General features: G+C 64.2%; 58 protein-coding genes and 1 pseudogene (1 of these 59 running past the window's edge). 30 read left to right on the forward strand and 29 right to left on the reverse strand.

Translation table 11 applies throughout. The annotated features are described in order from the left end of the window. The 3 genes and pseudogenes from JNM03_RS16240 to JNM03_RS16250 form a co-directional block, all read left to right on the forward strand. A pseudogene (locus tag JNM03_RS16240) lies at positions 1–1314 on the forward strand (DNA-directed RNA polymerase subunit beta); the annotation flags it as partial. 55 nt (positions 1315–1369) lie between these two features. Next, positions 1370–5650, forward strand: coding sequence for a DNA-directed RNA polymerase subunit beta' (gene rpoC, locus JNM03_RS16245; protein WP_294038196.1), 4281 nt, complete (start codon positions 1370–1372; stop codon positions 5648–5650). A 114-nt stretch (positions 5651–5764) separates the two neighbouring features. Further along, positions 5765–6469, forward strand: coding sequence for a TonB-dependent receptor (locus JNM03_RS16250; protein WP_294038197.1), 705 nt, complete (start codon positions 5765–5767; stop codon positions 6467–6469). 23 nt (positions 6470–6492) lie between these two features. Here the strand turns inward: JNM03_RS16250 and JNM03_RS16255 are convergent, their stop codons facing one another. The 3 genes from JNM03_RS16255 to JNM03_RS16265 all read right to left on the reverse strand — a co-directional run bounded on the left by JNM03_RS16255 (position 6493) and on the right by JNM03_RS16265 (position 8109). Next, on the reverse strand, positions 6493–7299 hold the full coding sequence (locus JNM03_RS16255) for an alpha/beta hydrolase (protein ID WP_294038198.1): 807 nt from the start codon (positions 7297–7299) through the stop codon (positions 6493–6495). A 442-nt stretch (positions 7300–7741) separates the two neighbouring features. Beyond that, a complete protein-coding gene (locus JNM03_RS16260; RefSeq protein WP_058816939.1) occupies positions 7742–7921 on the reverse strand; it encodes a PspC domain-containing protein in 180 nt (59 codons plus the stop codon). Between the two features lie 59 nt (positions 7922–7980). Then, complete coding sequence (locus JNM03_RS16265; protein ID WP_294038200.1) at positions 7981–8109, reverse strand: hypothetical protein; 129 nt, start codon at positions 8107–8109, stop codon at positions 7981–7983. A 310-nt stretch (positions 8110–8419) separates the two neighbouring features. Between JNM03_RS16265 and recF the strand changes: the two genes are divergently transcribed. Then, positions 8420–9532, forward strand: coding sequence for a DNA replication/repair protein RecF (gene recF / locus JNM03_RS16270; protein WP_294038202.1), 1113 nt, complete (start codon positions 8420–8422; stop codon positions 9530–9532). On the opposite strand, the gene JNM03_RS16275 is transcribed toward recF, so the two are convergent. Together JNM03_RS16275 and JNM03_RS16280 are read right to left on the reverse strand one after the other, a co-directional pair. After that, a complete protein-coding gene (locus JNM03_RS16275) occupies positions 9516–9722 on the reverse strand; it encodes a hypothetical protein (protein WP_294038204.1) in 207 nt (68 codons plus the stop codon). The two genes, recF and JNM03_RS16275, sit on opposite strands and share 17 nt — an antisense overlap. A gap of 450 nt (positions 9723–10172) precedes the next feature. Next, positions 10173–10517, reverse strand: coding sequence for an arsenate reductase family protein (locus JNM03_RS16280; RefSeq protein WP_294038205.1), 345 nt, complete (start codon positions 10515–10517; stop codon positions 10173–10175). Between the two features lie 170 nt (positions 10518–10687). Here JNM03_RS16280 and JNM03_RS16285 point away from each other — a divergent pair, with 170 nt between their 5' ends. Next, entirely contained in the window at positions 10688–11455 is a 768-nt protein-coding gene (locus JNM03_RS16285) for a murein L,D-transpeptidase catalytic domain family protein (protein WP_294038207.1), read from the forward strand. 38 nt (positions 11456–11493) lie between these two features. Here the strand turns inward: JNM03_RS16285 and JNM03_RS16290 are convergent, their stop codons facing one another. The 4 genes from JNM03_RS16290 to JNM03_RS16305 all read right to left on the reverse strand — a co-directional run bounded on the left by JNM03_RS16290 (position 11494) and on the right by JNM03_RS16305 (position 15371). Further along, positions 11494–12831 carry a L,D-transpeptidase family protein gene (locus JNM03_RS16290; RefSeq protein WP_294038209.1) on the reverse strand — a complete coding sequence of 446 codons (1338 nt, stop codon included), beginning with the start codon at positions 12829–12831 and terminating at the stop codon, positions 11494–11496. 179 nt (positions 12832–13010) lie between these two features. After that, a complete protein-coding gene (gene accC, locus JNM03_RS16295) occupies positions 13011–14372 on the reverse strand; it encodes an acetyl-CoA carboxylase biotin carboxylase subunit (RefSeq protein WP_294038211.1) in 1362 nt (453 codons plus the stop codon). An 8-nt stretch (positions 14373–14380) separates the two neighbouring features. Then, positions 14381–14860: an acetyl-CoA carboxylase biotin carboxyl carrier protein gene (gene accB / locus JNM03_RS16300; protein WP_294038213.1), complete on the reverse strand. Its 480-nt coding sequence runs from the start codon at positions 14858–14860 to the stop codon at positions 14381–14383. A 70-nt stretch (positions 14861–14930) separates the two neighbouring features. Next, complete coding sequence (locus tag JNM03_RS16305) at positions 14931–15371, reverse strand: type II 3-dehydroquinate dehydratase (protein WP_294038215.1); 441 nt, start codon at positions 15369–15371, stop codon at positions 14931–14933. 79 nt (positions 15372–15450) lie between these two features. Here JNM03_RS16305 and thiS point away from each other — a divergent pair, with 79 nt between their 5' ends. Together thiS and JNM03_RS16310 are read left to right on the forward strand one after the other, a co-directional pair. Further along, a complete protein-coding gene (gene thiS / locus JNM03_RS18975) occupies positions 15451–15654 on the forward strand; it encodes a sulfur carrier protein ThiS (protein ID WP_367235966.1) in 204 nt (67 codons plus the stop codon). Further along, positions 15651–16421 (forward strand): bifunctional sulfur carrier protein/thiazole synthase protein, encoded by a 771-nt coding sequence (locus JNM03_RS16310; RefSeq protein ID WP_367235968.1) that lies wholly within the window; start codon positions 15651–15653, stop codon positions 16419–16421. The genes thiS and JNM03_RS16310 overlap by 4 nt, the downstream gene beginning before the upstream one ends. A 97-nt stretch (positions 16422–16518) precedes the next feature. Here JNM03_RS16310 and JNM03_RS16315 read toward each other — a convergent pair whose 3' ends face one another. After that, positions 16519–17907: a DUF1254 domain-containing protein gene (locus JNM03_RS16315; protein ID WP_294038217.1), complete on the reverse strand. Its 1389-nt coding sequence runs from the start codon at positions 17905–17907 to the stop codon at positions 16519–16521. Between the two features lie 123 nt (positions 17908–18030). On the opposite strand from JNM03_RS16315, the gene JNM03_RS16320 reads away from it, so the two are divergent. Beyond that, a complete protein-coding gene (locus JNM03_RS16320; protein WP_294038218.1) occupies positions 18031–18756 on the forward strand; it encodes a Crp/Fnr family transcriptional regulator in 726 nt (241 codons plus the stop codon). A gap of 123 nt (positions 18757–18879) precedes the next feature. Beyond that, a complete protein-coding gene (locus JNM03_RS16325) occupies positions 18880–19062 on the forward strand; it encodes a CsbD family protein (RefSeq protein WP_294038220.1) in 183 nt (60 codons plus the stop codon). A 74-nt stretch (positions 19063–19136) separates the two neighbouring features. Here the strand turns inward: JNM03_RS16325 and JNM03_RS16330 are convergent, their stop codons facing one another. From JNM03_RS16330 to JNM03_RS16345, 4 genes are all read right to left on the reverse strand, one after another. Continuing rightward, the gene (locus tag JNM03_RS16330) at positions 19137–19886 is read right to left on the reverse strand and encodes a hypothetical protein (RefSeq protein ID WP_294038221.1); all 750 of its coding nucleotides are present in this window, start codon (positions 19884–19886) and stop codon (positions 19137–19139) included. An 86-nt stretch (positions 19887–19972) separates the two neighbouring features. Continuing rightward, positions 19973–20419 (reverse strand): DUF1330 domain-containing protein, encoded by a 447-nt coding sequence (locus tag JNM03_RS16335; RefSeq protein ID WP_294038223.1) that lies wholly within the window; start codon positions 20417–20419, stop codon positions 19973–19975. Then, on the reverse strand, positions 20416–20967 hold the full coding sequence (locus JNM03_RS16340; protein ID WP_294038225.1) for a GNAT family N-acetyltransferase: 552 nt from the start codon (positions 20965–20967) through the stop codon (positions 20416–20418). The genes JNM03_RS16335 and JNM03_RS16340 overlap by 4 nt, the downstream gene beginning before the upstream one ends. A 219-nt stretch (positions 20968–21186) precedes the next feature. Continuing rightward, entirely contained in the window at positions 21187–21582 is a 396-nt protein-coding gene (locus JNM03_RS16345; RefSeq protein ID WP_294038227.1) for a glycine zipper 2TM domain-containing protein, read from the reverse strand. 177 nt (positions 21583–21759) lie between these two features. Between JNM03_RS16345 and JNM03_RS16350 the strand changes: the two genes are divergently transcribed. Next, positions 21760–21981 carry a hypothetical protein gene (locus JNM03_RS16350; RefSeq protein ID WP_294038230.1) on the forward strand — a complete coding sequence of 74 codons (222 nt, stop codon included), beginning with the start codon at positions 21760–21762 and terminating at the stop codon, positions 21979–21981. Positions 21982–21999: 18 nt separating this feature from the next. Then, positions 22000–22917 carry an EamA family transporter RarD gene (gene rarD, locus JNM03_RS16355; protein ID WP_294038231.1) on the forward strand — a complete coding sequence of 306 codons (918 nt, stop codon included), beginning with the start codon at positions 22000–22002 and terminating at the stop codon, positions 22915–22917. 24 nt (positions 22918–22941) lie between these two features. On the opposite strand, the gene pyrC is transcribed toward rarD, so the two are convergent. Further along, a complete protein-coding gene (gene pyrC, locus JNM03_RS16360; protein WP_294038233.1) occupies positions 22942–23964 on the reverse strand; it encodes a dihydroorotase in 1023 nt (340 codons plus the stop codon). Positions 23965–24022: 58 nt separating this feature from the next. On the opposite strand from pyrC, the gene JNM03_RS16365 reads away from it, so the two are divergent. The 4 genes from JNM03_RS16365 to JNM03_RS16380 are packed head-to-tail and all read left to right on the forward strand — an operon-like array spanning position 24023 to position 26698. After that, complete coding sequence (locus tag JNM03_RS16365; RefSeq protein WP_294038235.1) at positions 24023–24751, forward strand: folate-binding protein; 729 nt, start codon at positions 24023–24025, stop codon at positions 24749–24751. A 32-nt stretch (positions 24752–24783) separates the two neighbouring features. After that, positions 24784–25383 (forward strand): hypothetical protein, encoded by a 600-nt coding sequence (locus JNM03_RS16370; protein WP_294038237.1) that lies wholly within the window; start codon positions 24784–24786, stop codon positions 25381–25383. Between the two features lie 47 nt (positions 25384–25430). Further along, positions 25431–25973 (forward strand): TIGR02281 family clan AA aspartic protease, encoded by a 543-nt coding sequence (locus JNM03_RS16375; protein ID WP_294038239.1) that lies wholly within the window; start codon positions 25431–25433, stop codon positions 25971–25973. A 56-nt stretch (positions 25974–26029) separates the two neighbouring features. Then, entirely contained in the window at positions 26030–26698 is a 669-nt protein-coding gene (locus JNM03_RS16380) for an MBL fold metallo-hydrolase (protein WP_294038240.1), read from the forward strand. Between the two features lie 30 nt (positions 26699–26728). Here the strand turns inward: JNM03_RS16380 and JNM03_RS16385 are convergent, their stop codons facing one another. Further along, positions 26729–27166, reverse strand: coding sequence for an MAPEG family protein (locus tag JNM03_RS16385; RefSeq protein WP_294038242.1), 438 nt, complete (start codon positions 27164–27166; stop codon positions 26729–26731). 416 nt (positions 27167–27582) lie between these two features. Between JNM03_RS16385 and rpmF the strand changes: the two genes are divergently transcribed. The 5 genes from rpmF (at position 27583) to JNM03_RS16410 (ending at position 30741) form a co-directional block, all read left to right on the forward strand. Next, positions 27583–27759, forward strand: coding sequence for a 50S ribosomal protein L32 (rpmF, locus tag JNM03_RS16390; protein ID WP_053553947.1), 177 nt, complete (start codon positions 27583–27585; stop codon positions 27757–27759). A 21-nt stretch (positions 27760–27780) separates the two neighbouring features. Then, positions 27781–28815, forward strand: coding sequence for a phosphate acyltransferase PlsX (gene plsX / locus JNM03_RS16395; RefSeq protein ID WP_294038247.1), 1035 nt, complete (start codon positions 27781–27783; stop codon positions 28813–28815). Beyond that, on the forward strand, positions 28812–29777 hold the full coding sequence (locus tag JNM03_RS16400) for a beta-ketoacyl-ACP synthase III (RefSeq protein WP_294038249.1): 966 nt from the start codon (positions 28812–28814) through the stop codon (positions 29775–29777). Before plsX ends, JNM03_RS16400 begins: the two co-directional genes overlap by 4 nt. A 257-nt stretch (positions 29778–30034) precedes the next feature. After that, positions 30035–30328 carry an integration host factor subunit alpha gene (locus JNM03_RS16405; protein ID WP_294038251.1) on the forward strand — a complete coding sequence of 98 codons (294 nt, stop codon included), beginning with the start codon at positions 30035–30037 and terminating at the stop codon, positions 30326–30328. A gap of 74 nt (positions 30329–30402) precedes the next feature. Next, on the forward strand, positions 30403–30741 hold the full coding sequence (locus tag JNM03_RS16410) for a MerR family transcriptional regulator (RefSeq protein WP_294038317.1): 339 nt from the start codon (positions 30403–30405) through the stop codon (positions 30739–30741). A gap of 54 nt (positions 30742–30795) precedes the next feature. On the opposite strand, the gene JNM03_RS16415 is transcribed toward JNM03_RS16410, so the two are convergent. The 3 genes from JNM03_RS16415 to JNM03_RS16425 all read right to left on the reverse strand — a co-directional run bounded on the left by JNM03_RS16415 (position 30796) and on the right by JNM03_RS16425 (position 34613). Continuing rightward, positions 30796–31347, reverse strand: coding sequence for a histidine phosphatase family protein (locus JNM03_RS16415; RefSeq protein ID WP_294038252.1), 552 nt, complete (start codon positions 31345–31347; stop codon positions 30796–30798). A gap of 57 nt (positions 31348–31404) precedes the next feature. Next, on the reverse strand, positions 31405–34146 hold the full coding sequence (locus JNM03_RS16420) for an ATP-dependent DNA helicase (protein WP_294038255.1): 2742 nt from the start codon (positions 34144–34146) through the stop codon (positions 31405–31407). A 107-nt stretch (positions 34147–34253) separates the two neighbouring features. Continuing rightward, the gene (locus JNM03_RS16425; protein WP_294038256.1) at positions 34254–34613 is read right to left on the reverse strand and encodes a PilZ domain-containing protein; all 360 of its coding nucleotides are present in this window, start codon (positions 34611–34613) and stop codon (positions 34254–34256) included. 108 nt (positions 34614–34721) lie between these two features. Between JNM03_RS16425 and JNM03_RS16430 the strand changes: the two genes are divergently transcribed. From JNM03_RS16430 to JNM03_RS16445, 4 genes are all read left to right on the forward strand, one after another. After that, positions 34722–35132, forward strand: a complete 411-nt coding sequence (locus JNM03_RS16430; RefSeq protein ID WP_294038258.1) for a LuxR C-terminal-related transcriptional regulator — start codon at positions 34722–34724, stop codon at positions 35130–35132. Positions 35133–35230: 98 nt separating this feature from the next. Next, positions 35231–35767 carry a DUF4199 domain-containing protein gene (locus JNM03_RS16435; protein ID WP_294038260.1) on the forward strand — a complete coding sequence of 179 codons (537 nt, stop codon included), beginning with the start codon at positions 35231–35233 and terminating at the stop codon, positions 35765–35767. Positions 35768–35854: 87 nt separating this feature from the next. Continuing rightward, positions 35855–37456: a lysine--tRNA ligase gene (locus JNM03_RS16440; RefSeq protein ID WP_294038261.1), complete on the forward strand. Its 1602-nt coding sequence runs from the start codon at positions 35855–35857 to the stop codon at positions 37454–37456. A 123-nt stretch (positions 37457–37579) separates the two neighbouring features. Beyond that, a complete protein-coding gene (locus JNM03_RS16445; RefSeq protein WP_294038263.1) occupies positions 37580–38059 on the forward strand; it encodes an asparaginase domain-containing protein in 480 nt (159 codons plus the stop codon). Between the two features lie 4 nt (positions 38060–38063). Here the strand turns inward: JNM03_RS16445 and JNM03_RS16450 are convergent, their stop codons facing one another. Then, positions 38064–39095, reverse strand: coding sequence for a fatty acid desaturase family protein (locus JNM03_RS16450; protein ID WP_294038265.1), 1032 nt, complete (start codon positions 39093–39095; stop codon positions 38064–38066). A 146-nt stretch (positions 39096–39241) separates the two neighbouring features. On the opposite strand from JNM03_RS16450, the gene JNM03_RS16455 reads away from it, so the two are divergent. Beyond that, positions 39242–41878 carry an EAL domain-containing protein gene (locus tag JNM03_RS16455; RefSeq protein ID WP_294038267.1) on the forward strand — a complete coding sequence of 879 codons (2637 nt, stop codon included), beginning with the start codon at positions 39242–39244 and terminating at the stop codon, positions 41876–41878. Between the two features lie 15 nt (positions 41879–41893). Here the strand turns inward: JNM03_RS16455 and JNM03_RS16460 are convergent, their stop codons facing one another. The 4 genes from JNM03_RS16460 to JNM03_RS16475 form a co-directional block, all read right to left on the reverse strand. After that, on the reverse strand, positions 41894–43165 hold the full coding sequence (locus JNM03_RS16460; protein ID WP_294038268.1) for an amidohydrolase family protein: 1272 nt from the start codon (positions 43163–43165) through the stop codon (positions 41894–41896). A 117-nt stretch (positions 43166–43282) separates the two neighbouring features. After that, positions 43283–44245 carry an RcnB family protein gene (locus JNM03_RS16465; RefSeq protein ID WP_294038269.1) on the reverse strand — a complete coding sequence of 321 codons (963 nt, stop codon included), beginning with the start codon at positions 44243–44245 and terminating at the stop codon, positions 43283–43285. A gap of 123 nt (positions 44246–44368) precedes the next feature. After that, positions 44369–44914, reverse strand: coding sequence for a (2Fe-2S)-binding protein (locus tag JNM03_RS16470; RefSeq protein ID WP_294038271.1), 546 nt, complete (start codon positions 44912–44914; stop codon positions 44369–44371). Between the two features lie 27 nt (positions 44915–44941). After that, complete coding sequence (locus tag JNM03_RS16475; RefSeq protein ID WP_294038272.1) at positions 44942–45706, reverse strand: class II aldolase/adducin family protein; 765 nt, start codon at positions 45704–45706, stop codon at positions 44942–44944. Positions 45707–45980: 274 nt separating this feature from the next. Here JNM03_RS16475 and rpsU point away from each other — a divergent pair, with 274 nt between their 5' ends. Next, positions 45981–46187, forward strand: coding sequence for a 30S ribosomal protein S21 (gene rpsU, locus JNM03_RS16480; RefSeq protein ID WP_003047635.1), 207 nt, complete (start codon positions 45981–45983; stop codon positions 46185–46187). Between the two features lie 234 nt (positions 46188–46421). After that, the gene (locus JNM03_RS16485; protein ID WP_294038285.1) at positions 46422–46937 is read left to right on the forward strand and encodes an FKBP-type peptidyl-prolyl cis-trans isomerase; all 516 of its coding nucleotides are present in this window, start codon (positions 46422–46424) and stop codon (positions 46935–46937) included. A gap of 44 nt (positions 46938–46981) precedes the next feature. Here the strand turns inward: JNM03_RS16485 and JNM03_RS16490 are convergent, their stop codons facing one another. The 5 genes from JNM03_RS16490 to pyrE all read right to left on the reverse strand — a co-directional run bounded on the left by JNM03_RS16490 (position 46982) and on the right by pyrE (position 50688). Beyond that, the gene (locus tag JNM03_RS16490) at positions 46982–48049 is read right to left on the reverse strand and encodes an AI-2E family transporter (protein ID WP_294038319.1); all 1068 of its coding nucleotides are present in this window, start codon (positions 48047–48049) and stop codon (positions 46982–46984) included. Between the two features lie 65 nt (positions 48050–48114). Then, entirely contained in the window at positions 48115–48957 is an 843-nt protein-coding gene (lepB, locus tag JNM03_RS16495) for a signal peptidase I (RefSeq protein ID WP_294038286.1), read from the reverse strand. Between the two features lie 2 nt (positions 48958–48959). Continuing rightward, the gene (acpS, locus tag JNM03_RS16500; RefSeq protein ID WP_294038287.1) at positions 48960–49361 is read right to left on the reverse strand and encodes a holo-ACP synthase; all 402 of its coding nucleotides are present in this window, start codon (positions 49359–49361) and stop codon (positions 48960–48962) included. Next, positions 49358–50104: a pyridoxine 5'-phosphate synthase gene (locus JNM03_RS16505; protein WP_294038289.1), complete on the reverse strand. Its 747-nt coding sequence runs from the start codon at positions 50102–50104 to the stop codon at positions 49358–49360. The genes acpS and JNM03_RS16505 overlap by 4 nt, the downstream gene beginning before the upstream one ends. Further along, positions 50101–50688, reverse strand: coding sequence for an orotate phosphoribosyltransferase (pyrE, locus tag JNM03_RS16510; protein WP_294038290.1), 588 nt, complete (start codon positions 50686–50688; stop codon positions 50101–50103). Before pyrE ends, JNM03_RS16505 begins: the two co-directional genes overlap by 4 nt. A gap of 233 nt (positions 50689–50921) precedes the next feature. Between pyrE and coxB the strand changes: the two genes are divergently transcribed. The 3 genes in view from coxB to JNM03_RS16525 are tightly spaced (at most 59 nt apart) and all read left to right on the forward strand, a layout consistent with a single transcriptional unit that may run on beyond the window. Continuing rightward, positions 50922–52064 (forward strand): cytochrome c oxidase subunit II, encoded by a 1143-nt coding sequence (gene coxB / locus JNM03_RS16515; RefSeq protein WP_294038291.1) that lies wholly within the window; start codon positions 50922–50924, stop codon positions 52062–52064. A 16-nt stretch (positions 52065–52080) separates the two neighbouring features. Continuing rightward, on the forward strand, positions 52081–53754 hold the full coding sequence (gene ctaD, locus JNM03_RS16520) for a cytochrome c oxidase subunit I (RefSeq protein ID WP_294038293.1): 1674 nt from the start codon (positions 52081–52083) through the stop codon (positions 53752–53754). A 59-nt stretch (positions 53755–53813) separates the two neighbouring features. Beyond that, positions 53814–54674, forward strand: partial view of a heme o synthase gene (locus tag JNM03_RS16525; RefSeq protein WP_294038295.1) — the 5' portion only. Its footprint extends 51 nt past the window's final position; 861 of the gene's 912 nt are visible here — the first part of the coding sequence; it begins with the start codon at positions 53814–53816; the stop codon falls past the right edge of the window.

A 54674-nucleotide genomic window follows, 5' to 3' on the forward strand; every position in this document is an offset into this window, starting at 1 on the left:
CGCGGCGTCGACAAGGACGAGCGCGCGGTCGCTATCGAGCGCGCTGAGATCGAGCGTCTCGCCAAGGACCGCGACGACGAGAAGGCGATCCTCGAGCGCAGCTTCGCGACGCGCCTCAAGGAGCGGCTGCTCGGCCAGACCACGGCCGGCGGCTTGAAGGCGATCAAGCCCGGCACCAAGCTGACCGACGAGGTCCTGGCCGAGTTCACGCCGGGCCAGTGGCGACAGATCGCCATCAAGAGCGACAAGACCGAAGGCGAGATCGAGGCGATCAAGAAGCAATACGACGAGTCTGTTAAGGCACTCGAGAAGCGCTTCGAGGACAAGGTCGAGAAGCTGCAGCGCGGCGATGAACTGCCGCCGGGCGTGATGAAGATGGTCAAGGTCTTCGTCGCGGTGAAGCGCAAGCTGCAGCCCGGCGACAAGATGGCCGGTCGTCACGGCAACAAGGGCGTCATCAGCCGCATCATGCCGGCCGAGGACATGCCTCATCTCGAGGACGGCAGCCCGGTCGACGTGGTGCTCAATCCGCTGGGCGTGCCCAGCCGCATGAACGTCGGTCAGATTCTCGAAACGCATCTGGGCTGGGCTTCGGCCACGCTCGGCCGCGAAATCGGGCAGATGGTCGATAAGGTCCGTCGCGGCACGGCCAAGCCCGCCGATCTTCGCAAGAAGATGGAGAAGGTCTACGCCAAGGAAGAGCTCAAGGAAGGCGGGCGCGAGCTCGAGGACGCCGAGCTCATCGACCTTGGCGAGAACGTGCGCCGCGGCGTGCCGATGGCCACGCCCGTGTTCGACGGTGCCCGCGAAGCGGACATCAACGCGATGCTCGAACAGGCGGGTCTCGCCCACACCGGTCAGGTGTGGCTGACCGACGGCCGTACGGGCGAGCGTTTCGACCGTCCCGTCACCGTCGGCTACATCTACATGCTGAAGCTGCACCACTTGGTCGACGACAAGATCCACGCGCGTTCGATCGGTCCGTACAGCCTCGTCACCCAGCAGCCGCTGGGCGGTAAGGCGCAGTTCGGCGGACAGCGCTTCGGTGAAATGGAGGTCTGGGCGCTCCAGGCCTATGGCGCGGCATACACGCTGCAGGAAATGCTGACGGTGAAGTCCGACGACGTGATCGGCCGCACCAAGGTTTACGAAGCGATCGTCAAGGGCGACGACACCTTCGAGGCCGGCATTCCCGAAAGCTTCAACGTGCTCGTCAAGGAAATGCGCTCGCTGGGCCTCAACGTCGAGCTTTCGTCCTACTCGGACGAAGATCCCGACGAAGGTCCGGACGCTCTTCCCGAAGCCGCCGAATAATATCTTTTCCTCACCCCTCCCGCCCGCGGCGGGAGGGGAAGAGTGGAGCTAGAATATGAACCAGCTTACCAACTTCATGAACCCGGTCGCGAAGCCCGAAACCTTCGACATGATCAAGATCGGCATTGCGAGCCCGGAGCGCATCCGCTCGTGGTCGTTCGGCGAGATCAAGAAGCCCGAAACGATCAACTATCGCACGTTCAAGCCCGAGCGTGACGGCCTGTTCTGCGCGCGCATCTTTGGTCCGATCAAGGATTATGAATGCCTGTGCGGCAAGTACAAGCGTATGAAATACAAGGGCATCGTCTGCGAGAAGTGCGGTGTCGAAGTCACGGTGACCAAGGTCCGCCGCGAACGCATGGGTCATATCGAACTGGCCGCGCCGGTTGCGCACATCTGGTTCCTGAAGTCGCTGCCGTCGCGCATCGGCCTGCTGCTCGACATGCAGCTCAAGCAGCTTGAGCGCGTCCTCTATTTCGAAGCCTATATCGTCCTTGAACCCGGCCTGACCCCGCTCGAGAAGTTCCAGCTTCTGACCGAAGACGAACTGCTCGACGCGCAGGACGAATATGGCGAAGATGCTTTCTCGGCCGGTATCGGCGCCGAGGCGATCCGCGTGCTCCTCGAAAATCTCGATCTGGAGCAAGAGCGCGTCGACCTGATGGAAGACCTGGCGACGACCAAGTCGGAGCTGAAGCCCAAGAAGATCATCAAGCGCCTGAAGGTCGTGGAATCGTTCATCGAATCGGGCAACCGCCCCGAATGGATGATCCTGGAAGTCGTGCCGGTCATCCCGCCCGAACTGCGCCCGCTCGTTCCGCTGGATGGCGGCCGCTTCGCGACGTCGGATCTGAACGACCTCTATCGCCGCGTGATCAACCGCAACAACCGCCTGAAGCGCCTGATGGAACTGCGCGCGCCGGACATCATCGTCCGCAACGAAAAGCGCATGTTGCAGGAAGCCGTCGACGCACTGTTCGACAACGGTCGCCGCGGCCGCACGATCACGGGCGCCAACAAGCGTCCGCTGAAGTCGCTGTCCGACATGCTGAAGGGCAAGCAGGGCCGCTTCCGTCAGAACCTGCTCGGCAAGCGCGTCGACTATTCGGGCCGTTCGGTCATCGTGACCGGTCCGGAACTGAAGCTGCACCAGTGCGGGCTGCCGAAGAAGATGGCGCTCGAACTGTTCAAGCCGTTCATCTACGCCCGCCTTGACGCCAAGGGTCTGTCGATGACCCTGAAGCAGGCGAAGAAGTGGGTCGAAAAGGAACGCAAGGAAGTCTGGGACATCCTCGACGAAGTCATTCGCGAGCACCCGGTCCTGCTGAACCGCGCGCCGACGCTCCACCGCCTCGGCATCCAGGCGTTCGAACCCGTGCTGATCGAAGGCAAGGCGATCCAGCTTCACCCGCTGGTCTGCGCCGCGTTCAACGCCGACTTCGACGGTGACCAGATGGCCGTTCACGTCCCGCTGAGCCTTGAGGCGCAGCTCGAAGCGCGCGTGCTGATGATGTCGACCAACAACATCCTCAGCCCCGCGAACGGCAAGCCGATCATCGTTCCGTCGCAGGACATGGTCCTCGGCCTCTACTATCTCTCGCTGGAGCGCGAAGGCGAACCGGGCGAGGGCATGTTGCTCGCCGACATGGCCGAAGTGCATCAGGCGCTCCACATCGGTGCCGTGACGCTGCACTCGAAGGTGATCAGCCGCGTTCCGCAGACCGACGAGCAGGGCAAGGAATATTTCAAGCGCTTTGAAACGACGCCTGGCCGCATGCTGATCGGCGAATGCCTGCCGAAGTCGCACACCGTGCCGTTCGATGTCGTCAATCGCCTTCTGACGAAGAAGGAAATCGGCGACGTCATCGACCAGGTCTATCGCCACACCGGCCAGAAAGAGACCGTGCTGTTCGCCGACGCCATCATGGCGCTGGGCTTCCGCAATGCGTTCAAGGCGGGCATCTCGTTCGGCAAGGATGACATGATCATTCCGGCGTCGAAGGAAGGGATGGTCGATGAAACCCGCGCGCTGGTGAAGGATTTCGAGCAGCAGTATCAGGACGGCCTGATCACGCAGCAGGAAAAGTACAACAAGGCCATCGACGCCTGGTCGCAGTGCGGCGACAAGGTGGCGAACGCCATGATGGACGAAATCCGCGCGACGCCGAAGCTTGACGATGGCCGTCTGGCCCCGATCAACTCCATCTACATGATGGCGCATTCGGGTGCTCGTGGTTCGCAGGCGCAGATGAAGCAGCTTGCCGGCATGCGCGGCCTGATGGCCAAGCCGTCGGGCGAGATCATCGAAACGCCGATCATCTCGAACTTCAAGGAAGGCCTGACCGTTCTCGAGTATTTCAACTCGACCCACGGTGCGCGTAAGGGCCTGGCCGATACGGCGCTCAAGACGGCGAACTCGGGTTACCTGACCCGCCGTCTGGTCGACGTGTCGCAGGACTGCGTCGTGATCGAGGAAGATTGCGGCACCGAACGCGGCATGGAAATGCGCGCGATCATCCAGGGCGGTTCGACGATCGCCTCGCTGGGCGAACGCATCCTGGGCCGCACGACGCTGGAAGATGTCACCGACAAGGATGGCAACATCATCGCGCCCGTCGGCACGCTGCTCGACGAAGCGACCACGCAGCGGATCGAAGACGCCGAGGTTCAGTCGGTCAAGATCCGTTCGCCGCTGGTCTGCGAAGCGACGCTGGGCGTTTGCGGCAAATGCTATGGTCGCGACCTTGCCCGCGGTACGCCGGTCAACATCGGTGAAGCTGTCGGCGTTATCGCCGCCCAGTCGATCGGTGAGCCCGGCACGCAGCTGACCATGCGTACGTTCCACATCGGTGGCGCGGCGCAGGTCAACGAGCAGTCGAACGCCGAAGCGATTTCGGATGGCACGATCGAATATCGCGACATGGCGACGATCGTCGACCAGCGCGGCCGCCGTCTGGCACTGTCGCGTTCGGGTGAAATCGCGGTCATCGACAGCGAAGGCCGCGAGCGCGCGACGCACAAGCTGCCCTATGGTGCACAGATCATGCACAAGGATGGCGAGAAGGTGAAGAAGGGCGACCGGATTGCCGAATGGGATCCGTTCACCATGCCGCTGATCACCGAAAAGCCGGGTATCGTGAAGTATCAGGATCTGCAGGACAGCAAGACGCTGATCGAACAGGTCGACGAAGCGACCGGTATCGCGCAGCGCGTCGTGATCGAATATCGGGCGGCCGGCCGCGGCAAGAAGGAAGACCTTCAGCCGCGCCTGACCTTGCTCGACGATGCATCGGGCGAAGCGGCGCGCTATCTGCTCGCGGTCGGTACGATGCTGTCGGTCGAGGACGGACAGGAAGTGCAGGCAGGCGACGTTCTGGCGCGTGTGACCCGCGAAGCGTCGAAGACGCGCGACATCACCGGCGGTCTGCCGCGTGTTGCCGAGTTGTTCGAGGCGCGCATTCCGAAGGACAACAGCGTCATCGCGAAGATCAGCGGCCGCATTGAATTCGTCAAGGATTACAAGGCGAAGCGCAAGATCGCGATCGTTCCGGAAGAAGGCGATTCGATCGAGTATCTGATTCCCAAGTCGAAGGTGCTGGAAGTGCAGGAAGGCGACCATGTGAAGCGCGGCGACGCGCTGATCAGCGGTTCGCCGAACCCGCATGACATCCTCGATGTCATGGGCGTCGAGGCACTGGCCGAATATCTGGTCGCCGAAATCCAGGAAGTCTATCGACTGCAGGGCGTGAAGATCAACGACAAGCACATCGAGGTGATCGTTCGCCAGATGCTGCAGAAGGTCGAGATCACGACCGGCGGCGACACCACGCTGCTGCCGGGCGAACAGCTCGATTACCTGGAGATGATGGAATATAACGCCAAGCTGCCGAAGAATGGCGTGCCGGCAGAGGGCCGTCCGGTCCTCCTCGGCATCACCAAGGCGTCGCTGCAGACCCGCAGCTTCGTTTCGGCGGCGTCCTTCCAGGAGACGACCCGCGTTCTCACCGAGGCTTCGGTGCAAGGCAAGATCGACTCGCTGCAGGGCCTCAAGGAAAATGTCATCGTCGGCCGCCTCATCCCGGCGGGTACCGGCGCTGCCATGAACCGCGTTCGTGTCACCGCATCGTCGAAGGACGCTGCCCTGCGCGCCGCCATGCGCGCCGCGAACCCGGACCTGATCGCTCCGGCGAGCGCTGCCGACGAGCATGCCGCCGAACTGGCGCAGGGTCCCGAAGCGGCCATCGGCGACGATCCGCTGGGCAAGGTTCAGGGCGAAGATTTCACGACCGACGATGTGATGGTCGAGGAACGTCCCGAAGGTGAAGGCGAGGAATAAGCCCCTCGGCCTTCCCGGCCTGACAGAAACAAGCCCCGCCGGAGCGATCCGGCGGGGCTTTTTCTTTGCCGCCAAGCTGATAGCCTTTGTCGTCATCAGGCAAGGAGAGCGACGATGCGGGAATATCTATTCGGGGTGACCCTGCTGCTGGGGGTCGCCGTGCCGGTACAGGCGCAGGACAACAGCAACATCGAGGGCGAAGTGGTCGTCACGGCGCAGCGGGCGTCGGCCGATTATCTGTCCGACGAACAGACGGTGGTGGGGCTGCGCCGGACCGCCGACAGCGCGATCCAGCCCGTGCGCTTCACCTCGGACTCGCGCGACGAGGATATGCGCAAGCAGGAGATTCACGCCATGCTCGAAGCCGCGATCCGCCGCGCCGACGGCGCTGGCGTCGAGCTTGTCACCGGCGAGTTCGAACTGACCCGACTGACGCTCGCCAATTTCAAGGATCTGGTTTTCGGGCGCGGGTCGCGACCCGACACGAGCGAGATCGAACTATATGTGAAGGCAAAACTCGCGGGGTCGGTCGGCAGCGCGCAGGGCCGGATCGACAGCTTTATCAAGGCGGTTCCACCCAGCGGCCGTGCGCTGCTGGAAAAGAATGGGGGCATCACGCTGACGATCATCAATCCCGACCAGTATCGGCCGGAGATCTTGAAGCTGGTCGCCGCCGAAGCGCTGAAGACGGCGGGAGCCTTTGGGCCCGACTATGGGGTCGAGGTCGCGGGGCTCAACGAACAACTGATCTGGGCGCAGGCGAGCGCGACGGAGGTGTTCCTGTACATTCCCTATCGCTTCACAGTGCGACCAAAATGAAAGGAACCGCGAGGGCGACGACCCTAGAGAATGTCGATCGCCTGCAGCCAGTTTTCGACAAGGAGCGGCCATTCCGTCACGGGGTCGGTGGTGCGCCTGAGGCCGAAGGCATGGCCTCCCTTGGCGAAAAGATGGACCTCCGACGGCACGCCCGCGGCATCGAGGGCGCGGGCATAGACGGTGCTGTTGCAGACATCGTCGACCGGATCATTCCATGCCTGCAGAATGAAGGTCGGCGAGCTGTTCTTCGTGACGGGCAGACCGGGGTCGAGCGTGCCGCCGGACCGGCATAAATGGCCGGGATAGAGCGCGACGGCGAAGTCGGGGCGGCTGCTGACAGTGTCCGCGGTATCGACCGCCTTATAGGCCGGTTCGAAAATGCTGCTCGTCTGGGCGACCAGATAGCCGCCCGCCGACATGCCGATCACGCCGATCCTGGCGGGGTCTATGTTCAAGGCCTTCGCCCGCGCCCGCACAAGGCGTATCGTACGCTGTGCGTCCTGAAGCGCGCGCGGATACTCCGGCGTGATGTGGCACTTGCAATCGCGATCCCAATAATGGGCGCTTTTGGGGACGCGATATTTGAGCAGGATGCACGTGATGCCCTTCGCCGTCATCCAGTCGCAGATTTCGGTGCCTTCGAGATCCATCGCCAGCATCTGGAACCCGCCGCCGGGGAACACGACCATGGCCGCGCCGCTGTTTTTCACTGTGGGTGGAAATATGGTCATGGTGGGAACCGTCACGTCGTGGACGGCCGTATAGTGACGCCCCGCGACAAGACCGCGTGACGTCTCGCTTCGTTCGGCCGGCTGGGAAACACCCGCCATATCGGGGGGCACGTCCGGCCATATCGGTATCTGCGTCCGCCCGGCAGGAGGTTGCCAGGGGCCGGACGGAGGGGCGGCGACCTGCGCTGATGCGGGACTCTCCGCTCGTGCCGGCCCGGTCGGGGCCTTTCCGCCTGCAATGGTGCTGCCCACCAGGCCCAGCAACACCGGCAAGCATGCGATCATCATCCAAATCCGGCCCACGGCTCTCTCCCTGCTTTGTGGAGGTAGGCTATTGGTTGGCCGGCTGCCCCACAAACGATATAAAATTCGGTAAGGCCCGAGATTCTCTCATGGCTTTCCCGCTTCGTTCACGGCGCGGGTGGGGTGGTCGTCCACCATATGAAAAGGGCCCACCGGGGTGACCGGTGAGCCCTTGGTCCTTTGGGAATGTGCGGGCCGGTGCGACGGCGCTTGGTGGAAGCGGCCGGCCCGGGCTGTCCTAGGGCGCGAGGATCGCGACGGCGAGGTACAGCAGCAGAGGCAGGCCGAAGCCGAGCAGCGTCAGGGCAACAAAGGCGACGCGCGTCCACAAGACATCGATGCCGAACTGGTCTGCCATGCCGGCGCACACGCCGAAGATCATGCCGTTGCGACGATTCTTGCGAAAACCCTGGTTCATGTCTTTCCTTTCCATCCCGGCCGCAAGGGCCGGCGTTTCTGGCGGCGTCCGGGGGCTGGTCAGGCGACCAGCCCACCGAAGTGCGCGGCGTTCGGGCCGACGGCGGCGAGGAACATCAGCGAGCAGTAAAGCGAGGCAGCGGCAGCGATCGCATAGCTCTTGAACGAGTCGATATTGAAATGGGCCATGATTTTGTCCTTCCTGTATGGTGTCTGCCGGGTCATCCGGTAGATACCCAGTGTGTTGCAGGAGGCGTGCCAATTTCATTCATTGGCGGTTAACTGCGGATTTTGGCTTCTCGAAATTTTGTTTCAACGAGATTTTTGCGGTGATATGGTGAAAATTGCCGATTATGGGAAATTTATATTATCGTCGTCCTGGGCTTGATCGGGGGTCCCGCTTGCTCCCGTCGCTGAGCCGGATCCCGCATCAAGTCCGGGATGACGAGAACGTTGAAGGCTGGCGCGGGGCGGGTGCGTGCGGTAGTCGCAATCGGACATGACGCTCGTCCGCCTCTCGCTGACCGATTTTCGCAATCATGCCGGCGCGGATATGGCGGCGACATCGGGCCTCGTTGCGCTCTACGGCGACAACGGCGCGGGCAAGACCAACATATTGGAGGCGATCTCGCTGCTCGCCCCGGGTCGCGGGCTCCGCCGCGCGGCGCTGTCGGACATGGTCCGGGACGGCGCGAGCGGCGGTTTTGCGATCTTCGCGGAAGTGACATCCGGGCCGGACCTGGCGCCGGTCGCGCTGGGGACGGGGATTGAGCCCGCCCATCTGGGACGGCGGATCGTGCGCATCAACGGGGCTTCCGCCGCGGCGGCTTCGCTGGGTGAATGGGTTGCGGTGCTGTGGCTTACCCCGGCGATGGACCGGTTGTTCGTCGAGACAGCGGGCAACCGGCGGCGTTTCGTCGACCGGCTGGTGCTGGCGCTGGATCCGCGGCACGCGCAGCATGGAAACCGGTACGAAGCGGCGCTTCGCGCGCGCGGCAAGTTGCTTGCCGATCCGGCCCAGGCCGATCAGCAATGGCTGGCGAGTCTGGAGGCGCAGCTCGCCGAACATGGTGCGGCGATGGATGCCGCGCGGCAGCGCGCGCTGGCCGCCCTGTCGGCTGAGCTGGCCGGGCTGCCCGACGCGCCCTTCGCGCGACCGATCCTGACGCTGGTCAACAGCGAGGGTGCGGCGCGCGATGCGCCTTATGACGTCGATGCGCTGAAAGAGCTGTTCGCCGCGCGGCGTCGGATCGATGCTGCGGCCGGCCGCGCGACCGCAGGGCCGCACCGCGACGATCTGTCGGCCGTTCACGCCGCGACGGGGCGCACGGCGGCGCGTTGTTCGACCGGCGAGCAGAAGGCGATGCTGTTGTCGCTTATCCTAGCGCACAGCGATTGCGTGGCGCGACTGCGCGGAGCGCGGCCGGTGTTGCTGCTCGACGAGGTCGCGGCGCACCTCGACCCGACCCGCCGCGACGCGCTATACGAGCGCCTTGCGGGGCAGGGGGGACAGGCGTGGCTTACGGGGACCGAGGCTGCGTTGTTCGATGCCATGCCGGGCCCGGTGACGCGCTTTCAGGTCGCGGGTGGGCGCATCAGCCCTTCGGTTTGACCGTGACCCAGATGCTGATCGGCGCGGCGAATTTTCCGGGAGCGGGTTTGCCGACGTCGATGCGTTCGGCGGTGACGAGTTCGCCGGTTTCAAGCGTAAAGCTGGCCCACGGCTTCGGCATGCGATTGAAGCTCATTTTCTGGAGCGGCTGGCCGGTGGCGGCGTTCATGATCGTTGCGATGATTCCCATACCGCACGGGTAGCGACGCGCGCTCGATTCTGTCCAGCCCGAAGGAAAGGAATGTCGGGAGACGACCGGTTGCGGGCAATCAAAAGTTAGCCGCCGGTCAAGTCCGTTCCACACTTGCTACAAGCGGCTGCGGGCCACGGTACGCTCCAACCAAATCCGCGTATAAAAACGGAACGGCCACATTGCGGGCAGGAAATGAGAAAACTTCTTAGGCCGAAATAGAGCAGCCAAATGATCGTCAAAGGTACGATCACCGCGAACAAAGCGTTGGACCGTAGCCCCAGTGCATGGGCTGCTAACGGCACACCCCAAATGACCGCGACGCCAAAAAGAGCGGCTGCCGCCAGATGGCGTTTGCCGCGCTTGTAAGCGCTTCCCGATTGGGCCTTTTTCATTCTTCAATGATAGTGAAGATCGCGTCCGCTTCCCACCTCAAAGCAGACGTTGCGATCAGAGGATTTCGCGTACCAGGTCCTGCGGACGGCAATAACGGACGCCTTTATCGGTTTCGACAAAGGGCCGGTTCACATAGGCGGGGTTTGCCACCATCGCGGCGATGATCGCGTCTTCGCCTGCATCCTGCAAACCGCGTTCCTCGGCATCGGTTCCGCGCAGGCGGAGCGCCTCGCGCGCCGTCAGGTTCGCATCCGCGAAGAGCTGGCGCAGCTTGCCGGCGGTGTAGGGGGTCTTCAGATATTCGACCACTTCGACCTCGACGCCCGGCGTTTCTTCCAGGATCGTGAGTGTCTTGCGCGAGGTGCCGCAAGCGGGGTTGTGCCAGATCGTTGCTTTCATGCGCCGGGTCCTAACGAGAGCTTACAGCAGCGTAAACCCGCTATTCATGGCATATATGGCACATCCTACGGCATGAAGGGGAACCACCAGCTTGCCTTTCGCGGTCCGAACCACGACTTATGCAAGGTCGACGGACCGCCAGAGGCGGCCATTGCGGGGTTGCTGTTTACGTGAACGAATTGATCGATCGGCGAAAGTTGCTGGCAGGCATGGCGGGCGTGGGGGCGTTGGCCGCGACGTCGGCGCGCGCCGCCCCGCTGGCCGACTGGATCGCCCAGACGTCGCCATCGGCGGCCTTTCCGCCCCCGACACCGGTGCAGTCGCCGGTCGACTATCTCGATGTCGCGCGCCGGCAGCTCGCATTGCAGGCGCGCAATATTCATCAGAGCGACCGTGTTGGCATCGTCGATTTCGGCCTGCCCTCGTCGCGCCCGCGCTTCGCGCTCGTCGACATGGTCGCGGGCAAGATCGAGATGTTCCCGGTGACTCACGGCCGCGGATCCGACCCGCAGCATGACGGTTGGCTCAAGCGCTTTTCGAACGCGCCGGGTTCGCTCGCCTCGTCGCGCGGCGCCTATCGCACCAGCGATTATTATTGGGGATCCAACGGATCGTCGATGCGGCTCGCGGGACTGGAACCCGACAACAACAACGCCGACATGCGCGCGATCGTCATCCACGGTGCCTGGTACGCCGACCCGTCGTTGATCGCGACTCAGGGCAAGCTCGGGCGAAGCGAGGGCTGTTTCGTGTTCGGCGAGGAATTGCTGCCGATGGTCCTCTACAAGCTGGGGCCGGGGCGTCTGCTTTTCGCGGACAAGCTCAGCGTGCCGCCACCGGCGCCGCTGTTCCAGATGCCGCCCGCGGATCCGTTGCCGGGGACGGAGAATATCATACGAACCAGCGCGGGCAGCGTCATCCCGAAGACGGCGGACTGACGCCAAAGCGTCGGCTTATCGCCGTCAACGGGACGCGATCAGTAAATTCCCGATATCGCCGGTGTCGCCGCCGTGACCGGGGCCGTCGGCACCACCGCCGGCGGGTTCGGCGAGATCACCACTGCCGCCGCTCGGCCGGGCTTGGCGAAGCTTTCCACCACCGGCGCATCGCGGCCATAGATGTCGGCCAGCTTGCTGACGCCTGTTCCCGCGGCGTTCGGGATCACCGTCCAATAGGCGACATAGACGGGGAAGGGCTGTTCGAAGGTGAATTTCGTCGTCTTGCCGCTCGCGATCGCCTCGCCGAATTCCTCGGGGCTGCGGCCCGCGAAATAGACCGCCATCAGCCCCGAAAAATGCAGCGCCTTTTCGGTGCGGATACAGCCGTGGCTGAAGGCGCGCGCAGCGGCGGCGAAGGCGCCCTTCGACGGCGTGTCGTGCAGATAGATGGCATGCGGGTTGAGCATCTCCATCTTCATCACGCCCAGCGCATTGCCGGGCCCCGGCTGCTGGACGACCGAGAGCGTCTTGCCGCTGCCCGTCCAGGTATAACCCTGGGCCCTGGCGGTGGCGGGGCTGCGCGCGATCGTCGCGCCGATGCCTTCGGCGATGATGCTCTTGGGCAGCGTCCAGGTCGGATTGACGATAATGCCGGTCGCCATCGGGTTGAGCTGCGGCGTCGGGGTCGACGTCTTGCCGACGACCGCCTTGTGCGTCGCGATGATGGTGCCGCCATGGATGACGCGGGTCAGATATTCGGGAACGTTGCTGACGACATAACGGTCGCCAAGGTCGCGCGGCATCCAGCGCCAGCGTTCCATGTTGACGCGGATCGCATTGGCATCGACCGTCGTCTTGGCCGATTTCAGCGACGCCTTCAGGATCGCGAAATTCTTGTGGACGGGATCGAGCCCGACAAGCGCTTCGGGCACGGTCCCCGATACCAGCGCCGAGGTGAGGAGCGTGATCAGCGGGGTGCTTTCGGCATCGCCGTCGGTCATGAACCACTGTTTGCGCGCTACGTTGGGCGTGCGGCCGTCGCGCATGTGGGTCGCCAGGAGAAGAAAGCTGTCGGTCGCGACCTTGTCGAGCTGGATCTGGTTGCCGCTGTCGATCGCGGCTTGCAGACCGACGGGGTTATAATCCTTCGCGAACAGACCTTCGTCGCCGACCGTCTTGATGAAGGTCAGCAGCGCCCTGGCGTTGGCGATCGACCAGCTTGGCAGGTTGGCTTCGGACACCGTCTCGACGATCGGGGCGTCGTCCTTGACCCGGTCGGGTTGCAGGACGACCGAATCCTCCTTCACGCCGGTTTGGGCCAGCGCGGGTACGGCGAGCAGGATCAGGGGAAGAGCAAGCGCCACAGACGTGCGCATCGAAGGGAGAGTTTTTTGGGCCATGCCCAAGCCCATAGCCAAAAACGCTCCCTAGTTAAAGTGAGCTAGGCCGCAGGTCGGCGCATCCCTGATCTCGTCGCTTCGGACTTGATCCGGCGTCACCGCGCAGGCCCGGGATCAAGTCCGGGCGCGCGAAAATGGACATAGGCGCACCGATATCAGGCTGAGTCCTCATCATCCTGCCGCGCGAGCCATTCTTCCAGCCACTTGATCGTATAATCGCCGTGGATCACGTCGGGATCGGCGAGCAGGGCCTGATGAAGCGGAATGTTCGTCTTGACCCCGCCGATCACCATTTCTTCCAGCGCGCGGCGCATCCGCATCATGCAGCTTTCGCGGCTGCGGCCATAGACGATCAGCTTGCCGATCATGCTGTCGTAATAGGGCGGGATCGAATAGCCGGCATAGAGTCCGCTATCGACGCGCACATGCATCCCGCCCGCGGCGTGATAATTGGTGACCTTGCCGGGTGAGGGCAGGAAGGTGCGCGGGTCCTCCGCATTGATGCGGCATTCCATCGCGTGGCCGCGGAATTCCAGGTCTTCCTGCTTGACCGAAAGCCCCATGCCGCCGGCGATGCGGATCTGTTCGCGGACGAGGTCGAAGCCGGTGATCATTTCGGTCACGGGATGTTCGACCTGGATGCGCGTGTTCATCTCGATGAAGAAGAACTCGCCATTTTCCCAAAGAAATTCGATCGTGCCCGCGCCGCGATAGCTCATCTTCGCCATCGCATCGGCGCACACCTTGCCCATCCGCGCGCGTTCTTCGGCCGAAATGATCGGCGAGGGCGCTTCCTCGAGCACTTTCTGGTGGCGGCGCTGCAGCGAACAGTCGCGCTCGCCCAGATGGATGGCATTGCCCTTGCCGTCGCCGAACACCTGGAATTCGATGTGGCGCGGGTTGCCGAGGTATTTTTCCATGTAGACGGTCGGATCGCCGAAGGCCGCGGCCGCTTCGCTCGACGCCTGGCCCATCAGGCTTTCGAGGCTGTCGGCGTCAGGGACGACCTTCATTCCGCGTCCGCCGCCGCCCGATGCGGCCTTGATCAGCACCGGATAGCCGATCCCTTCGGCGATCTTGCGCGCTTCGTCGCCATATACCACCGCGCCGGGCGACCCCGGAACCACGGGCAGGCCCAGTGCGACCGCGGTGCGCTTGGCCTCCACCTTGTCGCCCATCGTGCGGATATGTTCGGGCTTCGGCCCGACGAAAATCAGGTTATGCGCCTCGATGATCTCGGCAAAGCGTTCGTTTTCGGAAAGGAAGCCATAGCCGGGATGGATGGCATTGGCGTTCGTCACTTCGGCGGCCGAGATGATCGCCGGGATGTTGAGATAGCTGTCCTTCGCCGCCGGCGGTCCGATACAGACGGCCTCGTCGGCAAGGCGGACGTGCATCGCGTCGGCGTCGGCGGTCGAATGGACGGCAACGGTCTTGATGCCCATCTCGTGGCACGCGCGATGGATGCGCAGCGCAATCTCGCCGCGGTTGGCGATCAGGAGCTTTTCGATCGTCATGGTTTGGCTCAGCCGATGGTGAACAGCGGCTGGTCGAATTCGACCGGCTGGCTGTTCTCGACATGCACGGCCTTCAGCGTGCCCGCAGCGGGGGCGACGATCGGGTTCATCACCTTCATCGCCTCGATGATCAGGATGGTGTCGCCGGCCTTCACGGCCGATCCGGGGGCCGCAAAGTTCGGCGCGCCGGGTTCGGGCGAAAGATAGACGGTACCGACCATCGGCGACTTCACGGCGTCGGCAAAGCTGTCGGCGGCCGGCGCCGGAGCCGCCGCGGCGGCTGGAGCGGCCGCCGGGGCCGCCACCGGCGCGGGCGCTGGCGCAAAGGCGACGGGGGCGGTGGCGATCGACACCTTGCGTGCGACGCGCACCTTACGGTCGCCGTCCTCGACCTCGATTTCGGTCAGGCTGGTGTCGTCGAGCAGTTCGGCCAGAGCACGGACATAGGCCGGATCGATATTGATGCCATCGTCTTTATGGTCACCCATGAGAATTGTTCCTGTTGTTGCGGCGTCGGTGATCCGACGCCCTGACCCCTGTTTTGATGGCGCCCTCTTGTCAGAGTCGCGCGGCGGCGTCCAGCGCCAGCGTATAGCTGTTCGCGCCATGCCCTGCAAAATGCGCGGTCGCCGCCATGCCGACATAGCTGATATGGCGGAACGCCTCGCGTTTCATCGGGTCCGACAGATGGACCTCGATCACCGGCACCTTGATCGACTTGATCGCGTCGTGGATCGCGATGGAGGTGTGGGTATAGCCGCCCGCATTGAGCAACACCGCCTTCGCGCCCGCCACATAGGCCTCGTGCAGCCAGTCGATCAGCACGCCCTCGTGGTTCGTCTGGCGGCATTCGACACGCAAGCCCAGCGTCGCGGCCTGCGCCTCCAGCCGCGCATGAATGTCGTTCAGCGTGTCGTGACCATAGATTTCGGGCTCGCGCGTACCGAGCAGGTTGAGATTGGGTCCGGAGAGGACATAGACGGTTGGAAGTTCGGACAAGGGGCGGGCTTTCGGTTGCTACGTTGCGCGCTCCCCCTATATGGGCTGCTCGGCAAAAGGCAAAGCGAGGCGGTCCAGCGTGATCTCGGTCATCCTAAACGGCGAACCCAGACAGGTGCGCGAAGGCAGCATCGCCGACCTCGTCGCGTCGCTGGGGCTCGACGTCAAAAAGGTTGCGGTCGAGTGCAACCGCGCGATCGTGCCGCGCTCGATGCTTGCCGATGTGGCGCTCGCCGAGGGTGATGCGCTGGAAATCGTTCATTTCGTAGGAGGCGGTTGTTGACCGACAATTGGAGCGTTGCCGGACGGACATTTTCGTCGCGGCTGATCGTCGGCACCGGCAAGTACAAGGATTTCGAACAGAACGCCGCCGCGGTCGAGGCGTCGGGCGCGGAAATCGTCACCGTCGCGGTGCGGCGCGTCAATGTGTCGGACCCAAGCGCGCCGATGCTGACCGACTACATCGACCCGAAAAAGATCACCTACCTGCCGAATACCGCGGGTTGCTTCAACGCCGACGACGCGATCCGTACCCTGCGCCTCGCGCGCGAGGCGGGGGGATGGGATCTGGTGAAGCTGGAAGTACTCGGCGAGGCGAAGACGCTCTATCCGAACATGCGCGAGACGCTGGAGGCGACCGAAGTGCTCGCGAAAGAGGGCTTCCTGCCGATGGTCTATTGCGTCGACGATCCGATCGCCGCGAAGCAGCTTGAGGATGCCGGCGCGGTCGCGGTCATGCCGCTCGGTGCGCCGATCGGGTCGGGGCTGGGCATCCAGAACCGCGTGACGATCCGCCTGATCGTCGAAGGGGCGTCGGTGCCGGTGCTGGTCGATGCGGGCGTCGGCACCGCGAGCGATGCGGCGGTGGCGATGGAACTCGGTTGCGACGGCGTCCTCATGAACACCGCGATCGCCGAAGCGAAGGATCCGATCCGCATGGCGCGGGCGATGAAGCTGGCGGTCGAGGCCGGGCGCGATGCCTATCTGTCGGGGCGGATGGGATTGCGGCGCTATGCCGACCCGTCGAGCCCGCTGGCCGGGCTGATTTAGTACCTTATCGTCATCCCGGCGAAGGCCGGGATCCCACCCTATCGCTATGACGCGCCGGCGAGATCCCGGCCTTCGCCGGGATGACGGCTGACGGGATTTACGGTACCCGCCTGACCGGCGGCGGAGTCCAGCTTCCGTCGGTTGCGCGGCGCTGCGGCAGGTAGAGGCGCAGGTTCATCGTGAACGGACCGGCGGGGGCGGGGAGCCAGTTGGCCTCCTTGTCGGCGCCCGGCGAGACGTTCTGGATGTAGAGGTCGAGCGATCCGTCGGCATTGAACGTCAGCTTGTCGCGGTCGCCGATCGCAAAGCGGTTGATCGGGTTCGCGACGAAGAACTGGTCGGCGCCATACATGGTCAGCGACCAGAAGGCGTCGGCGGGCGGCAACTCGTCTTTTGCGAAATGCAGCACATAGCTGGATGCGCCGGTGAACGGCTTGCCGTCGCTGTCGAGCGGGGCCATCGGATAGATCGCCTCTTCGGGAGGCAGGGCGCCGAGCCCCGCGAAACCGATGAAGGCGCGTTGCAGATAGTCGTTGCCATAAACGCCGATGTTATTGCCCATCGAACCCCAGCCGTTGCGGGTCAGCGCGATGCTCTTGCGGCGATTGACGATCCGCGGATAGGCTTCGGCGGCGGCGCGGGTGAGGCCGCGCTGGACGGCGGGATCGGCCTTCGACAGGTCGAAGCTTTGTCCGGGGACGATGCCGATCCGTTCCATGCGCAGCACGATCGCATAATCGCTGGCGTGCGGCGGGTTGCGCTTCATCACCTCGGCGAAGCTGGCGAAGAAGGCCTGCGGCGCCATCTGCGCGACCTGATCGACCGGCGGGGTCTTCATATCGACGGTTGGGTCGGGCGTTGGCGTCGCGGCGGGCGCGGACTTGCCATAAGCCGATAGCGACGCGGCTTTCAGGCCTGCCTGCAACGTGTAGACATGGGCATAGTCGGCCGGGCCATTCGTCTGGATGCGCCCGATGATCCATCCTGTTTCGGTCGGGCTGCGCACCATCCGCATCCCCTTCGGCAACGTGCCGTGCCAGGCCGGTCCGACCAGCGCGACGGTGCCGCCTTCATTGCCGGTCGTGCGCGTGCCGAGGGTCGCGAAAACATCGGTCCACATGTCCATCAGCGGAATGACGTGATAGCGACCTTGCGTGTTCGGCAGCGTCAGGATCAGCGGTTCCTTGCCGACGTCGAACCACAGCGTCGAATAGAGCGTGTCGGCATTCGGACGGACGACATCCTTGAAGGTGGCGTCGGGATAGGTTCGCATATGTCCGAACTGGTTCACTGGCGCGCGCAGGCGTCCCTCGGTGCCGCTGTTGGTCGAAACCCGCCGCGTCGTTTCCATCAGGACCAGCGGATAGGCATAGGTGTAGGCCTCGATACCGATCGTATAGGCTTCCTCTTCGCTGACTGGCGCCGCGACCGCGGGACCGGACAGGAAGGCGAAGGCGATCGCCAGAAGGGCAAGCAGGCTTTTCATCGCACGCGACTCCTGAAAGGGTGACCGGGGCGCGATAGCGGTGCGGCCACCGGCAGTCTGTCATCCTGCCGACAATCTCTTGGGAATTTCGTCGCCGGCGCCTAAAGCCGATCGGGGAGGGCGATGGCGATGGCGACGGAAGCGCAAATCTGGTCGCGCGACGAGCGCCTGGCGGTTCTTCGCCGCTGCCTGCTTTTTTCCGACTGGCCAGAGGCGCGGTTGGTCGAACTGGCGGCCATCGCACGGGCCGAATTCTATCCGCGTGGCGCCGAGGTCTTTGCCCGCGACCCTGAACGGCGCGAGGCGTTCGTGATCGCGTCGGGCGAGATCGAAATCAGCCGCGGATCGGCGGCGGGCAAGAAGTTCGTCCTCGGCATCAACGGTCCGCCCGAGATTCTCGCCATCGTCCGGTTGCTCGACGATCCGCCCATCCACTATGAGTATCGCGCCTATGAAGACAGCGTGCTGCTGCATCTGCCGACGAGGGACCTGACCGCGATTCTCGACGCTGATCCGATCCTGTGGCGGGGTATCGCGCTCTTGATGTGCGCGCGGCATGGCGACAGTCTGCGACTGCTCAACGATCATAATCTGGGTTCGCTCGACCAGCGTATGGCGGCAACGCTGGTCGGTCTCGCCCGAATGCACGGCATATCCGGTGGAAAGGGAACCGAACTGGGCTTGCGACTGCCGCAGGAGCAGCTCGGCGCGATGCTTGGCGTCACGCGGCAGAGCGTGAACAAGCTGTTGCGGGCGTTTGAGGAAGGCGGCCTGATCGCAATCGACTATAATCGGATCACGATCCGAGATCCGGCGGCGCTCGATGCGATCGCGGCGCGTGACGGTTAAGTCGAACATTAAATATCGTTCATCTCCAACGTTTTGCCGCATTCGACCGGAACATCGTCAATGCCGGATGCGTTAACGATACGGAGGCTGCCCCCGGCCTCCGTCGAGCGAAGGAGACTCCCGATGGGAGAATTGAAAGACAAGGCCAAGGGCCTTGCGAACGAGGCCGCCGGAAATGTCAAACAGGCGGTTGGCAAGGCGACGGGCAATGAACGGCTGCGCGCCGAAGGCGTCATTCAGGAGCGCGAAGGCGAGGCGCAGCAACTGAAGGGTAAGGTCGAGGGAGCCCTTGGCGACAAAATCTGACGTCCTTATCGGACATGAAAAAGGCCCCGGGTTCCCTCTCCCGGGGCCTTTTTACGGTGTCCCGCAGCTTGGGTTCATTTGCCGCCCGACGCCACCAGGTCGACGTCGGTCATGCCGCCATCGCGGCGCAGCATCACGACAAAGGCCAGATCGCCCTTCGTGCCGCCCAGCATATGCTCGTCGCCGCGCACGCGGTGATCGCTCGAATAGCCGGCGCGAACCGCCATCGTGTGATAATAGTCGAGCACCGCCTGCATCGACGCCGCCGTCTGGAAGTTGACGACGCGAATGTTGCACTTGCCGCCATCGACGCCCGCGGCTTCGCGCAGGGTCGCGCGCGGATAGAGTTTGAACGCGGCGGGCAGGCGGTCGGCCCAGGCGTTGCCATAGGTCAGCTTGGCATCGCAGCTTCCCTTCTGCTGTTCGCGGGCGAGTCCGCCGATAGTGACGGGGCGTTTCGCGGCGCAATCCTTGCCGCAATTTTCCTCGAACGGCAGGGCCTTGGGCGCGGCGAGCAATTTGCCCGCGGCTTGCGCGGCGGCGGCTTCGGCAGCGGTTGCCGCCTTGCCGCCCGCGATGCCGGGGACGCCGCCATCGACCGGCTTGTTCCCCGGCGCGGCGGCATTCCTGTTGGCCTGACCCGTGAGTTTGGGGTCGACCATGATCTTGTCTTCGAGCGCACCCTTGACCGCCGGATCGGCGTTGGTCAGCCCGTCGTCGAGCGGCGCGAGGTCGGCCTTGGCATCGGGATTGTCGCGGCACCCCGCAAGCGGTGCCGTTGCCACCAGCAAGCCGGCAACCAGCCATTTTCCCCGCACGATCATAGCTAACACTCCCTTAATATCGTACAGGGAATGCCCGATCCTGGTTAAAAAGGCGCAAATAAAATGCGTTAACAGGTAAGACTTTATTAGCCGAAAACTGTGCCGGAGCGAGACGGAATCAGCCCCGGCGCGGTCCGGATGAGGCGCGACGTTTCAACCGCGGCCTGACGGTGGACGACCGCCTGACGATAGACGGGGTCGGTCACCATTTCCATGAACGCACCGCTGTTCGGATATTCGGCGACGAACATCGCGTCCCATCTTTCCTGTGCCGGGCCGATCAGCATCGCCTCCATCGATCCGCGCCAGACGATGCTGCCGCCGACGCGCTGGAACACGGCGCCACTATCCCTGCCGTAATTGGCATAGGCTTCCGCCCCCGAAAGCCCTGCGTCGGCGAGCGGATGACCGGCGGGATAGCTCGCCTTGTCCTTGAAGCGGACTAGGTTCAGCATGTGGATCACGGTGTCGCGCGGCAACGTCTTGAAGGCGTCGAACTGCGCGCGTTCGGGGTCGATGTAATGGTCGCTCACGGCCGAAGCTCCTTGCGTCTCGTTCGCCACTCGTCGGCGGTCTGGCGCCAGGCATCGACCGGCGCGTCCTGAAAGGGCGGGGGGAGGCGGGTCGGTCCGCTGTTCACGGCGCCAAGCCGTTTTGCCAGCGCCTGCGAACGTGTGTTGGCAGGGTCGATGCAATGCATAAGGTCGGGCCATTTCAGAAATTCGACCGCAAAGTCGCAGGTGGCGATCGCGCCCTCGAACGCATAGCCCTTGCCCGCGAATTTCGCGCGCACGCCGTACGCGATTTCACGCCCCGGCCAGCCGTCGGGTTCCCATGGCCCCAACCGGCCGACCCATTCGCCCGTGTCGCGCTCGATCACGGAAAACATCGAAAAGCCGCGAATGTGCCAGGCTCCGGCGAGCGTACACCATAGCCGCCACGCCGATGCGCGCGGGCAGGCGCCGCCGATGAAGCGCATCGTATCCTCTTCGGCGCACATGGTCGCGAAACCCTCGAAGTCTTCGGCGGCGGGCGGACGCAGGATCAACCGCTCGGTGACGAGCAGGGGGCCGTTCAACATTTTTCTCTCCCGCAGCAATCAGGCCACGCTTCTGCGGGAAGAGCCCCGGCGGGGCAAGCCGGATATGATTGAGGGCGCCGGCGGTTGGACCGGCGCCCTCTCCATTACGGGGTGCAGGCGGAGGGGTCTCGAACCCACACCCGCAACGGGTTCCTGTGCTGCCTCGCGGTGCCCTGGCGGCACCGGTACTTGGCCCTTAGCGGCAGCGGTATTTGTCCTTTAGCGGCAGCGGTATTTGTCCTTGTCGATCTCGCGGCCGAGGAGCGCGCCGCCGGCGGCGCCGAGCACGGTGCCGAGCAGCTTGTCACCGTTGCCGGCGATTTCGTGGCCGGCTAGACCGCCCACGGCGCCGCCGATCAGCAGGCCGGTCGTGCCATTGTCCTTCTTGCAGCGATAACGACCGTCGTTTCCGCGCCAGATGCGGGTGTTCGAATTCACCCGTTCGTCACGCGATGCGTAATAGCGGCGATCCTTGCGCTTCTTGTAGAAATCGGCCGACGAATCGGCGTTGTGGTATCCCGGCGCCGCGCCCGAAAGCCCTGCATAAGCCGGTGCGGTGCCGGCAACGCTTGCCGCCACGAACGCGCCCATCAGGCTTTTGGTGAGGATATGCATAAAAGTCCTTTCCTGGTTTGGCGCCTTGAACCGATCAGGGATCCGGCGCTTCGAACAGAAAACGACCCGAGGCCGCAAGCCGTTGCATGAACGTGCGGCAACAAGATGAGGCGAGCCTATCCATCGACGAACCGAAAGGGCCTTGAAGGGGGACGGTGCGCGTGCGACATATCGATCATGCTGAATATCGCCTCTCTCGTCATTGGTGTCGTCGCGCTGATCCTCGCCGTGTTTGCCTTCATTCCGCTGCTTGGCTGGGCGAATTGGGTCATCGTGCCGATCGCCGTCATCGGGCTCGCACTGGGCGCCATCTCGGACAAGACCGCGGGACGGAACCTCAATATCGTCGTTATCGTGATCGGCGTCGTTCGCCTGATGCTCGGTGGCGGCATCTTCTGATCCGGACGGACCGACGTCATGACACGAGTACCGGCCCCTGAGGGGAGCCAGGAAGGCGGCTTGTCCTACGCGCTTGCCGCCTATGGCATCTGGGGTTTCGTTCCCCTCTTCTTTCGGCTGCTGGTCAGCGTGCCGCCGGTCGAGGTCCTGGCGCAGCGCATCCTGTGGTCGCTGCCGCTCTGTTTCCTCGTGATGATTTTCCGGCGGCAGATCGGCGACTATCTGGCGGCGCTGAAGGACTGGAAGGTACTGCGGCTGCTGCTGATCAGCTCGGTGCTGATCGCCGGCAACTGGCTGATCTATATCTATTCGATCTTCACCGGGCATGTGCTGGCGGCCAGCCTTGGCTATTATCTCAACCCGCTCGTCAATGTGATGCTGGGGATGGTGTTTCTCGGTGAACGGCTGTCGCGGCTGCAACTCGTGGCCGTGGCCATCGCGGCGATCGGCGTCGCGATATTGCTCGGCGGCGCGCTTGATACGCTGTGGATCAGCCTGACGCTTGCGGTCAGCTTTGGCACCTATGGGCTGATCCGCAAGATCGTCCCGGTCGGCTCGCTCCCCGGTCTGGCGATCGAGACGACGTTGCTGCTGCTGCCGGCGCTGGTCGTTTCCGTCTGGTATCTCTGGATCGACGACGGACGGGGTTTTGGATCGAATGGTTCGATCAGCCTGTTGCTGATGGCGGGGGGCGTGGTGACGGCGGTGCCGTTGCTGCTCTTTGCGACGGCGGCGCGCCGGATGAGCTATACCGCGCTTGGTTTCGTGCAATATCTGGCGCCGACCATCCAGTTCCTGCTTGGCCTGTTCGTTTTTCGCGAGCCGCTGAAGTCCGCGCAGCTTGCCTGTTTCCTGCTCATCTGGATCAGCATCGCGGTGTTCAGTTTCGACATGTGGCGCAAGGCGCGCGCCGACCGGATGATCCAGATCGCATGACGCCGGCCTTGGCCGGCGTGGCGATCAGGCCAGCCGCCAGCCCAGTGTTTCACCGGCATGGAAAGGCACGACTTCGCCGACCCGGTCGGGCACGACGGTCTCGCCGCGCTCCAGCGTGATCGTTCCGGCGTTGAGCGGCAGGCCATAGAAGGCCGGACCATGTTCGCTCGCGAATCCTTCGAATTTGTCGAGCGCGCCTTCCTCGTCGAACACCGCGACATAGCTTTCGAGCGCATGGGGTGCGTTGAATATCCCCGCGCAACCGCACGCGGCTTCCTTGGTGTGGACGGCATGCGGGGCGCTGTCGGTGCCGAGGAAGAATTTGGGAGAGCCCGACACCGCCGCTGCGCGCACCGCGAGCCGGTGCTGCTCGCGCTTGGCGACGGGCAGGCAATAGGCGTGCGGACGAATGCCGCCGACCAGCATCGCATTGCGGTTGATGTGGAGATGCTGCGGCGTGATCGTCGCGCCGACGGTTGCGGGGGCGGCTTTCACGAATTCGACCGCTTCGGCGGTGGTAATATGTTCGAAGACGATTTTCAGCGTCGGAAGCCGTCGGACCAGCGGCGCAAGCGTGCGGTCGATGAACACTGCCTCGCGGTCGAAGATGTCGACGTCGTGGTCGGTGACTTCGCCGTGGATGAGCAAAGGCATCCCGATCTCGGCCATCCGTTCGAGCACGCCCATGATGTTCGCGACGTCGGTGACACCGTGCGCGCTGCCCGTCGTCGCATGCGCGGGATAAAGCTTCGCGGCGGTGAAGACGCCTTCCGCGTGGCCGCGTGCCATTTCGTCGGCATCGCTATGGTCGGTCAGATAGGCGACGATCAGCGGCGTGAAATCATATTCGGCCGGGACTGCGGCGCGGATGCGGTCGCGGTAGGCCGCGCCTTCGCTGGCCGTCGTGACGGGCGGCGACAGGTTCGGCATGATGATCGCGCGCGCGAACTGGCGCGCGGTATAGGGCGCGACATGATCGAGCATCGCACCGTCGCGCAGATGGACGTGCCAATCGTCGGGGCGGCGGATGATCAGGCGGTCGGTCATGGAGGGACTCGTCGATAAGTGGGCTTGGCTTTGGCTGGAGCGTCCTTAGATTGTCGCCATGGCCAATACCACCCTGATCGATCGCACCCTGATCCGCCTCGCGGGCGAGGATGTCCGCGGTTTCCTGCAAGGGCTCGTCACCAACGATGTCTCGGGCAATCTGCCCGTGTGGGCGGCGCTGCTGACGCCGCAGGGCAAGGTGCTGTTCGATTTCCTGGTCTGGGGTGACGGCGACGACATATTGCTCGATTGCGAGCGCGCCGCCGCCGGCGATCTGGTGAAACGGCTGACTCTCTATCGCCTGCGCCGCGCGATCACGATCACGCGCGAGGAGGAAATGTGCGTTCACTGGGCGGGGGAAGGGGATATCGGCGTCGTCGACCCGCGCCTTTCCGACCTTGGTCAGCGCTGGCTCGCGCCCGCCGATGGCGACACCGGAGCCGACGCCATCTGGCAGGCCCGCCGGCTGGCGCTCGGCGTCACCGAAGGTCGCGCCGAACTCGGCGACGGCACGACACTCTGGCTCGAATGCAACGCCGCCGAACTGAACGGGGTGAGCTTTACGAAGGGCTGCTATGTCGGGCAGGAAAATACGGCCCGGATGAACTGGCGGCAGAAGGTCAACCGGCGGCTGGTCGTCGTGCCCATCGGCGAGGCCGACGCAAAGCGACAGGTCGTCGCCTATCCCGATCTTGGCTGGTCGGTCGAACATCTCCGGGTCGAGAGCATCGATCCGGCAACCGCGCCCGGCTGGATGCGCGAAGGGCTGGCATCGACCGGTTCATGACAGGTGCAGGCGGTTCTGATAATCAGGCCGTGATGCGTGCCCTGTCGATCTTTCCGGTCCTTGTCGCGACGACCCTGGCCGCTGCGGCGCCTGTCGCGGCCGAGACGCCGCTTGTGCCGGTCGTGCCTGAAGCCGTCGCCGAGCCTTCGCATCTCGCGCCGCTGGCCGTCGATTCGCCCTGGACCGCGCGCTTCGAAGTCGCCGCCGACACGCTGTTGCCCGCACTACGTTCGCAGGACGAAAGCCGATGGGCGCCGCTGCTTGGCGGGCAGTGGCTGGCCGAGCCCGATCGTCGGCGGATCGCCTCCCTGCTGCGGGACGAGGATGGCCCGTTCGGTCGAGCGCTTCATTCCACGGGCGCTGCGCGCCGCGCCATTCTGGGCTGGCAGCCGCCCGCGACCCTTGACGCCGCTGACCGTGCGGCGGTTGCCGCGAGGCCCGAGGCCGAAGCTATTGTTTGCTGGTCGTCGCGCGTCACGGACGAGCAATGGCCCCGGACGGCGGCCGAAGCCGACAATGCGCCCGGCCGGCCTTATGCCTGCGCGCGGATCGCCTACAGTATTCGCGGCGATGCGCCCGTCTGGCGCGCCTTTATCGATCAGCGCGCGACTGCTGCGGCCGATCGGCCCTGAACACCCATCTAACCATTCCTAAACCATCGCGTTGCTAGAATGCGCCTATGTTGGGGCGTTTCATCACTTTGGCCGCAATCCTGGCCGCAGGCTCGATCGCGGTGGGAAGCATGGCGACCCGTCAGACCGGGAACGCGGCGGCCGCCGCCGACCACAGCAACGATAACTGGACGACGCAGCCGCGCACCCATGGTGGCGGAACGGCTGCTTCGACCCGGTCGTCGTCGGGCGAAGTACGCCTCGGCCGCGCCGAGGATTCGCATTTCTATGCCGATGCCGACGTCAACGGCACGAACATCCGCATGATGGTCGACAGCGGCGCTTCGATCATCGCGCTGACGCGCCGCGATGCCGAGGCGATCGGAATCGACGTGGACCGCCTGCCGGTGGCGGGGACGGCGAAGACCGCCGGCGGCGACGTGCCGATGCGCGTCGTGATGCTCGACAGCGTCGAAGTCGACGGGATCGAGGTGCGGCGCGTCGAGGCCGCGGTGGTCGATGCCGACATGGGCGTGTCGCTGCTTGGACAGAGCTATCTTTCCAAACTCGACGCAGTGAATGTCGAAGGCGATACGATGACGCTGCGCTGAGGTTTCAGCCGGCCCCGCTCTTGCCATTCGCGCCGCATTTCCCCACATCGATCGCCATGAACGCTCCCAATCCTCCGTTGCGCGCGGCGATCGTGCCCGTCACCGCCTTTCAGCAGAACTGCACTCTGCTGTGGTGCACCGAAACCAACAAGGGCGCGCTCGTCGATCCCGGCGGCGACCTTCCAAAGCTTCGTGAAGCGATCCGCCAGACGGGTGTCGAGATCGAAAAGATTCTCGTTACCCACGGCCATATGGACCATTGCGGGCAGGCCGGCGTGTTCGCGAAGGAACTGGGCGTTCCGGTCGAGGGGCCGCATGAGGACGACCGGTTCTGGATCGAGCAGCTTGCATCGGACGGCGCGCGCTTCGGAATGGAGGGCGAACCCTTCGAGCCCGACCGTTGGCTCGTCGACGGCGACAAGGTGGCGGTCGGAAATCTCGAGATCGACGTCATCCACTGTCCCGGACATACGCCGGGCCATGTCGTCTTCCACCACGGTCCCTCGAAGCTTGCGATCGTCGGCGACGTCTTGTTCCAGGGATCGATCGGCCGCACCGATTTTCCGCGCGGCAATCATCAGCAACTTCTCGATTCGATCACGCAGAAACTGTGGCCGCTTGGCGGCGATACCATTTTCCTGCCCGGGCACGGCGCGCACAGCAGTTTCGCGCAGGAACGGCGGACCAATCCCTATGTCGGCGACAGCGCGATGGGGCAGGCCTGACCCCTCCCGCGGACGGGAGGGGAACCGGCTTTATTTCGGGACGACGATTTCGGTCTCGACAACCTTCGAGCTGAAACTGACCGGCGTCAGATAGACGACGGCGACCGCGGTGATCGCGAGGCCGAGCTGCGTCAGCATCGTGATGATCGTGCCGGCCATGCGGCCCCACCCCATGCCGTCCATGCCAAGGGCGTGGAGGATACGCCCGACCAGATAAAGCGCGCCGACACCCCACAGCCAGAACGACGACCCGATTCCCAGTTCGACGAGAGCGAGCAGGATCAGCACGAAGGCGGTGTTTTCGACGAAATTCGCGTGCGCGCGCATGCGGCGCGTCAGCGCGTCGTTGCCGCCGTCGCCGATAAAGACCTTTTCCTTGGTCCGGACGCGCCCGACGCGGATGCTGAGCCAGAGATTGAGCAGCGCCGCCCCCGCGGCGATCGTCAGGCTGATCGGCAAGATTATCATGTGGCTTCCCCCATAGCATGGGCCGGCTTTCCGGCGGTGAGCGAGATGTGGCATTGCCGCGAGGGGAGGGCAAGGCCGCTGTTTTCCGGTCGTGTCGCGCCTGGTTCGGTCGGCGGTTCCCGATATCGAGACGACATGGGACCGCGGATCCCGTCCGGGATGGTAAAGAAAGGGTCGGGGCGATGCAGGATAGTCGTTGCCTCGGGGGTTGCCTTTACGGGCGAAAACGCTATAGCCGCGCCCGATCCGGCACCCGACACCATCTGGCGTTGAGGCACTCTCCGGCGGAAGATTTTCTTGTCAAATGCGGACGGGAAAAGCCTTCGCGCGGCGGGCGGGCCAGTCGTTTCCGGTAACGGGAATGACAAGTTCGGGTTCGCCGATTCGTAGAAACATTTGATAATACAGGAAATATCATGGCCGTCCCCAAGCGAAAAACCTCGCCCTCGAAGCGCGGCATGCGTCGTAGCCACGACAGCCTGAAGGTCGAAGCCTTCCAGGAATGCCCGAACTGTGGCGAGCTGAAGCGCCCGCACAACCTTTGCAACGCCTGCGGCCATTATAATGGCCGTGAAGTGGTGGCCGGCGCTTAAGCCAATCCGGAGAGCGTTCGAATGAGCCTCACACCGCGAATCGCAATCGATGCGATGGGCGGTGACGTCGGCGTGCGCATGATGCTCGCCGGCGCCGCAATGGCGCGTCACCAGCACGACGGCCTGCGCTTTCTCCTCGTCGGCGACGAGGTGCAGATCAAGGCCGCCCTCGAAAATCACCCGAACCTCCGCGCGGCTTCGGATATCATCCACACCGAAGGCGTGGTGTCCGGCGAGGAAAAGCCCAGCCAGGCGATCCGCAAGGCGCGCTCCAGTTCGATGGGGCTTGCGATCGACGCGGTGAAGCGCGGCGATGCGGGCGGCGCCGTGTCGGCGGGAAACACCGGCGCGCTGATGGCCATGGCAAAGATCGCGCTGCGCACGATGCCCGGCATCGACCGGCCGGCGCTGGCGGCGCTGCTGCCGACGCTGGGCGACAATGACGTGGTCATGCTCGATCTCGGGGCGAATACCGACTGCGACGCCAACAACCTCGTTCAGTTCGCCGTCATGGGCGCGGCCTATGCGCGCACCGCCATGGGCCTTGAACGCCCGCGCGTCGCCTTGCTCAACATCGGCACCGAAGAGATGAAGGGCACCGACGAGATTCGGGATGCCGCGGCGCTGCTTCGCGATACCGATGGCCTGCCGATGCAGTTCACCGGCTTTATCGAGGGCGACAAGCTGTCGCGCGGCGATGTGGACGTGATCGTCCACGACGGTTTCTCGGGCAATATCGCGTTGAAGACGATCGAGGGAACGGCGCGCTTTGTGACCGATCTGCTGCGCCGCGCGTTCACGTCGTCGGTGCGTTCCAAGATCGGTTTCCTGATTTCGCGTCCGGCGACCGAGTTGCTGCGCCATCATCTCGATCCGAACAATCACAATGGCGCGGTGTTCCTCGGGCTCAACGGCGTGGTGCTCAAGAGCCATGGCAGCGCCGACGCGAAGGGCGTCGCCAATTGCGTCCACCTGTGCGCCGAACTGATCGAAAAGGACATCACCCGGCAGGTGACCGAGGATCTTGCCAATTTCCGGGGCAACGGCGCGGCATGACCCGTCGCGCAATTCTTGCCGGTACCGGCTCATCGCTGCCGCGCACCCGCGTCTCCAATGCAGAGCTGGCCAAGCGCGTCGATACCAGCGACGAATGGATCGTCGAACGCACCGGCATCCGCTTTCGACATATCGCCGAGCCCGACGAAACGACGGCGACTCTTGGCGCCGCGGCGGCGCAGCAGGCGTTAGAGGCCGCCGGGCTCTCGCCCGAGGACATCGGTCTCATCATCGTCGCCACCGCGACGCCCGACAATACATTCCCTGCAAGCGCGACCAAGGTGCAGGCGCTGATCGGCGCCCCCGACTGTATTGCCTTCGACGTCGCGGCGGTCTGTTCGGGCTTTCTCTATGCCGTGTCGGTCGCCGATTCGATGCTCCGGACCGGCGCCGCAAAGCATGCGCTTGTCATTGGCAGCGAGACGTTCAGCCGCATCCTCGACTGGGAGGATCGCACGACCTGCGTTCTGTTCGGCGACGGGGCCGGCGCGATCCTGTTGTCGGCCGAGGATGTCGACGACGACCGGGGCATTCTTGCGACCCGCCTTCATGCCGAGGGCAAATATAGCGACATGCTCTATGTCGATGGTGGCCCGTCGACGACCGGCACCGTCGGGCATGTCCGCATGCAGGGACGCGAAGTGTTCCGCCATGCCGTCACCAATCTGGCGAGCGTGCTGGGCGAAGTGATGGCCGACGTCGGGCTTGCGGCCGAGGACATCGACTGGGTGGTGCCGCATCAGGCGAACAAGCGCATCATCGACGCGACCGCCAAGAAACTGGGGTTGCCGGCCGAGCGCGTCGTTCTGACCGTCGATCAGCACGCCAATACGTCGGCCGCCTCGGTCCCGCTGGCGCTGGATCTCGCGGTACGCGACGGGCGGATCAAGCGCGGCGACCTGGTCGTTCTGGAAGCAATGGGCGGCGGCTTCACCTGGGGCGCGGCCGTCCTTCGCATCTGATTTCAATAGCTTCCGCGTCGCTGCGGGAAGGACTGGCCAGATCCATGCGGTCGCGATCGGGCTTGTGCCGCATGGCGATCGGGGCAGATCCCGTGCTGTCCCACGGCAGTACAAAGACTCATCGCATCAACTTCTCGCTCCATCCATTTCAGTTTGGCGGATTAATTCGCTTTTGTTACACAAGCTACGGGACTCGTGACGGTGGGGGCTGTCAGAGACCGTCTTGTCGGTACGCTTCAAGAGGGGAAGGGAACATCATGGCAGCAGGTACGCTTACGCGCGCAGACATCGCGACGCGGATCAATCAACAGATCGGCCTGTCGCGGAACGAATCCGCGACGATCGTCGAATCGATTCTGGATCATATGTCCGACGCTTTGGCCGAGGGGCAGAATGTGAAGATTTCGGGCTTCGGCACGTTCGTGCTGCGCGACAAGGCGCAGCGGATCGGCCGCAATCCCAAGACCGGCATCGAAGTGCCGATCCTGCCGCGGCGCGTGATGACCTTTCGCGCCAGCCAGTCGATGCGCGCGCGCGTCGCCGGCAAGTAATCCGGGCACGGGCCCAGAATTTCGTGACATCCGATTTTTCCAGCCATGGTGACGGCGGCAAGGCCGCCGGCGCCATGCTCGCGATTGGCGAACTCGCCGACCGTATCGGTGTGCCGACCCACGTGCTGCGGTATTGGGAAACGCGCTTTTCGCAGCTCCGGCCGCTTCAGCGTTCGGGCCGCCGGCGCTATTATCGTGCCGAAGATATCGCGCTGGCCGAGCGTATCCATCACCTGCTGCACGTGAAGGGTTTTACCGTCGAGGGCGCCCGCAAGGCGTTGTCGGAGTCGGGCGGTGTGGCGCGGACCGAAGCCGCATCGCCGCCTGTCGCGGCGACGGCGGCGGCATCGCATGGCGTTCCGGTCGAGGCGCTTGTTGCGCTGCGCGAACGGCTCGTCGCCGCGCTGGGCTGAAGCATCGCGCGCCGTTCGCTTCGTCCGGCAACACGCAAATTCTGTTAAAAAGCCTTAGTCGTCATCCATCGCCGGCGCGAGCGCCGGGTCGAGGTCGCGCGGACGGATGAAATCCGTGATCCGCGCCATGTTGACATCAAGGTCGCGCCAGTCGGCAATATCGAGTTCGAGCCGTGCCAGCGCCGCCGTCGGCAGCTTTTCTTCGACCTCCCGGCGCAGATCGCCGCCGCCCTCTTCAGGGACCAGCATCAGAACCAGATCTTCCAGCCCCGGATTGTGGCCCGAAATCAGGAGATGGGTCGAATCGCGTCCCATGTCGCGGATGACGTCGATCAGGGTCGCTGCCGACGCGAGGTAAATGCGCCGGTCCCAATGCGGCTCGATCGCGTCGAGATTCGCGGCGGGCTGAAACAGGTCCAATGTCTCGGTCACCCGCACGGCGGGCGACGCAACAATACGATCCACGGCCATCGCCTGCCGTTTCACATATTGGCCGATGATTTCGGCGCCGCGGCGGCCGCGCGCATTGATCGGACGATCGAAATCGCGCTCGACCTGTACGTCCCAACCCGATTTGGCGTGGCGCAGGATGGTCAAAGTCTTCAAAAAACGCTCCCCCGCGTTGCCTTCGATCCCCTCAATCAAAAGCTCTGTGCCGCAATCTCATGACGGTGAAAAGGCAGGAAACGCGGTTTTTCTTTGTTCCACATTCGCCGCCGCGACGTGATTGACCGCTTCATCGAGCGGCAGGCGGCGAATCGGCGTGCCTTCGGGGAAGGCGCCGAGGAGGCGCGAAGGGAAGCTGGGCGAGAGCATCACGAACTGACCGAAATCGTCGGCGCGGCGGATCAGTCGCCCAAAGGCCTGGCCGATTCGCGCGCGGATGACGCCGTCATCATAGGCGCTGCCGCCCTGTGCCGCGCGCCGGGCGGCATGAAGGATCGTCGGACGCGGCCATGGCACGCCCTCCATCACCACCAGTCGCAGCGACTCACCCGGCACATCGACGCCGTCGCGCAGCGCGTCGGTGCCGAGCAGCGAGGCGTGCGGGTCGGCGCGGAAAATATCGACGAGCGTCCCGGTGTCGAGCGGATCGACATGTTGCGCATAAAGCGGCAGCCCCGCGCGGGCGAGGCGGTCGGCGATGCGGGCATGGACGATGCGCAGCCGCCGGATCGCGCTGAACAGGCCGAGCGCGCCGCCGCCCGATGCCTCGATCAGCCGGCTGTACGCGCCGGCCAGCGCCGACAGGTCGCCGCGCGGGATATCGGTGACGATCAGGACTTCGGACTGGCGCGCATAGTCGAACGGGCTTGGCACCGCGAAATGCCGAACTCCGCTATCCATATGCCGCGCGCCGGTGCGGATGTCGGCGTCGGTCCAGCCCCCGGTTCCGGACGCCCCGCCGCGCAGGGTGGCCGACGTGACGAGGACGCCCTGCGCGGGCCGATACACGACTTCGGCCACCGGTCGGGCAGGATCCAGCCAATGACGATGGAGCCCGAGGTCGAATTCGCGGCCATCGTATCGGTCGACCGCCAGCCAGTCGACGAAATCGGGATCGGCCGGCCCCCCGACGCGCCCGAGCAGCGACAACCAACCGCCGAGCGTGTCGATCCGCGTCGCCAGGCTGCTCCGCGCCCCGTCGACACGCGCGCGCGCCTGTCCGTCGAGCCAGTCCGGCGGATCTTCGACCAGCGCATCGAGCCGCTTTGCGAGTATCATCAGCGGGCGGAGCAATGCCTCGATCGCATCGCTTGCGCTGGCCGCTGCCACGACCAGCTCGGGATCGGGGTCGGCCAGCTCGGTCTCCAGGCCGTAGCCGCTGTCGGCGGTTCGCGCGTCGACCGCACGGGCATAGACCATGGCGCGTACCGCCACGAGCAGGCTTTCGACGGCGCCCCATGGCTCGTTCTCGCCGATCCGCGCAAGCCAGCCGTCGCCGGGAAGCTCGCCTGCCGCTTGAATCGCCGCCTGAATCGCCTTGTCGCCCGCCTCGTCATAGCTGGCGACATCGGCCAGCCGCGCCGCCAGCCCGCGTCGCCGTCCGCGCGACTTGCCCTCGGGACCAAGCACCCAGCGGCGGATCTCGACGGCTTCCTGCCCCGTCAGCGCCGCCGCGAACATCGAATCGGCGGCATCCCACAGATGGTGCCCTTCGTCGAAGATCAGCCGCGTCGCCGGTGCACCGCCGTCGCGCGGGCGCGCGGCCTGCACCATCGTCAGCGCATGGTTGGCGATCACGATATCGGCCTGCGTCGCGGCACGTGCCGAGCGTTCGATGAAGCATTTGCGGAAATGCGGGCAGCCGGCATAGATGCATTCGCCGCGCCGGTCGGTGAGCGCGGTCGTGCCGTTGCGGCGAAAGAGGGCGGGAAGCCAGCCGGGCAGGTCGCCCCCCACCATGTCGCCGTCCCGGCTATAGGCCGCCCAGCGTGCGACGAGCTGCGCAAGAATGGCCGCACGCCCGGAAAAGCCGCCCTGCAAGGCGTCCTCCAGATTGAGCAGGCACAGATAGTTTTCGCGCCCCTTGCGCACGACGACCTTCTCGCGATGCGTCGCGGCGTCGGGGTACAGCTTTTCGGTCTCGCGCGCGAGCTGGCGTTGCAGCGCCTTGGTGTAGGTCGAAATGCATATGCTGCCGGCCGACTGGTCGATCCACTGCTTGGCGGGCGCCAGATAACCCAGCGTCTTGCCGATCCCGGTTCCGGCCTCCGCGACCAGCATCCGCGGCGCGTCCTTGCGCTCGCGCGGTTCGAAGATCGTGGCGGCAGCGCGGGCATAATCCTGCTGCCCGGCCCGCCGTTCGGCCCCGTCGCCGGTCAGCCGGTCGAGCCGGGCCGCGACATCGTCCGCGTTGATCGTCACCTGCCGCGGCTGGGCGCGCGGGGGCTGCTCTTCCCATTCGGGCAGGCGTGCGAAGAGCCAGCGGTCGGCCTTGTCGGACGGGTCAAGGCGTGGCTGGGCCAGCGAGGCCCAGGGCCAGCGCTGGCGCGCGAGTGCCTGCAGCCCGTGCCAGGCGCCTTCGCGTTCGGGCCAGTCGCGGTCGTCGAGGCTTGCCAGCATGGCCGCCGCCGCTTTGCGCAGAAAGGCGGCGATACTCTCTTCCGTCTTGGGCGGATCGAGTCCGATCGCCGCAGCAAGCCCGGCCGGCGTCGGTACGGCGAAGCGCGCGGGATAGAGGAAGGCGAATAATTCGAGCAGGTCGAGACCCGACAATTCGGGATAACCGAGCCGGTCGCCGGTCAGTGTCGCGTTGAGGAGCAGATGCGGAGTCGCCGCGACCGCCGCGATTGCCTCGCCGCGCCCGATGCGCTGCACGCGGCCCGCGGGATCGGCGATCCAGATGCCGACATGGCTCGCGTGGATCGCGGGCAGGGCAAGGGCTTCGGCGCGGGGGAGCATCGCGCGACGCTAGGGACAAAAGGCGAACGCAGCAAGGCAAACCCGCGCTTCGTCGCTCCCGCGGGATCGGGATATCCGTCCCGACCGGACGGGAGAAACCGGGACGGTCAGCTGAGGCCGCGGCGTCCGAACACCGGCGGCGCGCGATGGCCGAGAAAAGCCGGCGGCGCGGCCCGACGGGCGTTCTGGAGCGCATTGTACAGCGCGCCGTGCGTCAATTCATAAGGAAAGCGGACCCCCATGCGGTCGAATTCGGACCACATGACGACGGCGTAGGTCACCTCGCCGGCATAGTGGATTTCGCAGCGCGACCGTGCGGGCATGCTGGCGCCGTCGATGCGCGCGCCGCCTTCGGACAGATCGCAGATGCGGCCGTCGATGAAATTGAGCACACCATTCACCAGGACGTCGATCGAGACCGGAGTCCGGTTATGGCTGCGCGCCGTGGGTGAGCGAGGGTTTGTCATGGGGGGAGGCTACGCCCGCATGGTAAATTTTCCGGTAACGATGATCGGGTCGAAACCGCCGATCGGGGTCTTGTTGCAAGCCGCCGCCGACAATGGTCTACCGTGACCATGCTCCGCCCGATCCTCCTCTATGGCTCAGGTCTTGCTGCCGCTGCGTTTCTGCTCGAGTGGCTGAACTACCGGCATGTCGTGCATCGCTGGTCGACGGAGTTCTATATCGCCTGCATCGCGGTGGTTTTCGTCGCGCTCGGGATATGGGTGGGCAATCGGCTGACCGCCCGGCCGCGCCAGATGTTCGTGCGAAACAATGCCGCGATTTCGGCGCTGGGTATCAGTGCCCGCGAATTTGAGGTGCTGGAAATGCTCGCCGCGGGCCATGCGAACAAGGTGATCGCGCGCCAACTCGATATCTCGCCGAACACCGTGAAGACGCATGTCGCGCGGGTTTATGAGAAGCTGGCCGTCGCCAGCCGGACGCAGGCAATACAAAAGGCCCGCATGCTCGACATCCTGCCATAAAATCGGGCGATCGGGGGCAAATCACCCGTTTGGGCGATGGATGCCGCCCGTTGTTTCGGTCCATCCCGCGTGGCATTCACCATTTGGGGAGACAGATCATGGGCAGGATCATTGCAGTATATGGCGTCATTGCGGGCGTCATTGTCGTTCTCGGCATGTTTATGAGCATCAGCGTCGTTTCCGATCATGGCACGATGGGCATGGTCGCCGGCTATCTGTCGATGCTGGTCGCGCTGCTTTTCGTCTTCGTCGGCGTGAAGCGCTATCGCGACGTCAATCTTGGCGGGGTGATCGGCTTCGGAAAGGCACTGCTAGTCGGGCTGGGCATCGCGGGCGTGGCGTCGCTTTTCTATGTGCTGAGCTGGGAAGTCTATATGTGGCAGACCGGCGGGACGTTCATGGCCGAATATATCGCGGCGAGCGTAGAGAGCATGCGGGCATCCGGAAAATCGGCAGCCGAAATCGCCGCCTTCTCCGCGGAAATGAACGACATGGCCGAGAAATATAAGAATCCGGCCTTCCGCATGGCGCTGACGTTCATGGAAATCCTGCCGGTGGCGCTGCTCGTGTCGCTCGTATCGGCGGCGTTGCTGCGCAGAAGCAGCTTTCTGCCCGCGACGCAGCCGCGCGGTTGATCCGGCACGCCGACCTTGCCTTCTTTCCGGGGGCAAGGTCGAATTTTGCCTTTCGACTTGGCGCCGCTTGCCGCTATGGGCGCAGCCATGACCGACATGCATCTTCATCCTTCGCTGCGCGAACCCGCGCAAACGTCCAGGGCCTGGCCGTTCGAGGAAGCGCGCAAGCTGGTCAAACGCTATCCCGATGGCAAGCCAGGTGGGGAAGCGGTCATCTTCGAGACCGGCTACGGTCCCTCCGGGCTGCCGCATATCGGCACCTTCAACGAAGTGCTGCGCACGACGATGGTCCGCCGCGCCTATGAGGCGCTGACCGGTGGCGCCGCGACGCGCCTCGTTGCGTTCAGCGACGACATGGACGGCCTGCGCAAGGTTCCCGACAATGTGCCGCAAAAGGATATGCTCGCCGGGCATCTCGGCAAGCCGCTCACCGACATCCCCGATCCGTTCGACAAGTATGAAAGTTTCGCACATCATAACAATGCGATGCTGCGCGAGTTTCTCGACCGGTTCGGCTTCGACTATGAATTCGTCAGCTCGACCGAACGTTACAAGTCGGGGGCCTTCGACGACGCCCTGAAGAATGTCCTTCGTCATAATCAGGACATTCTCGACATCATGCTGCCGACGCTGCGTGCAGAGCGCGCCGCGACCTATTCGCCGATCCTGCCGGTCAGCCCGAAGTCGGGCATCGTGCTGCAGGTGCCGGTGACGGTCGTTGACGCTGACGCGGGGCTCGTCTCGTTCGAGGATGAGGGTGAGACGATCACGCACTGCATCCTCGGCGGCGGCGCCAAGCTGCAGTGGAAGGTCGACTGGGCGATGCGCTGGGTCGCGCTGGGCGTCGATTACGAGATGTACGGCAAGGATCTGACCGACAGCGGCGTGCAGTCGGGCAAGATCGCGAGGGCGCTTGGCGGGCGGAAGCCCGAGGGGCTGATCTACGAGATGTTCCTCGACGAAAAGGGCGAGAAGATATCCAAGTCGAAGGGCAACGGCCTCTCTATGGAAGAATGGCTGACCTATGGCAGCGAGGAGAGCCTCGCCTTTTTCGCCTATCGCGAACCCAAGGCGGCGAAGCAACTCCACATCGGCGTGGTGCCGAAGGCGGTCGACGAATATCTCCAGATGCGCGGCAATTATCCGGCACAGGATGGCGACAAGAAGCTGGGCAACCCCGTGCATCACGTTCATGTCGCGCGCGGGCAGGACGTGCCGCAGGCCGAACTTCCGGTGACCTTCGGTCTGCTGCTGAACCTCGTCGGCGTGATGGGCGCCGATGCGTCGAAGGATCAGATCTGGCGCTACCTCGGCCAATATGTCGAAGGCGCCAATGCGGCCGCCTATCCCGAACTCGACCGGCTGATCGACAATGCGATGGCGTACAACCGCGATTTCGTCGCGCCGACGCTCCACCGCCGCAAGCCACAAGGCGGCGAGGGCGCGGCGCTGAAAGATCTCGACGACCGGCTCGCCGCGCTGGGTGCGGATGCCTCTGCCGACGACATTCAGAATATCGTGTACGAGATCGGCAAGAACGAAGCCTATGGTTTTGAAAATCTGCGCGACTGGTTCAAGGCTCTCTATGAAACATTGCTCGGATCAAGCGCGGGGCCGCGCATGGGCAGCTTCATCGCGCTGTTCGGGATCGACAATACGCGGCGGCTGATCGCAGAGGCGCTTGCGTAAACCTCGCGTCACCGCGAGGAGCGGAGCGACGACGCAATCCGCCGCTATCGGTTCGTTCGGCTGGTATCCGGAGATTACTTCGCTTCGCTCGCAATCACGTGACGTGATGGATAGGGACGTTCAATGATCGATATCTTCACGACCGGCGGAACGATCGACAAGGTCTATTTCGACGCTCTTTCGGAATTCCAGATCGGTCCGACGGCGATCCCCGACCTGCTGCGCGAGAATAATGTCCATGTTCCGCACCGCGTGACGCCGCTGATGCGCAAGGATAGCCTCGAACTGACGGACGTTGATCGCGAGAAGATCCGTGCCGCGGTGGCGGCGAGCGAAGCGACGCGCATCCTCGTCACGCACGGCACCGACACGATGGTCGTCACCGGCCGCGTGCTTGCCGGGATCGAAGGAAAGACGATCGTCATGACGGGATCGATGCAGCCCGCATCGGTCCGCGCGAGCGATGCCGAATTCAACGTCGGCTTCGCGCTCGCTGCGGTGCAGACGCTGCCGCCCGGCGTCTATGTCGCGATGAACGGCATGATCTTTGACCCCGAAAAGGCGGTGAAGGATCGCGCGGCCCACCGGTTCGTGCAGGAATAGAGGTTCAGCCCTTCGCCGTGACTTGCCGCAGCACCGCTGAATAAGTCGGTGCGATAGTCATCGCTTCATGCTTGCCCTGCCGTGCCAGCATCGCGTGGACCGCGGGCAGGCGATAGCAGGGAACGCCCATGAACAGGTGATGCTCGGCGTGAAAGTTCACCCAATATGGAGCCACCGTGGCGCGCGCGATCCAGCCGGCATAGGTGGTGCGCGCATGGGTGAAGGGGTCGTCGCTGCCCGTCGTCGTGCAGGCATGCTCGGCGATGTTGCGGATGCGCAGGTAAAGCTGGAAGGTGGTTGCCAGTCCGGCGAGCCACAGCAGCCAGGGCGTCCAGCCATAGAGCAACAGCGATGCGACCAGCAGAACGGCCTGCACGATCAGGAAGCGCGCGACCGCGCGGGTTACCGCCATCGCCCCGGCGACGTCGATCGTCGGTGACGTCATGCCGTCGTCGGACTGCTTGTTGAAGGGCGTGCCGGCCTTGGTACTGGCGCGGCCCTTGTCGACCGTTTCGCCGCGTACCATCGCCGCAAGGCCTTTCATCGCGAAACGGAATTGCGCGACTCGCTGCTTGAAAAAGGTCTGACCGGAAAGGTCGCGAAGCACCTTGCGAAACAGGCTCGCGCGGGTCGTCGGAAAGGGCTTCGACAGCGAAAGGTCGGGGTCTTCGGGTTGCTGGGTGAATTTGTGATGTTGCAGGTGGTAGGTGCGATAGGCGATCAGGTCCGATCCGACGGCCGCGCCGGTCAGCCATTGACCAAGGAAATTATTCACTTTTCGATTGGGATGGAGCAGCCCGTGGGCCGCGTCGTGCATCAGGATCGCAAAACCCAACTGGCGCCCGCCGACGACGATCACCGCGAGCAACCAGGCGAGCGGATTGCCGCTCCACGCGGCAAGTCCGACCGCGGCGATGCTGACGATCCAGCCATGGGCAACGAGCCAGAGGCCGCGCCAGCGCGATGCGGTGGTGATCGCCGACCATTCGGCGCGGTCAAAAAAACGGTCGGGGGGCAAAAGGCGGACGGCAGGCATGCCCCTCTCTAACAAGTTGCGAACCGAAACCAAACCCCTTCCGTTTTGGCACAGAAACGGTGCGGATCGGCGAGGGTCGGTAAGTATTTGGTAACCGGCCAACCGACAGAGACGAACCTTGGGCCAGCAAGCGGAATGGGCGGCAATTGGGGGGTCAACGTAACATCGTGCGGTCGGCGGCCGGCGATTTGCCCGACGGCGAATCGCTGCTCGAAACGCCGGCGTTCGTGACGCGAATGATGCGCGTCACGCAAGTGTGGCACTATGTCCTCATCGCGCGCGTGCTGGCATTCTTTTCCTTCGCCTTCTTTCCTGGAGTCGAGGGCTTTTTCGGTCGTCCTTCGGAATGGCTCGTCATGGTCGCGGGCCTCTGCTGCGATCTCGCGCTGACCCTTCTCGGGCAGATTTCCCGGCTCAATCGGCCATCTGCGGGGCCCTGGTTACGGCGCTGGATCGGTGCCTGCTTTGCGTTGCTGGTCATCGGGACGATGCTCAACTCGGCGGCGACCTTTGCGGCGGTGGCGGTGCAGGATGGCCGCATCTATTATTTCGCCTTTCCCGCGGTGAAGCTTGGGCTGGTCCTGGTCGCCGCCTCGGCTGCCGCGATCGCGCGCCCGGCCCTGTTCGCCGTGACCGGGGCGATGGTGCTTGGCGGGGCAGTCGGCATTGCGTCCTGGCCCTTTGGCGTCGCGGGCCTCGTTTTTCTGTGCTTGCTGATCGCGATGCTGCGCGAGGATGTGCGGCATCAGCGCCGGGTAACGCGCGCCAGTCGGCATGCGATAAGCGAACAGCAGCGCGCGCTGGGCCTGATGCGGGATTTCGAACGCGCGGGGCGCGGTTGGTTCTGGGAGACCGATCGCGGCGGACATCTCGTCTATATTTCGCCGACCGTGGCCGCGAAGCTTGGGGTCGCGCAATCCGACCTGCTGGGGCGCCCGTTCACGGACATTATCCGCAAGCGGGTGGGCAACGACGAAAGCGAAGAACGGACGCTCGGCTTCAGCCTGTCGTCGCGGACGCCGTTCAACGAGCTGACGGTGCGGGCGGCGGTGCCGGGCGAGGAGCGCTGGTGGTCGATCTCGGGCCATCCGATCAGTAACGAGCTTGGCAATTTCCAGGGTTTCCGTGGCAGCGGCACGGACCTGACCGAACAGAAACGCTCGGAACGCGAAATCAATCAGCTTGCGCGGTATGACACGCTCACCGGCCTCGCCAACCGGCTCCACATCACGGACCTGCTCGAACGCGCGCTACGCAACCATATGGGGCAGGCGCAGCCCTGCGCGCTGCTGTTGATGGACCTCGACCGGTTCAAGGCCGTGAACGACACGATGGGGCATCCGGCCGGCGACCAGCTGTTGCAACAGGTCGCGGGACGGGTGACGCAGATCGTCGGCGACAAGGGGCAGGTCGGACGGCTCGGCGGCGACGAGTTCCAGATTGTGCTGCCGCAGATCGTTCAGACGGAAAAGCTCGCCGGTATCGCCAACGCCATCATCCTCAGCCTTGCCAAGCCCTTCGCGATCGAAGGCGAACAGGTCCGTATCGGTTCGTCGATCGGCATTGCGGTGTCGGAGGGTGATGGCGTCAACTCATCCGCGCTCGTCCGCAACTCCGACCTCGCGCTCTATGCCGCGAAAGATGCGGGGCGCGGCGTTTATCGCTTCTATGCCGACGCGATGCACAATCAGGCCAGCGAACGGAAAGCGATCGAGGACGCCCTGCGCGATGCGCTTGCGAAGGAAGAACTGAAGCTGCTCTATCAACCGATCGTCGATGTCGGCAGCGAACATGTCTCCGGCTTCGAAGCGCTGATCCGTTGGCAGCGCGACGAGGGCGATGTCGTCAGCCCGTCGAAATTCATCCCGATCGCTGAGGAATCGAACCTGATCGTGCCGATCGGCGAATGGATCATCCGGTCGGCGTGCGATGCGATCGCCAAGCTGGGCGCGGGATACCGCGTCGCGGTCAACGTGTCGCCGCGGCAGTTCGCGAACGAAAAGCTGCCCGTAACGATCCTGAACGCGGTGGCGGCTGCAGGCATCCGTCCCGACCAGCTCGAGCTTGAAATTACCGAGGGCGTCTTCCTCGACGAAAGTCCCGAGAATCTGGAGATGTTCCAGAAGTTGAAGCGCACCGGCGTCCGCCTTGCGCTCGACGATTTCGGCACCGGCTATTCGGCGCTCGGCTACCTCAAGAAAGCGCCGTTCGACAAGATCAAGATCGACCAGAGCTTCGTGCTTGGCGCGGCCGACAAGAACAGCATGAACGCTGCGATCATCTCGTCGATCGTCGGGCTGGCGACGGCGCTCAACATGGAAACGACGGCAGAAGGGGTCGAAACCCATGATGACCTCGCGCTGATCCGCGGGCTCGGATGCAGCCATGTCCAGGGCTATATCTACGGCAAGCCGATGACGCTGGGCGAGGCGCTGGCGATCCTCGCCGAAGGGGGCGGGCGCGTCGTCGCGCAGGGCTTCAAGAGCGCGCGGGAACAGCGGGTGCGGACATTCCGGACGGTTCAGGTCGCAAGCGGCGGCTATCGTTATGACGCGATCATCCGCAACCTGTCGTCGCGTGGCGCGCTGATCGAGGGGCTCTGGAATGTCCCCGAAGGCACAGCGCTGGTTATCGCGCTCGGCACAGACATGCGCATCGAAGCCGAGGCGCGCTGGTCGGAGGGCAATCGCGTCGGCGTGCAATTCGCCGAGGCTATCGACATCGCGGAGTTGACCGTGCCTCCGAAAAGGGCGGCGCGCCTTCGGATCGATCGCGCCGCCTGACGGATCGTTCTGGAGTCAGTCGGCGATGCGGCCGCGCGCCATCACCCAGTCCACTTTCTCGAGCGTCGTCACATCGGTGAGCGGATCGCCGCTGACCGCGATCATGTCGGCCGACATGCCCGGGGCGATGCGACCGATTTCGCCGTCCATCGACAACAGCTTCGCCGCGACGGTCGTCGCGCTCGCCAGTGCCTCACGCGGGGTCAGGCCATATTTGACGAGCAATGCAAACTCGCCCGCATTGCGGCCGTGTTCGAACACGCCGGCGTCGGTGCCGAACGCGATCGGCACGCCCAGCGCCTTGGCGCGCCCGACCGCCTTGCCAACATCGTTCAGAGTCATCCGGACCTTGGTCTCGACCGTGGGGGTATAGATACCCTTGCCCAGCCGTTCGCGAATACCTTCGAACGCCATCAGCGTGGGCACCATGTAGGTGCCCTTGGCCTTCATCACCTTCAGCGCCGCCTCGTCGGCGAAAGTGCCATGCTCGATACTGTCGATGCCGGCCGCGGCCGCCGACTCGATCCCGCGCGCGCCGTGCGCGTGTGCCATGACCTTCAATCCGAGCGAATGGGCGGTGTCGGCGATGCTTACCAGTTCGGCGCTAGAGAAATGGCCTTCGAGGCCGCGGCCCTGTTGCGACAGTACGCCGCCGGTTGCGGTGATCTTGATGACGTCGGCCCCGGCGCGTGAGGCCTTGCGCACCTTTTCGGCGCATTCGACCGCGCCGGTGCAGGTATAACCCTGATCGAGGACAGTATGGATATCCTCGCGAAATCCGGTGACGTCGCCGTGACCGCCGATAATCGACAACGCGGGACCAGCCGCGACGATACGCGGCCCTTCGATCAGGCCCTCGGCGGTGCCACGGCGGAGCGAGAAGGCCGTATATTGCGCCGATCCTGCCTCGCGCACCGTGGTGAAGCCCGCGCGTAGCGTGATGCGCGCATTCTTCGCGCCCACGACGACGCCCCATTCGTCGGGGTCTACCGCCTCGCTGCGATAATCGCCGCCGGGATCGCCGGTCAGGTGGACATGGAGGTCGATCAGGCCGGGAAGCAGCGTCTTGTCGCCCAGATCGACGACCTCGGCATCGACGGGCGCGGCGGCGCGGCCTGGCGTGATCGACGTGATACGATCGTCGGTGACGACGATCGTCGATGGTCCCTCGGCGGGCTTACTGGCGTCGGTGATGACGCGCCCGGCATAGATGACGGTGGTTTTGGCGATCGCGGTGCTGCTCAGCAGCGCGACGGCTGCCGCAGCGACCAGTCCGATTTTACGCATTGGCTCTCCCCTGTGTTGCGCGGGCATCGTGGCGCGCGGGACGGGGGAGGGCAAGGCCATAAAAAGAGGGACCGGATATCCGGCCCCTCAGTTTCACCTCCGGTAACCGAAAGGATGTTACCAGAAGAAGTCGTAGATCACGTCGACCACGCGGCCGGTGTACACATCGACGAGCAAGGCATCGTCGTAATAGCGGATCCAGCGGTAGTCGCCGTACGCGGGCGGAAGGCGATAATATCCAGGATCATTGATCCAGTAACGCTGGCCATAGAAAAGCGAGCCCAGGCTGAATCCGATGCTGAACCGTGTGTAGCCATAACCGCGATACGGGTTGTAATAGCGGGGCATGCGGTAATAGCCGCGATTGTTGTCGCGATAGCTGCGCCAGTCGTACCGGCGGTCGTTGCGCCAGTCGCGGTTCCAGTTGTTGCCCGGACGACCATCGCGATAGCGGCGATCGACATAGCCGTTGCGATTGTTGTCATAGCGACGATCGACCCGATTGTCGTTGTTCCGGTCCCAGCGTCGATCGAGGTCGCCGTTGCGATTGCGATCATAGCGGCGATCGACCTGGCCATTGCGGTTCCGATCCCACTGGCGATCGACCTGACCGTTGCGGTCGCGATCCCACTGCCGGTCCGTGCGGCCGTCGCCGTTGCGATCATAGGTGCCGCGCTGACCCTGCACGCGCTGCTGCTGGACTACCGGGCGCTGCTGTTGAACGACCGGGCGTGGCGTGTCGCCGCGCTGGCCCTGCCATTGGCGCTGACCCTGCCACTGACGCTGGCCATCGCCCCCGCGCTGGCGTTCACCGTTCCAGCCATTGCCGCTGCGGTCTGCGCGCTGTGCCTGCTGGACCTGCTGGGTTTGAGGCGCGGTCTGCGAGCGTTGGCGTTCGACGCGCTGGCCGCCGTTCCCGTTACCGCCGCGGCGCGCCTCGGGACCGCGGGGGCCACGATCGCCGCCGCGATCGTCGCGCTGGGCGATCTGAACGCGCTCACCGGTCGCTTGGGCGGCGGCGGGCGCGATGGGGGTGAGAATCGTGGCTGCGATCAGCAATCCTCCAAGCGTGTTCTTCATCTCGGCTTACTCCAATATCCCATCCGGCACCCAGCCGATCGGGAAGATGGAACAGGATTACGTCAGGCCAGATGGATCGCGGCTGAACCCGGTTGTTGCCTGCGGTTCAGCTAGATGAACGGATCAATCGGCCGGGGGGGCCTTGAGCGCGGGCACCGCCAGCGCCGCGTCGGCCGGGCGGATGCCCGGTGGCGGGGCGGCGGCCAGACGCTCCTCGCCGCGAAGGACACGCCCGGCGCGCCGGATCGCACCGCGAATGCGCGGATAGGTGCCGCAACGGCAGATGTTGGTCATCGCCGCGTCGATCTCCGCATCGCTGGGGTTGCTGTTCTTTCGCAGCAGGGCGGCGGCGGCCATGATCATCCCCGACTGGCAAAAACCGCATTGCGGCACCTGCTCGGCAACCCAGGCCTGCTGCACCGGATGGCTGCGATCGCGCGACAGGGCCTCGATCGTGGTGACGAAACGGCCTTCGCATTCGGCGATGGTGACCATGCAGCTCCGGATCGCCTCGCCGTCGATATCGACGGTGCAGGCTCCGCAGTCGCCGGTACCGCAACCATATTTCGTGCCCGTCAGGTTCGACGCATCGCGCAACGCCCACAACAGGGGCGTTCCGGGATCCATGCGATATTCGACCGGCCGGTCGTTGACCGAGAATCGTGTCATGCGGCCGGTCTTAGCGAAGCCTTCGGATTAGTCACGCCAACTTGTGTCGATCTTGTCGACCTTGCGCACCATCGCGTCGAATTCGGCCTTGCCCGACTGACCCGGGATAGAGGCCATGTACAGGTCGCGCTGGTGAACCTTGATCACCTCGTCGGGTACCGTGATCGGTTTGCCCATGGTCATTGTCGCGAGCTGGATTTCGCACGCGCGCTGCAATGCCCAATATTTGATGAAGGCATCGGACAGTGATTTGCCCATCACGACCGGGCCGTGATTCCTCAGCATCAGGATGCGCTTGTCGCCCAGATTCTGGACCAGCCGTTCGCCTTCTTCCTCGCGTACCGTGACGCCCTCGAAATCATGATAGCCAAGCTGGCCCATGAAGTTGCAGGCATAGAAATTGACCGGCTGCAGCCCGCCTTCCAGCGAACAGACGGCGGTCGTCGCGGTGGTGTGCGTGTGGATGATCGCGTGCGCGTCGGGGAGTACCCGGTGAAACAGGCTGTGCTGAACGAAGCCCGCCTTGTTGACGTGCCAGGGATTGTCGGCATCGACCTTGTTGCCGTCGATATCGATCTTGATCAGGCTCGACGCCGTGACTTCGCTGAAGTGCATGCCATAAGGGTTGATCAGATAGGCGCCGTCGTCGTCGGGAATCTTCACCGTGATATGGTTGAAGATCATTTCGTCCCAACCCATCATCGCAAAGATGCGGTAGCAGGCGGCGAGTTCGAGCCGCGCCGTCCATTCGGCTTCGCTATATTTGCTGTTGCGCTTCAGCTGGGTTGCCATCGCCTGTCCCTTTGATGTTAGTTTCGTCCTGCTACCTATGCCACAAGGCAAGGGGCGGACACAATCCCGCGAGCGGATGAGCGGGCGATAGCCCATCCACGGCGGTTCACCGCGCAGGGGCTTGCATTTTGGCGCGAATCTCTCTAGTTGGCGCTCCATCCGGAACGTCGCGTGATCGCGGCGCTCTTTTTATTGCCCGAATATCGGCGATTTACGGCAAACCGGGTTGCCCGGTGGCGCAAATCGTTTTGACGAACAGGAGACGACACGGCGTATGCAGATCATCGTTCGCGACAATAATGTCGACCAGGCCCTTCGCGCGCTCAAGAAGAAGCTGCAGCGTGAGGGCGTGTATCGCGAAATGAAGCTGCGCCGTCATTACGAAAAGCCCAGCGAGAAGCGCGCGCGCGAACGCGCCGCCGCCGTCCGCCGCGCCCGCAAGATGGAGCGTAAGCGGATGGAGCGCGACGGTATCAAGTAGAACCGTCTCCCGTTCGGGATCCTGATTCGAAAAGGGGCGCTGCGGCAACGCGGCGCCCTTTTTCGTTGGAACAGCGGTGGATTGCGGGCTTTGCTCGAAAGCGGACAGTTCGATCGTCGCCATGGTTGCTGTTGGCTGGCGCCCGCGCAATTGCCTCTGGACCCTCCCGCACCCGTCCGCCTATAGGCGTGCCCGAGATTTCAGCTCCAGCCGGGGCAGGGGAAGGACAAAAGCATGAGCGTGACGACGGTTCCATTGCGCCCGGTAAGCAAGGGCGGGCTGTGGTTGATGTGGATCGGCCTGATCGCGCTGCTCGCGGCGGGGGCCGCGCTGGCCTTTCACTTCACGCCGCGGATCGGTTTCGAAACCGTCAAGGCGGGCACGGGTCCCAGCCCGACCAAGGCCGACATCGTCCTCATCAAATATGAAGGCAAGCTCGACGACGGGACTGTTTTCGACTCCAACGAACAGGCGCCGCTTCAGGTCGCGCAGGTCGTCCCCGGCTTTGCGCAGGCGCTGGCGCGGATGCAGAAGGGCGGCAAGTACAAGGTCGTCATTCCGCCAGCGCTTGGCTATGGCGACCGCGCGGCCGGGCCGATCCCGGCCGGCAGCACGCTGCATTTCGATATCGAATTGCTCGACTTCCGTTCGGAGGCCGAAGTGCGCGCGATGCAGCAGATGATGCAGCAACAACAGATGCAGCAGGGCGGCCCCGGCGCGGCTCCCGGCGGGCCGCCGCCTGCACCCTGAGGGCAACCGCACAATCCCAGGTCTCGTCCGGGCCAAAGCCGATATCAGCTTGTTGTTTTCGCTTTGGCGGCGCCGGCGTTGCGTTCGGCTTCGCGTTCCAGCGCGACCTTGATCATCGCGACGATCGGGTCGGCCAGAAATAGCCCCATGATGCCCAGCAGCGCGCCGAACAGGATCTGCGCGCCGAGGACGAGGGCGGGGGCGAGGTCGACCGTCTGCTTGGCGACCATCGGGACGATCAGATAGCCGTCGACCGTCTGGACGATGAAATAGATCGCGATCGCCCACAGGCCGGCGTCGGTTCCCGCAGAAAAGCCGACAAGGACCAGCAGCACGCCCGACACGATCGCACCGATGTTGGGAATGAAGGCGAGCAGGCCGGTCAGCAGCCCCATCAGCGCGGCCATCGGAATGCCGACGGCAAGGCAGGCGAGCCAGGTGCCGATCCCTTCGACGACCATCCCGAGCAGGCGTCCGGCCATCAGGCGGCGCAGCGTGAACCCCATGCGGGCGGTGGTGATATAGAAATTCTCGCGACTCTTCATCGGCAGCATCCACGCGACGCCGCGTTCGTAAAGCCGGGGTTCGATCGCGATGAAGATGCCGAGTACCACCACCATCACCAGGCTGGTGAGCGCCCCCAGCACGGTGCCGACCGCCGCGGTGACGCGCCCGACCGTACCCGCGATATTGTCGGTGATCGTCTTGGTGTCGAACTGAAGGTCGCCCATGCCATGCTCGCTGGCCCAGGCGGCAATGCGTTCGACCTGGCCCATGACGACGGTTTGCAGCGTGGCGGCCTGATCGGCGATTTGCGATCCGGCGAACATCACGGTCCAAACCAGGAAGGCGACAAGCGACAGGCATACGATCAGCAGCCGCCAACCGCGTCCGATCGGCAGGACACGGCCGAGCAGGCGGGTTCCACCGTCCAGGATCGCCGCGACGACGATCGCCGCAAAGATCAGGAGGATCGGCTGGATCAGGACGATGGAAATCCCGATCAAAAGCGCAAGACCCAGCCAGACAGCGGCCTTCAACAGCTCCGTCCGGACAGTCTGGCTGCGTATTTCGGTCGGCCCGGGAGCTTCCCTATGCTCGTCTTCGGCTATGGCTACGGCGACGGCTTTGGCGCGCGGCGCAGCCGGCTTTCTGGTCGTCGCCATGGCGGTCCTCCCTATTCGGTCTTGCCATTATGCGCCGGGCGCAGATTGGTTCCCGCGCGGCCGGATCGCAAGGCTTCGAACCAGCTCAGCGGATTGTACCATTCGGCGGTGCCATCCGTTGAAAAGCTGATGATCTCTGCGCGCCCGGCGATCGCGTCGAAAGGCACCGGCCCGCCAAGCCCCTTGCGATCGACTGACACGCGGCTGTCGGCGCTGCCGTCGCGGTTGTCGCCCATCAGGAACAGGTGGTCCGGCGGGACCGTGATCGGCCCGTAATCGTCGGTCATGTAACCCGGGCCCATATCGATCGTGTCAAAGGTTGCCCCGCCCGGCAGTGTCTCGCGCACGATCGGCAGTTCAAGCACGGATTTCCCCGTCGCGTCGCGGTCGAGGAAGCGGCCGAGCGTGCTATCCGGTCCCGGCATATTGTCATCGACCGGAACCGCCAGCATCGGCTGCACCTCGCGCTTGATCGGCTTGCCGTTGATGAACAGGGCGCCGCCCTTCAACTCGATCGTGTCGCCGGGCAGGCCGATCACGCGCTTGATATAGTCGATCCGGCTCTGGGGATGCTCCAGCACGACGATGTCCCCGCGTTCAGGCAGCTTGCCGAACAGGCGACCGGCGATTTTAGGCGCAAGATGAAAGCTGACCGAGGCATAGGACCAGCCATAGGGATATTTGGTCACGACCAGCCGGTCGCCGTTTCGCAACACCGGCATCATTGAATCCGACGGGATATAGAAAGGCTTGGCGACGCAGCTATGGATGCCAAGCACCAGCAGGAGGATCACGACGATATCGCGGATCAGCTTGCCCCAGCTCGTGTCGTCGTCGTTGGCTGTCTTCGCCATGCTCAGTCCTTGATTGCTTCGATGATGACAAAGGCCTGCGCCCACGGATGGTCGTCGGTCAGCGTCAGATGGATATGCGCGCGATGTCCCGGCGGGATCATCTCGGCCAGTCGCGCCGCAGCACCGCCGGTCAGGGCCAGCGTCGGGGCGCCCGATGGCGCGTTGACGACGCCGATGTCCTTCATGAACACGCCGCGCTTGAAACCGGTGCCGACCGCCTTGGAAAACGCCTCCTTGGCGGCGAAGCGCTTGGCATAGGTGCCCGCGCGAGTGAACGGACGGCGCGTCGCCTTGGCGCGCTCGATGTCGGTGAAGACGCGCTGCTCGAAACGCTCCCCGAACCGGTCGAGCGAATTCTGGATTCGCTCGATATTGCAAAGGTCGGAGCCGAGGCCGATGATCATGCCGCGCCGCGCGCCTCGTCCATCAGGTTGCGCATCCGTCGCACCGCATCTTCCAACCCCGTAAAGATCGCCTCGCCGATCAGATAATGCCCGATGTTGAGTTCGGCGAGCTGGGGGATCGCCGCCACCGGTACGACATTATCATAAGTAAGGCCGTGGCCGGCATGGGGTTCGATGCCGTTCTTCCACGCCAGGGCGGCGGCATCGGCAAGGCGGCAGAGTTCGGCGGCGCGTTCCTCGCCCTCGCAATGCGCGTAGCGGCCGGTGTGGAATTCGACGACAGGCGCTTTGAGCCGCATCGCCGCTTCGATCTGCCGCGGGTCGGGTTCGATGAACAGACTGACGCGGATGCCCGCATCGTTGAGCCGTCCGACGATCGGGGCGAGGTGATTATGCTGTCCTGCGGCATCGAGCCCACCCTCGGTGGTACGCTCCTCGCGCTTTTCCGGAACGATGCAGGCCGCGTGCGGCATATGGCGTAGCGCGATCTCCAGCATCTCGTCGGTTGCCGCCATTTCCAGATTGAGCGGCAGGTCGGTCGCCGCCTGGATCCGCGCCAGATCGTCGTCGCGAATATGGCGCCGATCTTCGCGCAGGTGGGCGGTGATGCCGTCGCCGCCGACCGCGGCAACGATCTCCGCCGCGCGGACCGGGTCGGGATGCGCGCCGCCACGTGCGTTGCGGATCGTCGCGACATGGTCGATGTTGACGCCCAGCCGCAAGCGGGAAGGACGATCGGTCACGCCGCTACGCTCCGGCTCCCGGGCTTGATCGCCGGCGTGCCCGCCAGTTCGGGCGGCAGCTCATTCTCCGCATAAGTGGGAAAGTTGATCGCGACGAGCGGGTAGAAGGGGACGCCAAGATCGATCTGGCCCGCGGAACGATCGACCAGCGCGGCCTCGGCGATCACCTCGCCGCCTGCACGGCTTACGGCCTCGATCGCTTCGCGCGACGAAAGCCCGGTCGTGACGACATCTTCGACCATCAGCACTTTGGCGCCCGCCGCAATATGAAAGCCGCGACGCAGTTCGAAGGTGCCCGTCGGGCGCTCGACGAAGATCGCGGGTTTGCCAAGCGCGCGGCCCATCTCATGCCCGATGATGACTCCGCCCATCGCGGGCGAGACGACGATATCGATTGCCTGGCGCAGATCGCGTGGCAGCTTCGCGGCAAGCGCACCCGCGAGGCGACCCGCGCGGCTGGTATCCATCAGGACGCGCGCGCACTGAAGGTAATATTCGCTGTGCCGTCCTGATGAGAGCAGGAAATGTCCTTGCAACAGGGCGTCGGCGGCGCGGAATTCGGCCAGGATTTCATCATCGGTCATGGGAGATTTTGTCTTTTGTTCCTGTCATCGCCCGGATCGGACGACCATGTTTCGGCGGTCGGGATTTGCCAGCCGTAAAATAGTGTTAGAGATGCTTGAGGCAAGCGGCAAGCGGGTCTATAGCGCCCGCGAGATTCAGCCTTAGGGACGGCTGCCGTGACGCATGTCCGGCGATCGGAACGCAAGGGCTGGGGCATCAAAAAGAACAACAGGCAACGGGCGGCACAATCCTTATGAAGAGCTTGAAAACCCCTGTAATCAAAGCGCTAATCGCGGCGTCTTTGTCGCTCGGTGCGGTGGGCGCCGCGTCTGCGGCGGCTCCGGTGGCCGCACCTGCGACCACTGCGGCGGCGACTCCGGCTCCGGCGGCTACCGATGCGGCGGCAACGACTGCGGCGCCGGCTCCCACGGACGCGGCCAAGGCCGTCGTTCCGGCGGGAGACGCGACGTACGTCCCGATGAAGCCGGCACCGTGCCCTGAGGGCGCGAAAGCCTGCGAAGGGCAGCCGACGCCCGGTGGTTGGGATTTTCAGCCGCAGGTGACGCCGCTTGGCCAGCAGGCTTATTGGTTCAATCACGCCATCCTGCTGCCGGTGATCACGGTGATCTCGCTCTTTGTTCTCGGCCTGATGCTCTGGGCGATGGTCCGCTATCGCGCAAAGGCGAACCCGGTGCCGTCGAAGACGACGCACAACACGTTCATCGAGGTGATCTGGACCGCCATCCCCGTGCTGATCCTCGCGGTGATCGCGGTGCCGTCGATCCGGCTGCTGGCGGCGCAGTATGAACCCGCCAAGAAAGAAGCGCTGACGATCAAGGTCACCGGCTACCAATGGTATTGGGGATATGCCTATCCCGACCAGGGCATCGCCGAATATGTTTCGAAGATCCTGCCGGAAGACAAGGCGAAGGCTGCGGGCGAACCCTATCACCTCGCGGTCGATAATCGCATGGTTCTTCCGGTGAATCGTCAGGTGAAGCTGATCGTTACCGGCGCCGACGTGATCCACAGCTTCGCGGTTCCGGCCTTCTGGACCAAGATGGACGCGGTTCCCGGCCGTGCCAACGAAGTGACGTTCACGCCGACCAAGGTCGGCGTCTATTACGGCCAGTGTTCGGAACTTTGCGGTGTCGATCACGGGTACATGCCGATCGCGGTCGAAGTGCTGCCGGTCGACAAGTGGGAGGCATGGGTCCGCTCGAGGGGCGGCAATCCGAACCCTGCACCGGCGGCTCCCGCCGCCGCGGCACCTGCTCCGGCTGCGGCCGTAGCGGCCCCCGTCACCGCCGCTGCGGCGCCCGCCGCCGCGGATGCCGCCACGACAGAAGCAGCGCCGGCTGCGGCACCCGCCGCTGCTCCGGCCGCCAAGAAATAACCAAGGGGTCCGACAGATGACCGATATCGCAGCGACTGCACCCGCTCACGGCCACGATCATGCACATGATCATGGTCATGACCACGACACTCCGGGCTTTTTCGTCCGTTGGTTCATGTCCACGAACCACAAGGACATCGGCACGCTCTACCTGATCTTCGCGATCATCGCCGGCATCGTCGGCGGTGTGCTTTCGGGCATGATGCGTCTCGAGCTTGCCGAACCCGGCATCCAGTATCTCCACGGCTGGGCCCAATTCTTCGATTCTTCGGCGGGCGAGACGCAGGCGAAGCATTTCTGGAACGTGATGATCACCGCCCACGGCCTGATCATGATCTTCTTCATGGTCATGCCCGCGATGATCGGTGGCTTCGGCAACTGGTTCGTGCCGCTGATGATCGGCGCGCCCGACATGGCGTTCCCGCGCATGAACAACGTCAGCTACTGGCTCACCACCGTGGCGTTCGTGATGCTCGTCGGATCGATGTTCGTCCCCGGTGGCAGCGGCCTCGGCGCCGGTACGGGCTGGACGCTCTACGCGCCGCTCTCGACCAGCGGTTCCGTCGGTCCCGCGGTCGATATGGCAATCTTCTCGGTCCACCTTGCGGGTGCCGCGTCGATCCTGGGTGCGATCAACTTCATCACCACCATCTTCAACATGCGCGCGCCGGGCATGACGCTGCACAAGATGCCGCTGTTCGTCTGGTCGGTGCTGGTCACCGCCTTCCTGCTGCTGCTGTCGCTTCCGGTTCTCGCCGCGGCGATCACGATGCTGCTGACGGACCGCAACTTCGGCACCACCTTCTATGACGCGACGGGCGGCGGTGATCCGATCCTGTACCAGCACCTCTTCTGGTTCTTCGGTCACCCCGAAGTGTACATCATGATCCTGCCGGGCTTCGGCATCGTCAGCCAGGTCATCTCGACCTTCAGCAAAAAGCCGGTGTTCGGCTATCTCGGCATGGCCTATGCCATGGTCGCGATCGGCGTCGTCGGTTTCATCGTGTGGGCGCACCACATGTTCACGGTCGGCATGAGCGTGAACCTGAAGATGTACTTCACGGCCGCGACGATGGTTATCGCGGTTCCGACGGGCATCAAGATCTTCAGCTGGATCGCCACGATGTGGGGCGGCTCGATGAGCTTCAAGACCCCCATGATGTGGGCTCTCGGGTTCATTTTCATGTTCACCGTTGGCGGTGTCACGGGCGTCGTCCTGGCGAACGGCGGCGTCGACCAGAACCTGCACGACACCTATTATGTCGTCGCGCACTTCCACTATGTGCTGTCGCTGGGAGCGGTCTTCTCGCTCTTCGCCGGCTTCTATTACTGGTTCCCGAAGATGTCGGGCCGGATGTACAACGAAGCCTTGGGTCAGTTGCACTTCTGGGTCTTCTTCATCGGCGTGAACGTCATGTTCTTCCCCCAGCACTTCCTGGGCCAGCAGGGCATGCCGCGTCGTTATCCCGACTATGCGGAAGCGTTCGCCTATTGGCACCATATCTCGTCGATCGGTTATGCGATCATGGCGGTCGGAATGGTCTTCTTCTTCCTGAACCTTCTCTATTCGATGGTCGCGGGCAAGAAGGCGGCAGACAATCCGTGGGGCGAAGGCGCGACGACGCTCGAATGGACGCTGTCGAGCCCGCCGCCGTTCCACCAGTTCAACGAACTGCCGCGCATCGCCTGATAAGCTTCGCCCTCTGCTGACATCCGGCAGGGGGCGTTGCCCAACGGGCCGGAGTAAACATGGCGCAGAGCCTGACCCACGGCGAACCGGCGCTTCCGGCCGACTGGCGCGACCTGTTCGCGCTGACGAAGCCGCGCGTGATGTCGCTGGTCGTCTTCACTGCGCTGTGCGGCCTGCTCGCGGCGCCGGGAAGCGTCCATCCGGTGCTGGCCTTCTCGTCCATCCTCGCAATCGCGCTGGGGGCAGGAGCGTCGGGCGCGCTCAATCAATGGTATGAAGCCGGGCTCGATGCGAAGATGAAGCGTACCGCCGGGCGGCCGCTTCCGGCGGGCCGGCTCGACCCGCAGACCGCGCTCCATTTCGGGGTCGGCCTCGCCGCCTTCTCGGTCTTCCTGATGCTGTTTGCCGCCAATTGGCAGGCCGCGCTACTGCTCACCATATCGATCCTTTTCTATGTCTTCGTCTACACGATGTGGCTGAAGCCGCGGACGCCGCAGAACATCGTCATCGGCGGCGCGGCGGGGGCGTTTCCGCCGATGATCGGCTGGGTCGCCGCGACGGGCAGCCTTGCGCCGCTGCCGGTGCTGCTGTTTCTGCTCATTTTCCTCTGGACCCCGCCGCACTTCTGGGCGCTCGCGCTTTTCGTGCGATCCGATTATGCCGCCGCGGGGATTCCGATGATGCCGGTCGTTGCGGGCGAAACGTCGACGCGGCGCCAGATCCTCGTCTATTCGCTGATCATGGCGGTGGGTGCGATCGCCCCCTGGCCGCTTGGCTATACGGGCAGCCTTTATGGCTGGACCGCCGTTGTCCTGTCGGCTGTTTTCGTGTTGCTGTCGATCCAGGTCGGGACGCGCACGACCGGGCAGGATGACCGGATGCAGCCTGAAAAGCGACTGTTTGCCTATTCCATTGCCTAT

The organism is Sphingopyxis sp. (assembly GCF_016793825.1).
GTDB lineage: Bacteria > Pseudomonadota > Alphaproteobacteria > Sphingomonadales > Sphingomonadaceae > Sphingopyxis.

Bases quoted from the DNA above. Each gene is read 5' to 3' on its own strand.
- plsX (WP_294038247.1), top strand. From the start codon at position 27,781: ATGAGCCTCACACCGCGAATCGCAATCGATGCGATGGGCGGTGACGTC.
- rpsU (WP_003047635.1), top strand. From the start codon at position 45,981: ATGCAGATCATCGTTCGCGACAATAATGTCGACCAGGCCCTTCGCGCG.
- JNM03_RS16460 (WP_294038268.1), bottom strand. From the start codon at position 43,165: ATGCGTAAAATCGGACTGGTCGCTGCGGCAGCCGTCGCGCTGCTGAGC.
- JNM03_RS16485 (WP_294038285.1), top strand. From the start codon at position 46,422: ATGAGCGTGACGACGGTTCCATTGCGCCCGGTAAGCAAGGGCGGGCTG.
- JNM03_RS16260 (WP_058816939.1), bottom strand. From the start codon at position 7,921: ATGAACCAGGGTTTTCGCAAGAATCGTCGCAACGGCATGATCTTCGGC.
- pyrE (WP_294038290.1), bottom strand. From the start codon at position 50,688: ATGACCGATGATGAAATCCTGGCCGAATTCCGCGCCGCCGACGCCCTG.
- coxB (WP_294038291.1), top strand. From the start codon at position 50,922: ATGAAGAGCTTGAAAACCCCTGTAATCAAAGCGCTAATCGCGGCGTCT.
- JNM03_RS16330 (WP_294038221.1), bottom strand. From the start codon at position 19,886: ATGATCGTGCGGGGAAAATGGCTGGTTGCCGGCTTGCTGGTGGCAACG.
- JNM03_RS16425 (WP_294038256.1), bottom strand. From the start codon at position 34,613: ATGACAAACCCTCGCTCACCCACGGCGCGCAGCCATAACCGGACTCCG.
- JNM03_RS16375 (WP_294038239.1), top strand. From the start codon at position 25,431: ATGTTGGGGCGTTTCATCACTTTGGCCGCAATCCTGGCCGCAGGCTCG.
- JNM03_RS16320 (WP_294038218.1), top strand. From the start codon at position 18,031: ATGGCGATGGCGACGGAAGCGCAAATCTGGTCGCGCGACGAGCGCCTG.
- JNM03_RS16275 (WP_294038204.1), bottom strand. From the start codon at position 9,722: ATGGGAATCATCGCAACGATCATGAACGCCGCCACCGGCCAGCCGCTC.
- rarD (WP_294038231.1), top strand. From the start codon at position 22,000: ATGACACGAGTACCGGCCCCTGAGGGGAGCCAGGAAGGCGGCTTGTCC.
- JNM03_RS16280 (WP_294038205.1), bottom strand. From the start codon at position 10,517: ATGAAAGCAACGATCTGGCACAACCCCGCTTGCGGCACCTCGCGCAAG.
- JNM03_RS16440 (WP_294038261.1), top strand. From the start codon at position 35,855: ATGACCGACATGCATCTTCATCCTTCGCTGCGCGAACCCGCGCAAACG.
- JNM03_RS16370 (WP_294038237.1), top strand. From the start codon at position 24,784: ATGCGTGCCCTGTCGATCTTTCCGGTCCTTGTCGCGACGACCCTGGCC.
- rpmF (WP_053553947.1), top strand. From the start codon at position 27,583: ATGGCCGTCCCCAAGCGAAAAACCTCGCCCTCGAAGCGCGGCATGCGT.
- JNM03_RS16250 (WP_294038197.1), top strand. From the start codon at position 5,765: ATGCGGGAATATCTATTCGGGGTGACCCTGCTGCTGGGGGTCGCCGTG.
- acpS (WP_294038287.1), bottom strand. From the start codon at position 49,361: ATGATCATCGGCCTCGGCTCCGACCTTTGCAATATCGAGCGAATCCAG.
- JNM03_RS16315 (WP_294038217.1), bottom strand. From the start codon at position 17,907: ATGAAAAGCCTGCTTGCCCTTCTGGCGATCGCCTTCGCCTTCCTGTCC.
- JNM03_RS16325 (WP_294038220.1), top strand. From the start codon at position 18,880: ATGGGAGAATTGAAAGACAAGGCCAAGGGCCTTGCGAACGAGGCCGCC.
- accC (WP_294038211.1), bottom strand. From the start codon at position 14,372: ATGACGATCGAAAAGCTCCTGATCGCCAACCGCGGCGAGATTGCGCTG.
- JNM03_RS16420 (WP_294038255.1), bottom strand. From the start codon at position 34,146: ATGCTCCCCCGCGCCGAAGCCCTTGCCCTGCCCGCGATCCACGCGAGC.
- JNM03_RS16350 (WP_294038230.1), top strand. From the start codon at position 21,760: ATGCTGAATATCGCCTCTCTCGTCATTGGTGTCGTCGCGCTGATCCTC.
- JNM03_RS16340 (WP_294038225.1), bottom strand. From the start codon at position 20,967: ATGTTGAACGGCCCCCTGCTCGTCACCGAGCGGTTGATCCTGCGTCCG.
- JNM03_RS16255 (WP_294038198.1), bottom strand. From the start codon at position 7,299: ATGGCGGGTGTTTCCCAGCCGGCCGAACGAAGCGAGACGTCACGCGGT.
- ctaD (WP_294038293.1), top strand. From the start codon at position 52,081: ATGACCGATATCGCAGCGACTGCACCCGCTCACGGCCACGATCATGCA.
- JNM03_RS16405 (WP_294038251.1), top strand. From the start codon at position 30,035: ATGGCAGCAGGTACGCTTACGCGCGCAGACATCGCGACGCGGATCAAT.
- JNM03_RS16410 (WP_294038317.1), top strand. From the start codon at position 30,403: ATGCTCGCGATTGGCGAACTCGCCGACCGTATCGGTGTGCCGACCCAC.
- JNM03_RS16265 (WP_294038200.1), bottom strand. From the start codon at position 8,109: ATGGCCCATTTCAATATCGACTCGTTCAAGAGCTATGCGATCGCTGCC.
- JNM03_RS16290 (WP_294038209.1), bottom strand. From the start codon at position 12,831: ATGCGCACGTCTGTGGCGCTTGCTCTTCCCCTGATCCTGCTCGCCGTA.
- JNM03_RS16385 (WP_294038242.1), bottom strand. From the start codon at position 27,166: ATGATAATCTTGCCGATCAGCCTGACGATCGCCGCGGGGGCGGCGCTG.
- JNM03_RS16470 (WP_294038271.1), bottom strand. From the start codon at position 44,914: ATGACACGATTCTCGGTCAACGACCGGCCGGTCGAATATCGCATGGAT.
- JNM03_RS16450 (WP_294038265.1), bottom strand. From the start codon at position 39,095: ATGCCTGCCGTCCGCCTTTTGCCCCCCGACCGTTTTTTTGACCGCGCC.
- rpoC (WP_294038196.1), top strand. From the start codon at position 1,370: ATGAACCAGCTTACCAACTTCATGAACCCGGTCGCGAAGCCCGAAACC.
- JNM03_RS16345 (WP_294038227.1), bottom strand. From the start codon at position 21,582: ATGCATATCCTCACCAAAAGCCTGATGGGCGCGTTCGTGGCGGCAAGC.
- pyrC (WP_294038233.1), bottom strand. From the start codon at position 23,964: ATGACCGACCGCCTGATCATCCGCCGCCCCGACGATTGGCACGTCCAT.
- JNM03_RS16430 (WP_294038258.1), top strand. From the start codon at position 34,722: ATGCTCCGCCCGATCCTCCTCTATGGCTCAGGTCTTGCTGCCGCTGCG.
- JNM03_RS16380 (WP_294038240.1), top strand. From the start codon at position 26,030: ATGAACGCTCCCAATCCTCCGTTGCGCGCGGCGATCGTGCCCGTCACC.
- recF (WP_294038202.1), top strand. From the start codon at position 8,420: ATGACGCTCGTCCGCCTCTCGCTGACCGATTTTCGCAATCATGCCGGC.
- JNM03_RS16365 (WP_294038235.1), top strand. From the start codon at position 24,023: ATGGCCAATACCACCCTGATCGATCGCACCCTGATCCGCCTCGCGGGC.
- lepB (WP_294038286.1), bottom strand. From the start codon at position 48,957: ATGGCGAAGACAGCCAACGACGACGACACGAGCTGGGGCAAGCTGATC.
- JNM03_RS16475 (WP_294038272.1), bottom strand. From the start codon at position 45,706: ATGGCAACCCAGCTGAAGCGCAACAGCAAATATAGCGAAGCCGAATGG.
- JNM03_RS16400 (WP_294038249.1), top strand. From the start codon at position 28,812: ATGACCCGTCGCGCAATTCTTGCCGGTACCGGCTCATCGCTGCCGCGC.
- accB (WP_294038213.1), bottom strand. From the start codon at position 14,860: ATGGGTGACCATAAAGACGATGGCATCAATATCGATCCGGCCTATGTC.
- JNM03_RS16435 (WP_294038260.1), top strand. From the start codon at position 35,231: ATGGGCAGGATCATTGCAGTATATGGCGTCATTGCGGGCGTCATTGTC.
- JNM03_RS16465 (WP_294038269.1), bottom strand. From the start codon at position 44,245: ATGAAGAACACGCTTGGAGGATTGCTGATCGCAGCCACGATTCTCACC.
- JNM03_RS16445 (WP_294038263.1), top strand. From the start codon at position 37,580: ATGATCGATATCTTCACGACCGGCGGAACGATCGACAAGGTCTATTTC.